Source organism: Actinomadura terrae, from assembly GCF_022751215.1.
Taxonomy (GTDB): Bacteria; Actinomycetota; Actinomycetes; order Streptosporangiales; family Streptosporangiaceae; genus Spirillospora; species Spirillospora terrae.
In genome coordinates, this window is sequence record NZ_JAICDG010000002.1 from 1 (window position 1) to 57671 (window position 57671).

General features: G+C 70.7%; 49 protein-coding genes and 2 riboswitches (1 of these 51 running past the window's edge). Of the genes, 21 read left to right on the forward strand and 28 right to left on the reverse strand.

The genetic code is table 11. The features are described 5' to 3' along the window. Nucleotides 1-329 precede the first annotated feature (329 nt). The 5 genes from K2F47_RS10135 (at nt 330) to K2F47_RS10155 (ending at nt 5742) form a co-directional block, all read left to right on the forward strand. Nucleotides 330-953, forward strand: coding sequence for a DUF4360 domain-containing protein (locus tag K2F47_RS10135; protein ID WP_242902624.1), 624 nt, complete (start codon nt 330-332; stop codon nt 951-953). 365 nt (nt 954-1318) lie between these two features. Further along, nucleotides 1319-3139, forward strand: a complete 1821-nt coding sequence (locus K2F47_RS10140; protein ID WP_242902625.1) for an FAD/NAD(P)-binding protein — start codon at nt 1319-1321, stop codon at nt 3137-3139. A 77-nt stretch (nt 3140-3216) separates the two neighbouring features. Then, on the forward strand, nt 3217-4500 hold the full coding sequence (locus K2F47_RS10145) for a putative PEP-binding protein (RefSeq protein WP_242902626.1): 1284 nt from the start codon (nt 3217-3219) through the stop codon (nt 4498-4500). A gap of 79 nt (nt 4501-4579) precedes the next feature. After that, on the forward strand, nt 4580-5188 hold the full coding sequence (locus K2F47_RS10150; protein WP_242902627.1) for a TetR/AcrR family transcriptional regulator: 609 nt from the start codon (nt 4580-4582) through the stop codon (nt 5186-5188). 2 nt (nt 5189-5190) lie between these two features. Beyond that, nucleotides 5191-5742 carry a carboxymuconolactone decarboxylase family protein gene (locus K2F47_RS10155; protein ID WP_242902628.1) on the forward strand — a complete coding sequence of 184 codons (552 nt, stop codon included), beginning with the start codon at nt 5191-5193 and terminating at the stop codon, nt 5740-5742. A gap of 30 nt (nt 5743-5772) precedes the next feature. Here the strand turns inward: K2F47_RS10155 and K2F47_RS10160 are convergent, their stop codons facing one another. The 3 genes from K2F47_RS10160 to K2F47_RS10170 all read right to left on the reverse strand — a co-directional run bounded on the left by K2F47_RS10160 (nt 5773) and on the right by K2F47_RS10170 (nt 8905). Continuing rightward, nucleotides 5773-6459 carry a response regulator gene (locus K2F47_RS10160; RefSeq protein WP_242902629.1) on the reverse strand — a complete coding sequence of 229 codons (687 nt, stop codon included), beginning with the start codon at nt 6457-6459 and terminating at the stop codon, nt 5773-5775. Beyond that, a complete protein-coding gene (locus tag K2F47_RS10165) occupies nt 6447-7718 on the reverse strand; it encodes a sensor histidine kinase (protein ID WP_242902630.1) in 1272 nt (423 codons plus the stop codon). Before K2F47_RS10165 ends, K2F47_RS10160 begins: the two co-directional genes overlap by 13 nt. A 557-nt stretch (nt 7719-8275) precedes the next feature. Beyond that, nucleotides 8276-8905 carry a LysE family translocator gene (locus tag K2F47_RS10170; RefSeq protein ID WP_242902631.1) on the reverse strand — a complete coding sequence of 210 codons (630 nt, stop codon included), beginning with the start codon at nt 8903-8905 and terminating at the stop codon, nt 8276-8278. Between the two features lie 99 nt (nt 8906-9004). Here K2F47_RS10170 and K2F47_RS10175 point away from each other — a divergent pair, with 99 nt between their 5' ends. Together K2F47_RS10175 and K2F47_RS10180 are read left to right on the forward strand one after the other, a co-directional pair. Continuing rightward, entirely contained in the window at nt 9005-9385 is a 381-nt protein-coding gene (locus K2F47_RS10175) for a hypothetical protein (protein ID WP_242902632.1), read from the forward strand. A gap of 279 nt (nt 9386-9664) precedes the next feature. Next, the gene (locus tag K2F47_RS10180; RefSeq protein ID WP_242902633.1) at nt 9665-10105 is read left to right on the forward strand and encodes an ATP-binding protein; all 441 of its coding nucleotides are present in this window, start codon (nt 9665-9667) and stop codon (nt 10103-10105) included. A gap of 118 nt (nt 10106-10223) precedes the next feature. On the opposite strand, the gene K2F47_RS10185 is transcribed toward K2F47_RS10180, so the two are convergent. Then, nucleotides 10224-10916 (reverse strand): choice-of-anchor P family protein, encoded by a 693-nt coding sequence (locus K2F47_RS10185; RefSeq protein WP_242902634.1) that lies wholly within the window; start codon nt 10914-10916, stop codon nt 10224-10226. Between the two features lie 47 nt (nt 10917-10963). Further along, nucleotides 10964-11809: a L,D-transpeptidase gene (gene ldt-CoaP, locus K2F47_RS10190; protein WP_242902635.1), complete on the reverse strand. Its 846-nt coding sequence runs from the start codon at nt 11807-11809 to the stop codon at nt 10964-10966. 326 nt (nt 11810-12135) lie between these two features. Between ldt-CoaP and K2F47_RS10195 the strand changes: the two genes are divergently transcribed. Together K2F47_RS10195 and K2F47_RS10200 are read left to right on the forward strand one after the other, a co-directional pair. Then, on the forward strand, nt 12136-12789 hold the full coding sequence (locus K2F47_RS10195; RefSeq protein ID WP_242902636.1) for an RNA polymerase sigma factor: 654 nt from the start codon (nt 12136-12138) through the stop codon (nt 12787-12789). Further along, a complete protein-coding gene (locus K2F47_RS10200) occupies nt 12786-13937 on the forward strand; it encodes a CU044_5270 family protein (protein WP_242902637.1) in 1152 nt (383 codons plus the stop codon). The genes K2F47_RS10195 and K2F47_RS10200 overlap by 4 nt, the downstream gene beginning before the upstream one ends. 91 nt (nt 13938-14028) lie before the next feature. On the opposite strand, the gene K2F47_RS10205 is transcribed toward K2F47_RS10200, so the two are convergent. Beyond that, complete coding sequence (locus K2F47_RS10205) at nt 14029-14376, reverse strand: hypothetical protein (RefSeq protein ID WP_242902638.1); 348 nt, start codon at nt 14374-14376, stop codon at nt 14029-14031. Nucleotides 14377-14433: 57 nt separating this feature from the next. Further along, nucleotides 14434-16149 carry a pentapeptide repeat-containing protein gene (locus tag K2F47_RS10210; RefSeq protein ID WP_242902639.1) on the reverse strand — a complete coding sequence of 572 codons (1716 nt, stop codon included), beginning with the start codon at nt 16147-16149 and terminating at the stop codon, nt 14434-14436. A gap of 371 nt (nt 16150-16520) precedes the next feature. Between K2F47_RS10210 and K2F47_RS10215 the strand changes: the two genes are divergently transcribed. Both K2F47_RS10215 and K2F47_RS10220 read left to right on the forward strand, forming a co-directional pair. Further along, entirely contained in the window at nt 16521-18605 is a 2085-nt protein-coding gene (locus tag K2F47_RS10215; protein WP_242902640.1) for an RNA degradosome polyphosphate kinase, read from the forward strand. Next, nucleotides 18598-19494: an NUDIX hydrolase gene (locus K2F47_RS10220; RefSeq protein ID WP_242902641.1), complete on the forward strand. Its 897-nt coding sequence runs from the start codon at nt 18598-18600 to the stop codon at nt 19492-19494. The genes K2F47_RS10215 and K2F47_RS10220 overlap by 8 nt, the downstream gene beginning before the upstream one ends. Here the strand turns inward: K2F47_RS10220 and K2F47_RS10225 are convergent. The 4 genes from K2F47_RS10225 to K2F47_RS10240 form a co-directional block, all read right to left on the reverse strand. After that, entirely contained in the window at nt 19460-20959 is a 1500-nt protein-coding gene (locus tag K2F47_RS10225) for a CYTH and CHAD domain-containing protein (RefSeq protein ID WP_242902642.1), read from the reverse strand. The genes K2F47_RS10220 and K2F47_RS10225 overlap by 35 nt on opposite strands. Nucleotides 20960-21133: 174 nt before the next feature. Beyond that, nucleotides 21134-22345, reverse strand: coding sequence for an NsdA family TPR-like regulatory protein (locus K2F47_RS10230; RefSeq protein ID WP_242902643.1), 1212 nt, complete (start codon nt 22343-22345; stop codon nt 21134-21136). 12 nt (nt 22346-22357) lie between these two features. Continuing rightward, nucleotides 22358-23545, reverse strand: coding sequence for an NsdA family TPR-like regulatory protein (locus K2F47_RS10235; RefSeq protein ID WP_242902644.1), 1188 nt, complete (start codon nt 23543-23545; stop codon nt 22358-22360). A gap of 12 nt (nt 23546-23557) precedes the next feature. Further along, nucleotides 23558-24790, reverse strand: coding sequence for an NsdA family TPR-like regulatory protein (locus K2F47_RS10240; RefSeq protein ID WP_242902645.1), 1233 nt, complete (start codon nt 24788-24790; stop codon nt 23558-23560). A 140-nt stretch (nt 24791-24930) separates the two neighbouring features. On the opposite strand from K2F47_RS10240, the gene K2F47_RS10245 reads away from it, so the two are divergent. After that, a complete protein-coding gene (locus K2F47_RS10245) occupies nt 24931-25164 on the forward strand; it encodes a hypothetical protein (RefSeq protein WP_242902646.1) in 234 nt (77 codons plus the stop codon). Between the two features lie 185 nt (nt 25165-25349). On the opposite strand, the gene K2F47_RS10250 is transcribed toward K2F47_RS10245, so the two are convergent. Next, nucleotides 25350-26099 (reverse strand): hypothetical protein, encoded by a 750-nt coding sequence (locus K2F47_RS10250; protein ID WP_242902647.1) that lies wholly within the window; start codon nt 26097-26099, stop codon nt 25350-25352. 173 nt (nt 26100-26272) lie between these two features. Then, entirely contained in the window at nt 26273-26719 is a 447-nt protein-coding gene (locus K2F47_RS10255) for a GNAT family N-acetyltransferase (RefSeq protein WP_242905870.1), read from the reverse strand. A gap of 151 nt (nt 26720-26870) precedes the next feature. On the opposite strand from K2F47_RS10255, the gene K2F47_RS10260 reads away from it, so the two are divergent. Beyond that, nucleotides 26871-27200 (forward strand): WhiB family transcriptional regulator, encoded by a 330-nt coding sequence (locus tag K2F47_RS10260; protein ID WP_242902648.1) that lies wholly within the window; start codon nt 26871-26873, stop codon nt 27198-27200. A gap of 61 nt (nt 27201-27261) precedes the next feature. Further along, complete coding sequence (locus tag K2F47_RS10265; protein ID WP_242902649.1) at nt 27262-27903, forward strand: rhomboid family intramembrane serine protease; 642 nt, start codon at nt 27262-27264, stop codon at nt 27901-27903. Here the strand turns inward: K2F47_RS10265 and K2F47_RS10270 are convergent. The 9 genes from K2F47_RS10270 to K2F47_RS10320 all read right to left on the reverse strand — a co-directional run bounded on the left by K2F47_RS10270 (nt 27842) and on the right by K2F47_RS10320 (nt 40058). Next, nucleotides 27842-28588 carry an SDR family oxidoreductase gene (locus K2F47_RS10270; protein WP_242902650.1) on the reverse strand — a complete coding sequence of 249 codons (747 nt, stop codon included), beginning with the start codon at nt 28586-28588 and terminating at the stop codon, nt 27842-27844. The genes K2F47_RS10265 and K2F47_RS10270 overlap by 62 nt on opposite strands. A gap of 110 nt (nt 28589-28698) precedes the next feature. Beyond that, nucleotides 28699-30159, reverse strand: a complete 1461-nt coding sequence (locus K2F47_RS10275) for a hypothetical protein (protein WP_242902651.1) — start codon at nt 30157-30159, stop codon at nt 28699-28701. A gap of 73 nt (nt 30160-30232) precedes the next feature. Continuing rightward, entirely contained in the window at nt 30233-31018 is a 786-nt protein-coding gene (locus K2F47_RS10280) for a sporulation protein (protein ID WP_242902652.1), read from the reverse strand. Between the two features lie 270 nt (nt 31019-31288). Continuing rightward, entirely contained in the window at nt 31289-31612 is a 324-nt protein-coding gene (locus tag K2F47_RS10285; protein WP_242902653.1) for a DMT family transporter, read from the reverse strand. Nucleotides 31613-31647: 35 nt separating this feature from the next. Further along, nucleotides 31648-31713, reverse strand: a riboswitch (guanidine-III (ykkC-III) riboswitch). A 217-nt stretch (nt 31714-31930) separates the two neighbouring features. Next, entirely contained in the window at nt 31931-33262 is a 1332-nt protein-coding gene (locus K2F47_RS10290) for a UDP-glucose dehydrogenase family protein (protein ID WP_242902654.1), read from the reverse strand. A gap of 48 nt (nt 33263-33310) precedes the next feature. Further along, nucleotides 33311-34477, reverse strand: coding sequence for a right-handed parallel beta-helix repeat-containing protein (locus tag K2F47_RS10295; RefSeq protein ID WP_272496866.1), 1167 nt, complete (start codon nt 34475-34477; stop codon nt 33311-33313). Beyond that, nucleotides 34474-36498: a right-handed parallel beta-helix repeat-containing protein gene (locus K2F47_RS40570; protein WP_272496867.1), complete on the reverse strand. Its 2025-nt coding sequence runs from the start codon at nt 36496-36498 to the stop codon at nt 34474-34476. Before K2F47_RS40570 ends, K2F47_RS10295 begins: the two co-directional genes overlap by 4 nt. A gap of 1 nt (nt 36499) precedes the next feature. Beyond that, nucleotides 36500-38701 carry a right-handed parallel beta-helix repeat-containing protein gene (locus tag K2F47_RS40575; protein WP_272496868.1) on the reverse strand — a complete coding sequence of 734 codons (2202 nt, stop codon included), beginning with the start codon at nt 38699-38701 and terminating at the stop codon, nt 36500-36502. Nucleotides 38702-38789: 88 nt separating this feature from the next. Continuing rightward, a complete protein-coding gene (locus tag K2F47_RS10320) occupies nt 38790-40058 on the reverse strand; it encodes a glycosyltransferase family 2 protein (protein WP_242902655.1) in 1269 nt (422 codons plus the stop codon). 532 nt (nt 40059-40590) lie between these two features. Between K2F47_RS10320 and K2F47_RS10325 the strand changes: the two genes are divergently transcribed. Continuing rightward, complete coding sequence (locus K2F47_RS10325) at nt 40591-42426, forward strand: acyl-CoA dehydrogenase (protein WP_242902656.1); 1836 nt, start codon at nt 40591-40593, stop codon at nt 42424-42426. A 154-nt stretch (nt 42427-42580) separates the two neighbouring features. Continuing rightward, nucleotides 42581-44242 carry an OmpA family protein gene (locus K2F47_RS10330; protein ID WP_242902657.1) on the forward strand — a complete coding sequence of 554 codons (1662 nt, stop codon included), beginning with the start codon at nt 42581-42583 and terminating at the stop codon, nt 44240-44242. Between the two features lie 384 nt (nt 44243-44626). Here K2F47_RS10330 and K2F47_RS10335 read toward each other — a convergent pair whose 3' ends face one another. The 4 genes from K2F47_RS10335 to K2F47_RS10350 form a co-directional block, all read right to left on the reverse strand. Continuing rightward, nucleotides 44627-46054: a dihydrolipoamide acetyltransferase family protein gene (locus tag K2F47_RS10335; RefSeq protein WP_242902658.1), complete on the reverse strand. Its 1428-nt coding sequence runs from the start codon at nt 46052-46054 to the stop codon at nt 44627-44629. A 5-nt stretch (nt 46055-46059) separates the two neighbouring features. Then, nucleotides 46060-47037, reverse strand: a complete 978-nt coding sequence (locus K2F47_RS10340) for an alpha-ketoacid dehydrogenase subunit beta (protein WP_308198391.1) — start codon at nt 47035-47037, stop codon at nt 46060-46062. After that, nucleotides 47034-48164, reverse strand: a complete 1131-nt coding sequence (gene pdhA / locus K2F47_RS10345; RefSeq protein WP_242902659.1) for a pyruvate dehydrogenase (acetyl-transferring) E1 component subunit alpha — start codon at nt 48162-48164, stop codon at nt 47034-47036. The genes K2F47_RS10340 and pdhA overlap by 4 nt, the downstream gene beginning before the upstream one ends. A gap of 357 nt (nt 48165-48521) precedes the next feature. Further along, on the reverse strand, nt 48522-50141 hold the full coding sequence (locus K2F47_RS10350) for a hypothetical protein (RefSeq protein WP_242902660.1): 1620 nt from the start codon (nt 50139-50141) through the stop codon (nt 48522-48524). Nucleotides 50142-50282: 141 nt separating this feature from the next. Between K2F47_RS10350 and purS the strand changes: the two genes are divergently transcribed. The 5 genes from purS to K2F47_RS10375 all read left to right on the forward strand — a co-directional run bounded on the left by purS (nt 50283) and on the right by K2F47_RS10375 (nt 56096). Beyond that, nucleotides 50283-50525, forward strand: coding sequence for a phosphoribosylformylglycinamidine synthase subunit PurS (purS, locus tag K2F47_RS10355; protein ID WP_214615456.1), 243 nt, complete (start codon nt 50283-50285; stop codon nt 50523-50525). Nucleotides 50526-50796: 271 nt separating this feature from the next. Then, a complete protein-coding gene (locus tag K2F47_RS10360) occupies nt 50797-51237 on the forward strand; it encodes an ATP-binding protein (RefSeq protein WP_242905878.1) in 441 nt (146 codons plus the stop codon). Nucleotides 51238-51335: 98 nt separating this feature from the next. After that, nucleotides 51336-52016, forward strand: coding sequence for a phosphoribosylformylglycinamidine synthase subunit PurQ (purQ, locus tag K2F47_RS10365; protein WP_242902661.1), 681 nt, complete (start codon nt 51336-51338; stop codon nt 52014-52016). A gap of 1097 nt (nt 52017-53113) precedes the next feature. Further along, nucleotides 53114-55408 carry a phosphoribosylformylglycinamidine synthase subunit PurL gene (gene purL, locus K2F47_RS10370; RefSeq protein ID WP_242905881.1) on the forward strand — a complete coding sequence of 765 codons (2295 nt, stop codon included), beginning with the start codon at nt 53114-53116 and terminating at the stop codon, nt 55406-55408. A 172-nt stretch (nt 55409-55580) separates the two neighbouring features. Then, nucleotides 55581-56096, forward strand: a complete 516-nt coding sequence (locus tag K2F47_RS10375; RefSeq protein ID WP_242902662.1) for a VHL beta domain-containing protein — start codon at nt 55581-55583, stop codon at nt 56094-56096. Nucleotides 56097-56271: 175 nt separating this feature from the next. Here the strand turns inward: K2F47_RS10375 and K2F47_RS10380 are convergent, their stop codons facing one another. Both K2F47_RS10380 and K2F47_RS10385 read right to left on the reverse strand, forming a co-directional pair. Continuing rightward, nucleotides 56272-57234 (reverse strand): coiled-coil domain-containing protein, encoded by a 963-nt coding sequence (locus K2F47_RS10380; RefSeq protein ID WP_242902663.1) that lies wholly within the window; start codon nt 57232-57234, stop codon nt 56272-56274. A gap of 3 nt (nt 57235-57237) precedes the next feature. After that, nucleotides 57238-57398, reverse strand: a riboswitch (cyclic di-AMP (ydaO/yuaA leader). A 169-nt stretch (nt 57399-57567) separates the two neighbouring features. After that, nucleotides 57568-57671: the end of a S8 family peptidase gene (locus K2F47_RS10385; RefSeq protein ID WP_242902664.1), read on the reverse strand. The gene runs 1066 nt beyond the window's last position; 104 of the gene's 1170 nt are visible here — the last part of the coding sequence; the start codon falls outside the window, past its right edge; the stop codon is at nt 57568-57570.

The following is a 57671-nucleotide window of genomic DNA, read 5'->3' on the forward strand; positions in this document are numbered from 1 at the left end:
GCCGAACTGCCGCATCGACAACCCCGTGAAGGTCGGCACCCAGACCCTGTCCTCAGCGTTGATCGCTTGATCCACACCAAGATCATCGATCAAGATCCACAACCGTTACGGGACAGGCTCTAGTGGGAGGCGGCGGTGTGCACGGTCAATTTTGGCAGCGCCAGCGGATGCTGTGTGCTCGGTAATCGAATCTATTCGAGGGGTGTTTTGAAAATTGACATTTGACAGCGATTAGCGTGAAAGTTACTCTTCGTTCAGTTTTTGGGTTCTGTGCATCGCCCCCCCTGGATGGGAGAAACTGCATGCTTGTGTGGAGAGCTATTTCAGGTATGGCTGTTGTGGCGCTCGCCGCGATCGCGACGCCGATCATGCCGGCCGAGGCCAGCCCGCGTCTCGCGCTCGGCCCAGATGGAGTCAAGCTCGGCATCGTATCCCTCAACGGTTCCGGGTGCCCTCCCGGCACCGTTCATGTAAGTCTCCGGGACAGCAAGGATGTCTTCTCGATAATTTACTCTTCCTACGTCGCTTGGGCGGGCGGTTCGTCGCGCCCCATCGATGCGCGCAAGAATTGTCAGGTCCGATTGAAGGTGAACCTCTCGGAGGGCTTCACCTACGCGGTTTCGCAGGTGAAACACAACGTCTACGCCGACCTGCAAGATGGTGTGAGCGCTCGACAGAAGGCTGCTCACTACTTCACCGGCGCCGACCAGGCGCGCAGGGTCGCGTACGAGATAAAGGGCCCGTTCGCGAACGACTTCTTTTACACCGACACCACGCCGGCGGACGACCTGGCCTGGCGGCCATGCGGTGAAGACCTCGACCTGCACATAGATACAGAGGTGCGGCTCGACAAGGGCGCCTCGCATTCGTCCGAAATCAGCTTTGTCAGCATGGACTCACTCAGTGATGGGCCCGTGACGACCTACCACTTCGCTTGGAAGAAGTGTCCATAATCCAAGTCGGCGGTGCGGGGAGGGTGATGCGGCGCCTCCCCGCCGCCGGTCCGTGTTCGAACCCCGTCCCGTCACCCGGGGTGAGGACCAGTCTCCCGTTCTCTGGCTGGTCACCACGGACGGTCTACGAACGGAACGCAGCCTAACAGCGGGGAAACATAGTCAGAAACATCTTCTGACTGGTGGGGGATGGGCCGGATCGTTCGTCAAACCGAAGGGAAGCGGGTTTTGCAAGGGCCGGCGGGCGTCCGGTCTGTGCCACTTGTGGGCGCGGCGAGCCATTGAGTCGGATGGTGATCCAAGGTACGTTCAAGCAGCAATAACTCTGTTATGGACCGATCCGATGCGTGGGGGGAGTGGCCACGGTGAGTTTCCTGGCACCCCGAAGGGTAGTCGTCGTCGGAGCGGGTCTGGCAGGCACGGCCACCGCCATCCGCCTCTTGCAGTTCGCGCGTGAACCGTTGCAGGTCGTGCTGGTGGAGCGGCGGCCTGAATTCCGGAACGCCGGTGTGGCCTACCACCGGACGGGCAATCACTGGCAGCACGTCTTCAACATCCAGGCGGGACGCATGTCGATGTTCCGGGAGGACGTCGACGACTTCGTCGCGTGGGCCAATGAGGAGGCCGATCGCAGCGGGTGGCCTCCGGAATGGAGCGGGTTCACCTTTACCGAGTCCGGGCCCGCGCCTCGCCGGATCTACGGCGACTACCTCGCCGCCCGTCTCGCCGACGCCGTCCGCGAGGCGTCGGACGGCGTGACGCTGATCGAGGCCGACGGCGAGGTGGTCGACCTGGAGGTCGGCGACGGGCCGGTGGGTGTTGTCGTCGAGAACTGCTCGTTGCCCGGCGGGGTGGCAGGACGGACGACGCTGCAAGCCGATCACGTCGTCCTCGCGACGGGCCTGGAGGAGCGGGACCTTCCATTCGCGGCCGCTGTGCGAGACCACCCTGCCTTCTTGCGGCACCCCTATTCAGAGGCGGGAATCGAGAAGATCCTCGGTGTTCGGCGGGACGCGGTCGTCGCCATCATCGGCACGCTGCTGAGCGCCTACGACTCGGCTTCCCTTCTGTTGCGGCGGGGCCACACCGGGAAGATTCACATGGTCTCGCGTTCGGGGTTGACGCTTCGCACCTATCCTTCGGACCACCGGCATCATGTGCTCAACCTTCCGGCTCCACGCCTGGGCGCGGACACCTACGAGGGGCGTGACGAACTCGTCCGGCGTTTCAGGGACGAATGGGAGCGGGCGTGCGCCATCGTCACCCGGGAGCATCCCGACGTGGCCCCCGCTGTCATGACCGAACGGGTCACCAAGTCGTGGGAGCCCTTTCTGCCCGCGGTGCTGGAGCGGATTCCCTCGTCCGACCTGCGGGCGCTTCTTGACGCCTACGGAAGCCTGATGGCCACGTTGCGGGTGAGCGCTGTCGCTTACACGACCGGGATCGTTGACGCGGCGATCGCGGACGGTAGCCAGCTCGCCGTCACCGCGGGGAAGGTCGACGGGATCGTCGGCACCGAGAACGGCACGCTGAAACTGACGGTGTCGCGGCCCGATGGTCCCCAGACGATCGAAGCGGATCTCGTGATTTCGAATTTCGGGCGGGAACCGGACTACGAACGGGTCGGCTCGGCGCTCTGGACGAACCTGCTGCGGAACGGGATCGCCGCCCAACATCGGCGGACCGGACGCGGCGTCGAGGTGGACGGAAGCGGCTTCCTCCTCGGGCCGAACGGTGTCCGCTCCGGTCAGATCTCCGTGGTCGGCACTCCGCGGGAGGGCGACGAGATCATCCGGTACGGACGGGTGGGCGCGTTCGCGTTCAACCTCGCCGCGATCAAGAACCATTCGGTGGGCGTCGCCGCGACGGTGCTGCACCATCTCGAATCCTGCTATGACGAGAAGGCCGACGTCGCGGTGCCGACCGAGGCCGAGGCGTTCGACCGAGCGGTCATGCTCGACGTGCACCGGATGGCCGCTCGGAGCCGGCACCGTCGGGAGGCCCTGGCGGCATCGTTCGAAGAGAGTCTCGGGGCCGTCCGCAAGGCCCTCACGACTCCGATGAGCGACCGTGCGCTGCGGTTCGCCGTGAACAGGGCGGCGATGACGAAGCTGAACGACCTGTCCGTGACGCCACGGGAACTGCGTCACCTGCTCGGGCTCGATGTGCCCTCGGGGTCGGATTAGCGGGAAAGCCGCCTGGGCATTCGAGAAGGTGCGCGGCGGCCCCGGCGGCTGCCAGCATCCAAGCATGCTCTGCTCGGATGAGGCGCGTCGAGCCGTGGGCGCTCCCTGGGCGGGCCGACCCGGAGTCGGTGGAGAGGACACTCGTGAGCCCTCGCGAAGTACCAGGGGTTTTGCTCGTCGGTTCGCATCATCGTCACGTTCATGGGCCGTGTAATCGCAGTGCGGAGCCGGTTGAGGGCGCCATCCTGGTCGTCGACAGGCTCGGCCCGGAACTCTATGACGCCATTGTCGTCAGCGCGGGGGTGATCTGCGCGAGAGGCGGGCGGACCGGTCATATGCAGTCGCTCTGCCGCTCGCGTGGAATTCCCGTGCTGCGGATCGATCTGGCGGAGCTGGACGCGCTCACCGGCGAGGCCACCATCGTGCTCGATCGCGAGTCGGTCGTTCTCGGTAAGGCCGAACTCGCGGCGCCGTCGGCGGAGGTCGCGGCTGCCACCTTCGAGGACATCGAATCGATCTGCGTGGTCATCGCGGATGCCACCGACATCCGCTCGACGAACGCCCTCGTCCCGCGGGTCGAGCGGGCCGACTCCTACTTCATCCGCGAGGAGTTCGTGTGCTTCGCGGCGGGGCTGAGCCCGATCGACGCGCTTCGGGCGGGGAGGCGCGAGGCCGAGCGCTACGGTGCCGCCATCGCCGCGGAACTGTGCTCGATGGTGGACGAACTCCTCCCCGGCCAGCGCGTGATCATGAGGCTGCTCGACCTTCGCTCGGACGACGCCGCCCAGATCACGACCGACATGCACGTGGTCGACGAACCGAATCCGGAGCTCGGCCTGCATGGCGCCAGATGGCTGCTCAACGAGCCTCACTACGCCGACGCCTTTCGGGCGCTTCGCGCTCATGCGCTGGAACGCCTCGGCGCCGACGCCGACCGTTTGAGCTTCGCGGTTCCGTTCATCAACGACCGGGACGAGTTCGTGCGGCTGAGGAAGAACCTAGGCCTGGGGGACGAGACGCCGCTCGGCGTCTTCGTCGAAACACCGGCCGCCGTGCACTCGGCGGTCGATTTCTGCGCGTCGGGGGCGGGCGAGTTGTTCGTCGGCACCAAGGATCTGATCCAGTTCTATCTCGCCGCCGACCGGGGCAACCACCTGGTCTCCTCCATTTACCAGACCAGGCACCCGGCCGTCCTGGCCGCGCTGCGGCAGGCCGTCGAGGCCGGACGCGACGCCGGTGTTCCGGTGCACGTGTTCGCGCTGGGCGCCGATCTGGACCACTACGTCCAGCATCTTCCGACGCGAACGCTGATGATGTGCACCGCCGAACTCCAGCAGCTCGCCAGGAGGTCGGCGGCCTAGGTTCCCCATGCTGCCGGTTGCCGGGAAGATAGGGAGAAGATATCTTGGAATGAGCGTTCCAAGATAGCTGCGAGGGGCCATGCCGGACGTCAAGCACTTCGATCCCGACCGGGTGTTGGACGAGGTGGTGGAGCTGTTCTGGCGGCGCGGCGCGTCCTCGACCGGGGTCGGCGAGGTCGTGGCCGTGACGGGGCTCAGCCGCTCCAGCCTGTACGCCACGTTCGGCGGCAAAGGCGAGCTGTATCTGGCGGCACTGCGCCGGTATGTCGACCAGCGGTCCCGTCCCGTGCTGGACGCCCTCGCCTCCGGCGATCGGGGGCTGCCGGTCATCGCCGAATTCTTCGACCGGCTGATCCGGGCCCGCTGTGAGGGGCCGCAGGCCCGCTGGGGCTGCATGGTGTCCAACGCCCATGCCGACCCGGTCGTGGACGCCGATGTGCGGCAAGTCTTGGACGACCATCACGAGCGATTGCGCTCGTCCATGCGCGCCGCCCTCGAAAGCGCCCGATCGCGCGGGCAACTGCGGCCCGGCCTGGAAGTCGAGGCCACCGCGGAAATGCTGGCACTGCTGGCCTATGGAGTGAACCTGCGGTCGCGGGCCGGGGCCCCGGCGGCCGACCTGCGTGCGACCGTCGCCGCGCTACTGGAGACCTTGTCCGCGTCCGGAACCCCTGCGAAGGAGAAGTGAAGATGGCCGAGTTCACCGTCTATGACGAGACCACCGCCCCCGAGGCGTCCCGCCCCTATCTGGAGGCGGCCAAGAAGCGGATGGGATTCGTCACCACCCTCAACGGCGTGATGGGCGAGTCGCCCGAGCTGCTGGCGGGTTACAACGCGCTGGCGGAGCTGTTCGGAAAGTCCTCGCTCCCGGCGCACGCCAAGCAGGTGGTGCTGCTCACCATCAGCGTGGAGAACGGCTGCGAGTACTGCGTCGCCGCCCATTCCACGATGGCCTTGCGCTCGAAGATGCCGTCCGAGACGGTGGAGGCACTGCGCGCGGGCAAGCAGCTGGACGACCCCGAGTTGGAGGCCGCGCGCCGTTTCACCCGACTCGTGGTCGCCGACCGCGGCTCGGTGGACGACGCCGAGGTGCGGGCATTCCTGGACGCCGGTTACACCCGCCGCCACGTCATGGACGTCATCCTCGGCGTGGGAATGAAGACGCTTTCCAACTACACCAACCACATCGCCCACACTCCGCTGGACGACGCCTGGCAGGACCAGGCCTGGACCCGTTCCTGACCCCATCACCGCCCCCCGAGTCGTGGCCACCTAGAAAAGTTGGCCGGTCGGTGCGGTGGCCGCGTCCGGGCGTGGCGACGGAGTGTTCCCCAAGTAGCGCAGGACGGCGGCGACGCGGCGGTCCGCGCGGTCGGTGGGGGCCAGGTCGAGTTTCGCGAAGATGTTGCGGATGTGCTTGTGGACGGCGCCCTCGGTGACGGAGAGGGTCTCGGCGATCGCGGTGTTGCCGAGCCCTTCCGCCATGAGGGAGAGGACGTCGAGTTCCCGAGGGCTCAAACGTTCCAAGGCCGCGTCGCGGCGCAGGAGTTGTGCGACGACATCGGGGTCGATGGCCGTTCCGCCGTCGGCCACGCGGTGCAACGCGTCCAGGAAATGGTCGACGCGGCCGACCCTTTCCTTGAGGAGGTAGCCAAGCCTGGCGGTGCCGCCGGAAAGGAGTTCGGTGGCGAATGCCTGCTCGACATGGGCGGAAAGGACGAGGACGGCGAGTTCCGGACGGCGGCGGCGCGCCTCGACGGCCGCGACGATGCCCTCGTCGGTGTGCGTCGGCGGCATCCGGACGTCGACGATCGCGACATCGGGGGCATGGGCGTCGACGGCGGTCAGGAACTCGGCGGGGTGGTCGGCCGTCGCGACCACGTCCAGGGACTCCGCGCGCAGCAGGAGGGCGAGCCCCTCGCGCAGGAGCGGGTCGTCCTCGGCGATCACGATCCGCATGGCAGCTCCGCTTCGAGGGTGGTCGGCCCGCCGGGCGGGCTGGTCACGGTGAGAAGGCCGTCCAGGGCCTGGACGCGGTGGCGGATGCCCGCGAGGCCGGAGCCGCGGGTCTCGTCGGCGCCGCCCGCGCCGTCGTCGCCGATCCACAGCAGTAACCGGTCGCGGTGGCGGCGGACGGTGACGGCGGCCCGCCGCGCGCCGCTGTGCCGGGAGATGTTCGTGAGCGCCTCGGCGACGACGAAATAGGTGGTGGCCTCGACGGACGCGGCGCACCGCCCGGGGACGTCGACGCTCAGCCGGCAGGGGACGGCGCAGGTCGCGACGAGCCCGGCGAGCGCTCCGGCGAGGCCCCGGTCGTCCAGGACGGGCGGGAGGATGCCGCGCACGACCTCGCGGAGTTCGGCGAGGGCCTGTTCGGAGGCGTTCTGCGCGCGGTCGAGGAGCGCCGCCGCGCCGGACGGATCGCGGGCCAGCGCGCGGCGCGTCGCGCCGAGCATGACGGTCACGGCGACGAGCCGGTTCTGCGTGCCGTCGTGCAGCGAGCGTTCGATGCGCCGCAGTTCGGTCGCGTGGGCGTCCAGCGCCGCGGCGCGGGTGGCGGACAGCCGCGCCACGCGCAGGGACAGGTCGGTGAGCGGGACGGGGGCGAGGAGCCGCCGTCCCGACCAGGCCTGCGCGCGGGCCAGGGCGGGGGCGAGGGCCATGAACGCGACGGCCCAGCCGATGCCCGTGAGGGGTGCGACGAGCGCGTCGGCGAAGCCGTGCACGTCCCAGAACTCGGGCGAGCGCTCGGACGCGTCGCCCGGGACGGCCCACCAGTACAGCGGGTAGGCGAGGTCGCGCACGACGTAGTAGGGGACCGGTGCGCCGGCGAGCCCGACGGCCATCCCGAACGTGGAGTGGGTGATCAGCCAGGCCAGCTCCCGCCGGACGGACGGGTCGGCCGCGGCGGCGCGGACCCCGGCGGGCGCCGGGCTCGGGTCGATCATCTCCGGGCCGCAGCGGGAGAGCCGCGCGCGCTCGCGGTCGGCGACGAAGCGGAGCCCGCGCAGCGCGACGTACTTGAGGAACTTTCCGATCCCGAGCGCGGACGCGAGCGCGGCGACGGCCACCACGACCAGGACGATCATCGCCAGGATGGCCGTGCCGAGCCCGCCGACGAGCTGGTCGAGCGCGTCCAGCGCGCGGCGGGCACGGGAGAGGAACCGCTCCCTGACCTCCCCTCTCGCCCTGGTCCGCTCAAAATGCTCAGCCGGCATTCGCAACCCCCCCGAGTCGGAGGCGACATGAGGCCGCCGTACCTTTCGCAGAATAACTTCCGCGAAGAACGGAGGGCTGTACGGCGGATGACGTCCGCGCCGAGGCCGTTCCGGGTGACAACGGCGGCCGCGCTCCTTTGCTGATGACCAGCGCAATCGCGGCCTTGCGGCGCACTGATGATCACCGGGAACCGGGTCCGGATCGCGCGGACGTAGGCTCCGCTTTGGCACTGATCGTCCGCTATCCCGATAGCCGGCGCCGTAGCCGACCGCTGCCGGTCACGGCTCGGGGGTTTCGCCATACTGATCTTGGGTATGTTGCAGCGGCCGACCATTCCCATTCCCTTCCTTCTTTGGAAGGGAATGGTCACACAGCGCAGCCGAAATGGCTCCGCGGGGTCGCGCGCGTGCGCATTTCAGGCGATTTCATGCGGGCTGGGCTCCCCCGCGTGCCGCCGGAGCCTTTCGCGGGCGGTGTGCGACGTGGACTCACCCGGTCAACGGTCCGAAGCGTTTCAGAGTGTTCCCCATCGTTTCGTATGTGCTGTGAAGTGGTCTTAGGGGCGTTCGGCGGCCAGGTTGGCGGCGAAGCCGAGGAAGGCGATGCCCGTGAACTGTTCGAGGCGGCGCCGGACCGAGGGGCGCCTCAGCCGCTCGCCCAGCGCGGCCGCCACGCCGGAGACCAGCCAGTACCAGACCACGAGTTCGGCGAGGTCGATGGCCGTGAACAGCAGCGTCGTGCTGAACATCGGGGCGCCGTCCGGCATGAACTGCGGGAGGAGGCTCATGTAGAAGACCCCGGCCTTCGGGTTGAGGAGGTTCGTTCCGAGACCGGCGCGGAAGGCGGCCCAGCGGCCACGCGGCTCGGTGGCCTCGGGTTCCAGCGCCTCGGCGGGCGCCGGTCGGCGCGCGTGCCAGAGCGCGGACACGCCCAGGTAGACGAGGTAGAGGGCACCGCAGATCCGCAGCGTCTCGTAGGCGGTGTGGGAGGCGGTGAGCAGGGCCGTCAGCCCGATCGCGGCCGCGATGCCCCAGGCCAGGCAGCCGGTCATGACGCCGAGGGAGGCGGCGATGCCGCCCGCCCTGCCGTCGGAGATGGAGGTCCGCACGACGAGCAGGGTGTCCAGGCCCGGGGTCACGTTGATCAGGAGCGCGACTCCGGCGAAGACGAGGGCGGCGGTCAGCATGATCGGATCGTAGTCGGACAAGTGGCGCAAAGCCGCCGATTTTCCTCTGGGGTCAGGAACGCTTGACGTCAAGGTGGCCTGACCATGAGACTTGAGGACATGATCACTGCTGACGCGTTGGAGAAGGAAGTCACGCTGCCGGGGGCGGCGGCCCGCCACGACGTCCTCTGGATGCGGGACGCGGTCGGGGAGTCGCCGCTCAGCCGGGACGAGGCGCTGGAGCTGCTGGCGCTCGGCGAGGTGATCGCCCGCAAGGCGGTCTACGGGCGGCAGCTCGCCGTGCGGAGCGCGCGGGCGGCCGGGGCGTCCTGGTCGCGGATCGGCGCCGCGCTCGGGATCAGCAAGCAGGCCGCGTGGGAGGCGCACGGCCGGTGGATCGACGACCAGGCCGAGCAGAACCGGGAGTCCGGCTACGAGGGGCTCGACGAAGACCAGACGGCCGCCGCCCGCGCCCTGGCGGGGGACGTCGAGGAAGAGTGACCCTGTGCGAACGGCCCCGGCCGCGCGACGATGGGGGCGGGCGGCTCGATCGGGCGGGGCAGGCGTGCATGATCACCGCGAGGGCGGCAATGGACGGGGCATGGGCGGAACGCTTCGGGTTGAGCGATCTCGTCGGCGAGGGCGCCAAGGTGATGGCAGGGATCGCGGGCGGAGCGTCTACATGCCCCTGAGCTGCCACGAATCAGTGGTAAGGGTGGCAGAAGTTTCCGGCGTGTGGTAATGGGAAATCAGCCTCCTAGAGGAACGGAGGCGGTTCGCATGGAGGTCGTCCTCGAAATGACCTTGCCCAGGGACGCCGAGAGCGCGCCCCTGGTACGGCACACGCTCGACGCCTCCCTCCGCGGTCTCGGGGTGACGTCAGAGATCAGGGCGGACATCTCCCTGGCGCTGGGTGAGGCGTGCGCGAACGCCATCCAGCACGCGGCGGCGGGTGAGTACGAGGTCCGCGCCCGGATGGACGGGGCGCGGTGCGTGGTGGAGGTCATCGACGGAGGCGGCGCCGGTCCGGCGTCGTGTGAGACGCGGCACGCGCCGCGCGATAGGCGGCAGGCGGTGTGGGACGAGCGGCAAGCGTCCCCGAATGCCGAGAGCGGGCGCGGGCTACAGCTGATTCGGGCTTTTATGGAAGAAGTGCGCATTATGGATCGCGTCTCACGGAATGGCGCGATCGTGCATTTCGAGAAAACGCTGGCGAGCTGAGCTGCCCGGCCGCCCGCGCCCGCGCGTTGGCTGCCAGGCGCGCCGACGATGCCGAGACGGGTATCGCACGCATGGAAACGGCCCGGGGATATCCCCGGGCCGTTTCGTCGCGAGGGCGTCAGCCGGCGACGGGGAGGTCGCGCTTCACCGGGGTCGGCGCGGGAGCCTCCTGGGCCGGACGCGGGCGCGGGTGCTGGTGCGGCGCCGCCGCCTGACCGCAGGTGGCGGAGGCGATCCGGATGGTCGAGTTCTTCCCGACGACCTTGGACAGCGGCACGTTCAACTCCATCCCCGTGACGGCGAGGCGGCCGTCCCGCGTGCGCCACTGCTTGTTGAGGATGAGCGAGGTGCGGCCGACACCCGTCACGTCCACCGGGATCGTGGTGTTGGGGGGCGGTGAGACGTCCAGGCGGCGCCCGGCGATGAGGGCGTCGGCGAGGTGGGTGGTGCCGCGTCCGCCGTCGCAGGTCACGGTGACCGCGCCCGCCGTCAGGTTCGCCGGCGGGACGTTCAGCCGCGCGACCGTGGACCTGGCGTGCCCGGCGCGGGCCGCCACGTCCAGCGCGTACGCCTGGACGATCTTGGTGTGCTCCTCGCGCACCAGGCTCTTCCTGGCCGTGCCCGCGCGGGACGAGACGGCGGGCACCGGCGCGATCGGGATTGCGCCGATCGCGGTCAGCCCGTACGCGGAACCCTCGCCGCCGGCCCTGCCGGGGTGCTCGGCGGGCGAGGCCAGGGCCGGGTTCGTGGTGGCGACGAGCCCGGCGGCCAGCAGCCCGGCCGTGGTCAGACGTCGCAGGACGTGACGCATGTGTGTGTCTCCGATCAGATCTGGAAGGGCCGAGCGGCGGGGCGCCGTCAGCCGTTGATGAGCACGAGCGTCCCGAGGGGGACGCTGGAGAGGCGTCGCAGAGCGTCCGCCGGTACCCGGACGCAGCCGTGCGTGACGGCCTTGCCGAACACGCCGCTGTCGGGCCAGCCGTGCAGGGCGACGGTGCCGGGCCCGCCGCCGAAGGTGTCCAATGTGGTCGAGTGCGTGCCGAGCGGCAGGACGAGCGGGCTGGGCGTCTGCTTCGCGGGCGCGAGGGTGGCCATGACGAACGTCCGGCCCGGCGGGGTCGGGGTGCCGGTGTCGCCGACCGCGACCTTCCAGCGGCCGACCGGCCGCTTGGACTTGAGCAGGGTCAGCCCGCGCTGCGCGAGGTCGATCTGGATGGTGTAGGGCGTGCGCGCGGTCTGGAGCCCCGCGCTCGTGGCGGAGATCCAGCCGCTCGACCGGTTGGGACGGCTGGGCAGCAGCACGCGCCGCCAGGTTCCGGAGGTCTCGACGACGGGCACCCAGGTCGGGCCGCCGAGTTGCTCGGCCGGGAGCGTGGCGACGGTGCGCCCGCCCGGCCGGTCGAGGACGGGCACCGCCGTGGCCGGGTGCACGACCTGGCCGTCGGTGGCGGACTGCGCGCCCTCGTCCAGCGGGACGCCGCGCAGCGTGGCGAACGTGGTGGAGGCGGGCGCGTCCCCGTTGCCGGGGTCGTCGGCGGACGGGCTGACCTGGTCGCCTAAACCCTTCCCCGAGGAGGGACCGCCCGAGGACGCCTCCCCCGGGGACGAGCCTCCGCACCCGCCGAGCAGCAGCACGGCGGCGGCCGCCGGGACGAGCACGCCCGCCGTCCGGACGCGTCCGGCCCGGCTATTCATGGTCACCATGGGCCGGGATATTAGTGGCGCCGAGCGGTCCGCGCGGGGAATGGCGAAAAAAGGGGTTCGGCCATTGACGGATTGGCGCGAAAAGATATTAATGGTCTGATTTGCCCGGGCAATTAAAGGATCGGGTGGATAAAAGCGGATGAACCGGAGTCTCACTCCGAAGCCAGGTCGGCGCCGGGACCGGTGCCGGAGCGGCCCCCGCCGGCCGCCGGGGCGCCGGGGCGCCGGGGCGCCGGTGGGAGGTTTCCTGAGACGTCCGGTAACGATGGACGCCGGCCCGCCACTTCCTGGTGACGGACACACCTGGACGGACGAAGGGGCAGGCGGTGGCAGACGAGGCCTCCGATGAAGAACGCTTCACCGCGATATACGACGCCTGTCGGCAGCGCGTGTGGGCATACGCGGTCAGCCGCGCCGGACGGCAGGTCGCGGACGAGGTGGTGAGCGAGACCTTCGCGGTCGCGTGGCGCCGCCTGCGCGACGTCCCCGACCCGGCGCTGCCATGGCTGCTCGGCGTCGCGCGGAATGTGCTGCGCGAGAGCTATCGGGCCGAGGCACGGCGCGAGGCGTTCGAGGCGGAGCTGCGCGGCTGGGCCGAACGCATGGACGCCCGGCAGGCGGGGCACACCGGGCACCCGGGACAAGCCGCGCGCGCCGGGGACATCGCGGAGGACGTCGCCGAACGGCTCGCCGTGCTCCGCGCGATGGCCGCGCTTCCGGAGGGCGACCGGGAGATCCTGATCCTCGTCGCCTGGCAGGGGCTCACGCCGCGCGAGGCCGCGCGGGTCGTCGGGTGCACTGCGGCGGCGCTGCGGGTCCGGCTGCACCGGGCGCGGCGCCGCCTCGTCCGCGCGGTCGAGGACGCCCCCGCCGAACCCGCACCCCGCCCAGCAGGGCACGCGGACCGGGCGCGGAGCGCGGCCGGGCACGCCGCGGCCGGGGTGCGTCCGGTTGGGATCATCAGTGAGGAGAGGTCATGAGTGACGTGCTGCGGACCCTGCGGGAGGCCCGGCCCGGCGAGCTCGACCCGGACGCCCGGGTCGATGAGAACGTGCGGGCGGCGGAGCTGGCGCGCGCGATGGCGACGCCGCGAAATGTGACGGAGCGGACTCCGCGGCGGCGGCTCGTCCGTCCGGCGTGGGGGCTCGGGCTGGTCGGCGTGGCGGCGGCCGCCGCGCTGGTCGTGACGACCCTGCCCTCGGACGGGAACGGCGGCGGCGCGGCGGACCCGGGACCCCGGGCGGGCGGCGGGGCGGAGCGGCCGAGCGACGCGCGCACCGTCCTGCTGGCGGCGGCGGAGAAGCTGGACGGGCAGACCGAGGGAACCGGGGCGTACTGGCACATCGCGACCAAGTCCTACAACTACGACCGGGTCGGCGACCCCGCCTACACCATCGTGACCGTCGGCAAGGACGACGGCTGGACGCCCACCCGGCCCGGCGGCCGCTCCCACGGCCGCCAGCAGTCGCTCGGCGCGAAGCCCGCGACCCCGGCGGACGAGGCGGCCTGGCGGCGCGCCGGGTCCCCGTCCGAGTTCGAGATCAGGATCGGCACCCCTCTCGGCAAGGGGCGGTACAAGAGCCTGAAGGTGCGCACGGCGCCCGGCCCGGCGCGGACCAGCAGCATGCCGCTGGTCGACGGCGACAAGGTGTTCTGGCTCGGGCGGAACGTGACGATGAAGGACCTGCGCGCCCTGCCGTCCGAGCCGAAGCGGCTCAAGGCGACGCTGCTGCGCTGGTACGGGGGGCACGACACCGAGTCCGACTCCGTGCCCATGTCGGCGGACGCGTGGCTCTACCGCGTCGGCGGGAGCGTCGTGACCAGCCTGCCCGTGACCCCGAAGGTGCGCGCGGCGGCGTTCCGGATGCTGGCCGGGCTGAAGAGCGTCGAGGGCATCGGCAGGGTGAAGGACGCCGAAGGCCGCACCGGCGACGCGATCGCGATGGACGAGAAGACGTGGCGGGGCGTGATCCGGCACCGGCTCGTGATCGACCCGTCCAACGGCAACGCGCTGGCGGACGAGAACGTGCTGGTCAAGCCGTCAGGCAAGGAGAGCGCGCCCGCCGGTTCGCTGCTGAACTCCACCACCGTGCTCACCATGGAATGGACGGACTCGGCCCCCCGCTGATCGATTTCGGGACGGCTTCGCCCGAGGGGCGGTGCCCCGGCCTCACCGGGCCGGGCGCCGTCCCGCACGGCGTGCCGTGATCGGTCTGTGATCAGGCGCTTCTGGGGGCGTGCCGGGCGGCTTTCTGGGCCGCCTTGCGCTGCGCGGCGACGGTCTTGGCGCGGTTCAGGCTTTCCCTGACCCGGGCGGCGCCGCGCATTGCGGTCGTGGTGTCCTTGACGCGGCCGGCGTAAACCGCGAGAACCTCGGCGACCGGCGGGGGCGACCATTCCTCCTTGATCGGGACGACGGGCGGCGCCGGGCCGGGGGCACCGGCGGGCAGGGGGTTAGCGGGCGGGACGGTCGGGGACGCGGAACCGGTCGGCAGCGGGACGGGGACGAGCGCGAGATGCGATTGGCAGTGCGGGCACCGCACTCCCGGATGGGTGTCTCTGCTCATAACAAGAATGATTACCCAAAGGTCTGACAAAACAGAGACGGCGCCTCCCCACGTGCCCTATTGAAGGCAGCCGGTAACGTTCCGGTCGTCCTCAATCACGGCGGCGCGTCCGGTGAATGCCGCCTTCCGGGCGGCGGGCGGCAGCCCCCGGCGGCCGGGCGAGCACCCCCGGTCGAGCGTGTGCCGGTGCGCCGCCGACGTCTGGTTGTCCCCGTGCCTCAGGTAGGTGGCGCCGCAGCACAGCAACGCGATGATCACCGCGAGCCAGGCCATCATCCGGCTCGTCCGCAGGCCGTATCCGCTGGTCAGCCATAGGACGTGCAGGGTCAGCCGGCGCCACTGCGCCTGGTCGCCGTGCCGTCGCAACTCCAGCGCGGCGTAGCGGAAGTCCCTGGCGAGCGCGGCCTGCCCGCAGCCGGCCGAGGCCCGCGCAAGCTCCCGGTAGAGCACCTCAAGCCGCGCGACGTCCGCCCCGCGCCCCGCCCCGGGCCGCCCCGCACGCCCCCGCCCCGCACCCTCTCGCGGCCCACGCCCGCGCCCGCGCCCCGCGTCGCGCCCGCCTGCCGTGCCGCGCCCGCGCCCTGAGTCGCGTCCACGGCCCGCCTCGCGCCCGCCCGCCGCTTCGTACCCGCCTCCTGCGGTGCGGCTGCGGACGGGGTCCACGCCGGCTCCTAGGCGGTCTCCGCCTGTGCCTGTGCGGCGGGCCAGGTCTTCGGCCAGGACGGCGCGTCCGGGACGTCCCGGACGGCCGAACGGCTGCCAGTGCCGCGCCGGGACGGTCGCGAACGCGCAGTCGCCCGAGATGCGCAGCAGGTCGGGACGGTGCAGGCCGAGGAACCCGCAGCCGCTGAGGTCGACGTCCGCCAGGTGCAGGCCGCGTGAGGAGACGCCGCGCAGCGACACCACCCGCGCCATGGGTGGATCGGTCCACACAGGTTCGGCCACGCCCTGGATCGGTTGCGGCAGCGAACGGACGGTGACCGTCCCGCCGATCCCGGCGTCCTCCAGGTCGAGTTCGGCGTGCCGGAGCCGGAAGTCGGCCGCCCCGTGGACGGTCGCGCCCCGCGCGATCACCTGCCGCGCCGCCGCGTGGACGCGCAGGCCGCCGTTCGCGTTCGCGTCCGCCAGCCCGATCCGGCCGCCCACCACCAGCGGCCCGAGCCACACGCCGCACCGGAAGCGGGCGCGTTCGAAGCGCGCGTGCCGGGCGACGTGGACGCGCTTGAACGACACGGCGCCGCCGAAGCAGGCGGCCTGCATCGCGGCGTCGCGTCCGAAGCGGGCGCGGTCGAAGCAGGCCGCGCCGATGAACACCGTCCGCCGGAAGGAGGCGTCGGCGTGCCAGGCGGCCTCGCCGAACAGCGCGTCCCCGGCGAGGACGGCTTCCTCGAACGAGGCGTGCCGGTGGAAGCGGGCCGCGTGGAAAGAGGCGTTCCCGCCGAAGCGCGCGCCCCGGAACGACACGTTTCCGAAGAAGCGCGCGTCGTAGAAGGACGCGCCGCCTAGGAAGCATGCGCCGTCGAACGAGCTGTCGCCCTCGACGCAGGCTCCGTGCAGGACGGCGTGGGAGGGCAGGACGGCGCCGTCGAAGCGCGTCCGGCCGATGTGGGGCCGCCCATCGGGTCCGGTGAGGGCGTCCAGTAACGCGTCGAGCAGCCAGGCCGGGACGGTGACGCCGCGCAGGTCGAGGTCGGCCCCGGGACGGATGCCCGCCACGAACCGGTCGAACTCGTCCGGCCGCAGGTGCGCGGGGCAGCCTCCGAAACGTTCCACGGCCCGTCCGGTGCACCCGTGCACGGCCGTGCACCGTTGCCAGAGCACGGTGGTCGGGGACGGCTGCGAAGGCTCGTGAGTTGTCACCTTTCTCGTTCTACCGATGTCACCTTCCGACGGGAAGGTGTCCATGTGGACAGGTCGATACTCCCTTTGCGGGAACTGGACACGGTCCGTTATTTTCGGCACACCGGACGTACGGGGCGTAGCGGACGCATGTCCGCGCCCGCCCGCATGTGGATCACCGGGTGCTCCGATCGCGGAGTGATCAGCGGGAACCCGGGGCATGATCCACGTGTCTGATACTTCGGAAATCGACGACATCAGCCCAGTTCGACTGCCGTTCATCTTGGTCGGGGAAAATTACGGACATGACAGTCAATCCAGGACATTCGCCACACAGTGACGAGGCGCTGCCCGAAGATCGCTTCCTCGACCGTGAGGAGAGCTGGCTCCGGTTCAACCAGCGGGTCCTGGAGCTCGCCGAGGACTCCACGCTGCCCCTCCTGGAGCGCGTCCGGTTCCTGTCGATCTTCGCGAGCAACCTGGACGAGTTCTTCATGGTGCGGGTCGCCGGGCTCGCCCGCCGGATGGCGACCGGCCTCGCCGTCCAGTCCGCGAGCGGCCGCCAGCCCCGCGAGGTACTGGAACGTACCGCCGGGGTCGCCCACGAACTGATGCTGCGGCACGCCGCCGCGTTCCGCAACGAGATCCGTCCCGCCCTCGGCAAGGAGGGCATCGACATCCTGCGCTGGGACGAGCTGGCCGAGACCGAGCAGGAGCGGCTGCGGCGGCTGTTCCGCGACCGGATCTACCCCGTCCTGACCCCGCTGGTCGTCGACTCCGCGCACCCGTTCCCCTACATCTCGGGCCTCTCGCTCAACCTCGCCGTGATCGTCCGCGACCCGGAGACGGACGCGACGATGTTCGCCCGGGTCAAGGTGCCGCCGCTGCTGCCGCGCTTCATCGAGGCCTCCGCCGACCGGTTCACGCCGCTGGAGGACGTGATCGCCGCGCACCTCGGCCAGCTGTTCATCGGCATGGAGGTCGTCGAGCACCACGCGTTCCGCGTCACCCGCAACCAGGACCTGGAGATCGACGACGACATCAGCGAGGGCCTGCTCCAGGCGCTGGAGCGCGAGCTGCTGCGCCGCAGGTTCGGGCCCGTCGTCCGGCTGGAGGTCGAGGAGTCGATCTCCGACGGCGTGCTGGAGCTGCTCACCGAGGAGCTCCAGGTGCACGACTCGCAGATCTACCGCGTCGGCGGCCCGCTCGACCTCGGCGGCCTCGCCGCGATCGCGGACCTGGACCGCCCGGAGCTGAAGTACGTCCCTTTCGTCCCGTCCAAGGCGGCCTTGCCGGACGATGTGAGCATCTTCTCGGCCATCCGTGAGCGGGACGTGCTCGTCCACCACCCCTACGACTCGTTCACCACGTCCGTCCAGCGGCTGATCGAGGACGCCGCCGCCGACAAGCGCGTCCTCGCGATCAAGCAGACGCTCTACCGCACCAGCGGCGACTCCCCGATCGTGGACGCACTCATGAACGCGGCCGAGGCGGGCAAGCAGGTCGTCGTGGTCGTCGAATTGAAGGCGCGCTTCGACGAGCGTGCCAACATCGCCTGGGCGCGCAAGCTGGAGACGGCGGGCTGCCACGTCGTCTACGGGTTCGTCGGGCTGAAGACGCACTGCAAGCTCGCGCTGATCGTCCGGCAGGACGCGGACGGCACCCTGCGCCGCTACTGCCACATCGGCACCGGCAACTACCACCCGAAGACCGCGCGGCTGTACGAGGACTTCGGCCTGCTCACCGCCAACCCCGAGGTCGGCGAGGACGTCAGCGCCCTGTTCAACCACCTCACCGGCTACTCGCGGCAGAACTCCTACCACCGGCTGCTGGTCGCGCCGAACAGCCTGCGCTCCGGGCTCGTCCAGCGGATCGAGCACGAGATCGAGAACCACCGCGCCGGGCACGCCGCGCGGATCCGGATCAAGTGCAACTCGCTCGTGGACGAGGTCGTGATCGACGCGCTGTACCGGGCGTCCCAGGAGGGCGTGCCGGTGGAGATCTGGGTGCGCGGCATCTGCGCGCTGCGTCCCGGCGTCCCCGGGCTGTCGGAGACGATCAAGGTGCGCAGCGTCCTCGGCCGGTTCCTGGAGCACTCGCGGGTGTTCGCGTTCGAGAACGGCGGCGAGCCCGAGGTGTGGCTCGGCAGCGCCGACCTGATGCACCGCAACCTCGACCGCCGCGTCGAGGCCCTCGTCTCGGTCAACGACCGCGCCCAGCGCCAGGAGCTGCTCACGCTGCTCGACACCGCCATGGACGACGGCACCCAGGCCTGGACGCTCGCGGGCGACGGCGCCTGGACGCGCGCCGCCGCGCCACCGGGCGAGACGCTGCTGGACATCCAGACCCACCTGGTCCGCAGCCGCCGGTGGAAGACCGTCGATGGCTGAGCCCGTCCGCGCGGCGGGGGCGGTGCTCTGGCGGGACGGCCCGGAGTTCGCGGTGATCCACCGTCCCCGCTACGACGACTGGTCGTTCCCCAAGGGCAAGGTCGACAAGGGCGAGCACGTGCTGCGCGCCGCCGTCCGGGAGATCGAGGAGGAGACCGGGGTGCGCGCGCGCCTCGGCCGCCGCCTGCCCACGGTCCGGTACCCGGTCGACGGACGGCCGAAGCGGGTCGACTACTGGTCGGCGCGGGCCGCGGGCGGGACCGCGTTCGCGGTGAACGACGAGGTCGACCGGCTTGTCTGGCTCCCCGCCGCCGAGGCGGAGGCGAGGCTCAGCTACCGGCACGACGTCGACCTGCTGCGCGAGTTCCTGCGCGGACCCCTCACGACCTGGCCGCTGGTGATCCTGCGGCACGGCTCCGCCGGGGAGAAGCACGCCTGGCGCGAGCCCGACGAACTCCGTCCGCTGGACGAGAAGGGCCGCGACGAGGCGTCCGAGCTGGCCGCGCTGCTGCACGCCTACGGCCCGTCCCGGCCGCTCAGCTCGGCGACCGCGCGCTGCCTGGAGACCGTCCTGCCCTACGCGCGGCTCGCCGGGACGCCGATCACCACCGACGCGGCGTTCACGGTCGGCCAGACCAGCGCCGCCCGCGCGATGGAACGCGTGCTGGACATCGTCGCCGAGGGGGTTCCCACCGTCCTGTGCACGCACGGCGAGGTCGTCTCCGATCTCGTCACGGGCCTGTGCAAGGAACTGGGCGAGAACCCCCCGGACGACCCAGGACTGCGCAAGAGCGAGTTCTGGGTCGTCCACCTGGACACGTCAACGATCGCGTCGCTGGAGCGCCACACACCCCTCAGAAGGACGGGCCGAGCGTCTGCGACCAAGTGACGGCGAGCCGGCCGCGCGCGGCCTCGGCGTCACACCGCTCCGCCCCGTACAGGACGCCCAGCGCGAACGCGTCGGACACCAACCGCGCGCGCCGTGCGGCCTCTTCAAGGTGCTGCATGGCGATGACGCCGTCCTGGTACTCGCCGAGCACTTCCTGGATGCGCTTCGCGTCCTTGACGACCCGCCGGGCCGCCACGCCCAGCACGGGCACCGCCACCTCCGCCGCGTACCGCGCGCGCTTGGCGGCCTTGCGCGTGTCGTGGCGCGCGATGTCCTCGTCCTCGGCGACCGCGATCGACGCGTAGTCCTTCGCCATCCGCTCCCACGCCTTCGTCACCAGGACGGGCAGCTCCTTGCGCGCCTTCTTCTCCGCCGCCCGCCCCAGCGGCGGATTCGCGATCAAATCCTCCAGCGCCTCCAGCAACGCGAAGTACCGGGGCTCCTTCAGGCTCGCGTTCAACCTCCGGTACGCGCCCCGCTCCCGCCGCGCCAGCTCCTCCATCCACCCGGCCGCCGCGCCGTCCAGCCGCTCCTGGAAGCGCATCCGCAGCACCTCCAGGTCGCGGACCTCCCCGAGCACCGCCGCGAGCCACTTCAACTCGTCGCCGAGCGAGGCGTCCACGTCCAGGACCGGGCGGTAGCTCTTGAGCGTGCTGCGGATCCTGCGCACCGCCACCCGCATCCGGTGGACGGCGTCGTCCTCCCCGACCCGCGCCTTCGGGTCGTACTCGAACACCGCCTCGACCTGCGCCGCGAGATAGCCCATCACCGCGTCCCCGGTCGTCACCGCGGGCGCCTTGCCGTTCGTCGTCAACGCCACCAGCCGCGCCCGCGTCGCCGCCCGCGCGGCCTTCGCCTCCGACGGCACGACCGCCCCGTCCAGCAGCCGCCCGAGCTTCGACGACGACGCCGCCCGCTTCGCGCCCGCCTTCCGGAGCCGCTTGCCCACGGCCTTCAGCAGCTCGGGCGTCCCGTCCCCGAGCTCGACCTCGACCTCGCGCCACTGCCGCGGCTCGCCGTCCCGCACGTCCTGCCCGGTCACCAGGTCGTCGGCCACCTCGGCGAGCATCGCCCCGTCCTCGTCGTACAGCCGGACGACCGTCCGCTCGGTGTCGAGCGTCGCCACCGGATCGAGCTCCGCCCCCCGCGTGTGCGCCGCCACCAGCCCCGCCAGCCGCGCCGGAACCACTCGCGGCCGCCCCAGCGGCGCCTGTAGCTCCTGCTTGCTGTCGGGCCCCACCGGCATCTTCAGATGCCACCCGGCGTCCGTCCCGCCCTTCCTGCGCCGCAACGTGATCCCCTGCGCGGCCAGCCGCAGATCCTCGGTGTCGAAGTAGCTCGCGGCGAGCTCGTACGTCACCGGCTCGCCCACGGACGCCACGCCCGGCAGCCCGTCCAGCTCCGGCAGGACGAACTCGGCGGCGGCGTCGTACTTGTGCTCGATCTCCAGATGCTTCAAGGCCACGATCTGCTCCTCCACGGGGTTCCAACGGCGACGAGCACACCCAGATGGCCAGCATTCCACGCCAAGGTGAACAGATACCGAAAGACCAATGTCGGCCCAAGCCAACACCACCGTTCACCCGCCAAAACACAACGAACAACCCGCCCCAAGCGTGACGAACCTCTCCCGCCGTCCCTACCGCGCGGCCAGGAGCTCGACAGCGGCGTCCACGACCGTGGACGGTACGCCGTCCGCACGCCTGACCAGCTCGCAGACCGCATGAAGCAGGCTCGCGGAGCGCCCCGGACCAACGGCCCCCACGTCGCCGGAAATCTCGATCAAGACCTCCTCGGCGCGCTCCCAGTCCCGCACATGCGCCAAGGCATTCAGCAGTTGGACGAGATCGAGCCGCCCGTAGGGATACCGCCCGCGGCAATTCTCAACGATCCCCTCGCGAAGGGGCAGCGCGTGCTCCCACTGACCAAGCTGGGCATAGGCCGTTGCCCTGTGCCTGGTCACCTCCGTGCCGTCGAGCCACCACGTCCAATGCGGATCGCGAGAGGTGACACTCTCCTTGAGACCGGCCTCGGCCAGCCCGAACATGTGCGCGGCAGCCCGTTCGTCCCCGAGTTGGGCGAGCGCGCGCCCACGACGAACCTGAAACAACGCAGACACTCGCGGCGGCTGCTCGTCATCAGCGACCTCGGCGATAATCCGCAGGGCCTCACGCGGACGGTGCAGATGCAGGGCCTGCATGGCCAAATGAGAGAGAAGGAGCAACTCCATATCGCGGTCTCCCGCGTGCCGGGACAGCATGAGCGCCTCATGGGCGAGCCATCTGGACTCGTCCTGCCTGTCGGCGTCGTAGGCCAGCCACGCGGCTACCTCCCCGGTCTCACCGGCGGCCGCCAGCAGATCCCGTTCAACCCGTGACTCGTAGGCACCCGACCCCAGCTTCTCGTACGCGACGCGAAAGGCACGCAGGGCGACGGGGAACAGATCGTGCCCGCCCCAGAGCGAATCGAGCCTGATGAGATCCTGGTTCGTTCCCCGAAGCGACCCGACGAAGTCGGCGTCCGCCGGACGCCCCTCCGTCCCGAGCGAAGAGGCGGCGCCGACCAGGGCCAGCCCCAGACCGTCAGGCTCAACGACATTCTCCCCGGAGGAGAACAGTTCGCCTTCCGGGACGCCGAAGGCACGGGCATACAAGATGCGATACCGAGGCCCCGCCGTGTGTTCCCCCGCCTCGTGCCCACGAATGGTGCGCTCAAGGTCCTTGAGCGCGGGCAGCCGCCGAGCGACCCGCTCGGACGCGACGTCCCGGAACAGCTCGGCCAGGTCGGCAACGGTCAGCCCGCGCGCCTTACGCGCGGCCCGCAGGCGAGCCGCAATTTCCTTGTCCGGCATCCGGCGTCCCTCCTAACCTTTTACAGCTGCGAGAAGCTCCGACAACTCGTCCACCGTGGAGTGGCCGGGGTACCGCTCCGCCAGCGAGTCGCGAACCTGTGCGACGTCGGTGAGGGTCTTCTTGCCGCCGGTCGAGGAGAGCGTGCCCAAGGCGACCCGCAGTTCCGAAACGGACTCCTGTAGCTCCCCGGTGGCCGCTCGCGCAGCGGCGGCTTGGACGCGATACCAGGCGACCCACTCCGATCCTTGGATCGCCTCGGGCATGCCCTGGATGCCCTTCGTGATGGCCTCGGCGGCGGCCTCGTGCTCGCCGAGATATCTGAGAATCAGCCCGCGCTGCATGGCCAGCATTTCGGCGCCGTAGAAGTACAGGCCGTCCGGGTCCTCATGGCTTGAGCCGCCCGCCAGGATGTCCTCCGCCTGCCCAACTGCCCGAAGCGCCTCCTGTCGCTCTCCGAGAAGGGCCAAGGCCCGTCCACGCTGCTGGGTGGCGACGGCACGCGTCCCGGCCGCCCTCGCCAGGCGGGCAGCGGCCGCCGAGAGATCCGCCATGTCGCCGTAATCGCCGCAGGCCCACGCCAGGTGACCGCGCATCGACAGAGCGGTCGCCGCGAGATCCTCATCACCCGCCCGCATGCCGAGGCGAAGCGCCTGGTCGAACAGCCCACCCGCGCTGGCATGCGCACCGGTCGCGGTGTTGAGCCACCCGTTGAACTGCGAGGCCTCGGACGCGATCGCCGCGAGCCTGCCTCCGAGCGCCCCCCGGGCCCCTCGCAGGAGATGCAGGACGAGCTCAAGATGACCACTGGCCGCGCCCAGCACGGCCCGCGCCCCCACCACGTCCTCGATGCGCCGCTGGCCGGCGAGCGTCGCCGCCAACCCGTCCACCACCACGGCATCGAGCCGAGCCGGATCACGCGCCACGAAGGCCAACCGCTCGGCATCGTCCGAGCCAGAGGCGAAGAGTTGCTGCTCAGGGATGCCGAAAGCGCGGGCGTACAGGATGCGGTAGCGAGGGCCCGCCACGTGCTCGCCCGCCTCGTGGCCGCGAATGGTGCGCTCAAGGTCCTTGAGCGCGGGCAGCCGCCGAGCGACCCGCTCGGACGCGACGTCCCGGAACAACTCGGCCAGGTCGGCAACGGTCAGCCCGCGAGCTTTGCGTTCGGCCCGCAACCGAGCAGCAATTTCCTTCTCCGGCACCCGGCATCTCTCCTAGCTCTGTACATCGCCCTGCCCCACCTCGGCCGGACGGCATAGCTCGCGGTACGCCTCGTTCAGTTCGGCGGCCTTCGGGACGTCCAGCGCCTGCACCGCCGCGATCACCTCTTCGGCACGCCAGTAGTTGGACGGCACCAACCGCCCGCTCGTCACCGCCTCCAACACCGTGTGCGCCGCCTCGTCGGCTCGTCCCGCCGCGAGCAGCGCCAAGCCGAGATCAAGCCGCGCCGAGGCCGCGCGCCGTGGACGGCCCACCGCCCCCTCCAGCCGGGCCAGCACCCCGCGCGCATAGGGCTCGGCCGCCGGATCGCCCAACCAGGACAGCGTCGTGGCGGTGTAGGCATCGCTCTTCGCCGGGTCGTAGCGGTAGTGGTGTTCGGGCCGGTCGGGCGTCGTCAGCGGCATCACCAGCCGCTCCACACGTGCGAGCGCGTCCCGCGTCTCGGGCCCGGCCGCGAGCCGCGCCCATGCGCGCCCCTCTTGTGCTGTGGCCTGGATGAACGCCGATCCGCCACGTGGCGCGACGTCCTGCGCATCACGTGCCAGCGATAGCGCCCCGCGATAGTCGCCGTCGGTGAGCTTCTGCCAGGCACGCGTCTCCAGCGTCCACGCGAGGATCTCCGGATGTTCCGCGTGCTCGGCGAGTTGGGCGGCCGTCCGCAGCCGCGCGGCGGCCGCCGGACGTTGCCCGAGGTCGATGTCGCAGGTCGCGGCGAGCAGCGACAACCACCCACCGACGACCACGAGACGCCGCAGTTCGACCAACGTCATGCGGGCGTCCATGAGCTGCGAGACATATCCCAGAAACCGGCGCGTGCGCTTCAGCAGCTCACCCGGTGCCGCCACCGGATACGCTGCCGCCAACTCGTCCACGGCGATCTCCAGGGCGACGAGCGTCTCGTCCCCGACATCACTCGCCGCGACCCGCCGCGCCAACTCCACCGCGTCCAGCTCATCGTCCGCAGGGGCGGAAGGAGTGCGTCCACCGAACAGTTCGGCCTCAGGGATGCCGAAAGCGCGGGCGTACAGGATGCGGTAGCGAGGGCCCGCCACGTGCTCGCCCGCCTCGTGGCCGCGAATGGTGCGCTCGAGGTCCTTGAGCGCGGGCAGCCGCCGAGCGACCCGCTCGGACGCCACATCTCGGAACAATTCAGCCAGGTCGGCAACGGTCAGCCCGCGAGCTTTGCGTTCGGCCCGCAAGCGGGCCGCGAGTTCTTTGTCCGGCACCCGCGATTCACCTCGGATGTTCGCGGCCGAGGGCCGTCCCTCGGTTCATCCGCGATTATCAGGCTGACCTCGGCCGCCCGCCACCGATTCACTGACAGTCACCGAAACATCACCGCGAATCACGGTAGGAGGAGACCGTCATGAACGCGGACGGCGACGTCGAGCGGGCCAAGGCACGGCTTCGGGAGGAGTTCCCCGGCTGGTCGATCATCTACACCGATCGCGGACGGTGGTGGGCGACTCGTCCCACTGCGGTCGACGAAGATCCGCCGCGCGCCGAGAGCGGCACCCTCGACGCCGACACACCAGACGACCTGCGCGCCGAACTGCGGAGCCTGACGAAGTCCCGCTCAGGCGCGGGGCACACACCGTGAACCCGACGTCCAACCTCGACCTGCTCGCGCGGTCTGGTTCGTGTCATCGACCGGCGATCCGCTCGGCCCCTGCCACGACCTGCCCGGGACGACCAAAGCGATTGGCGACCGGCTCGCCTCCCTCGCCGCACAGAAGCGCCCGCTTCGTCTTCGGTGGAGCCTGCGGAGGCTTCTTTGTGGTCAGGCTATGCGCTGATCACATTCCATGCGGTTCCCTCGGCCAGCGATGGCTGGATCACTCCGCCGGGGACGGGGATGAGGTTTCCTGCATTGTCGACGTCGGCGGCATGGTCGAGTGGCTCCCGCCTCGCAACGGCTCCCGCGAGGAAACGACCGTTGCCTTCCGGTAGGCCGACGTCGTTGCGGCCCCGGAGGACGAACTGAACGTAGCTGATCGCCAGCGGTTCCGGGGAACGGATGGCGATGCAGTAGAGCCGGGCGGTTCCGTGGAGCGTCGCATAGGTGTCGCCATCGCGGATGGAGCAGTTCCTCAGCCGTTGCGGCTCCAGGTTGGCGAAAAGTATTTTGTACGCCTTTTGTTTGTACGCTTCGTCGCCCAGAGCGTCGATGTCGAACAGAATCCCGATCTCTCGCCTGTTCTTTCGGTGACTGGGCGAGGTGGTGGGGCGCGCGTTGACGGTATGGAACCATGCACGGCTGTTCGACAGGTACTGCAAGATCAGTGCCGGAACGATGAGGACGACGGTCCAGATGCCGATCAGCATCAGGCAACCCATGATCGTCACGGTGGTTCGGGCCCGTTCGCTGCCGCGCATCATGCGCGAGGCCGCGATGATCATGGCCGTCCCGTAGCCGAGCAGGAAGAGCATCAAAGAGATGTTGTAGATGGGGGAGATGAGGGGTCCGGTGACCGCGGCGAAGGCGACGACGCCTCCCTCGAGGATCCATAACACCGCCGCGATCGTCACCGTCACCGGCCGAGCGGTTGACGGAGGGCCGCCATAGCCCGGGGCGGTGACCGGACGCCCCTCACCCCACCGCGGAGGCTCGTGATCGCTCGTCATGGCCCGGACGCTTTCACACGGCCGCGGGGCCCCGTCTCGACCTTGTCCGCATCCGGCCGGGGGTGTTCGGCAGCGTGGGCCTTTTAGGTCAGGTGGTACTTCATGCCCATGTGGGACGGGCGGAAGCCTATTTGCTGGTAGAAGCGGATCGCGTCGGGGCGCTGGCGGTCGGTGGTCAGTTGGACCACGCGGCAGCCCCGGGTGCGGGCCTGGGTTATGGCCCAGGTGATGAGGGCCTGGCCCACGCCCCGGCCGCGGTGGTCGGCGGCGACGCGGACGCCCTCGATCTGGGCTCGTTCGCGGCCCGTGTAGGTGAGGCCGGGGATGTAGGTGAGTTGGAGCGTTCCAGCTACCTGGTCCGCGATCTCGGCGACGATCAGGGTGTTGTTGGGGTCGTCCGCTATCGCGGTGAAGGCGGCGATGTAGGCCGGTTCGGCGTCCGGTGTTTCGCGGGCCGCGCCGAGGGGATCGTCGGCCAGTAGTCGGACGATCTGGGGCAGATCGTCCAGCGTCGCCTCGCGGAAGGTCACTTCTTGGTCACGCTGCACATTCACAGGTTATCCGGCCGTTAGGTTGCGAAGTCCGCGATGACTTGTAGTACTACGGGTTGTAGTACTACGTTGGGTGGACGACCACCCGTGTGTCTGCCGGTGGCCGCAGGCCACCGCAGGGGGAGAAGCCATGCACAGCGATGAGAACGAGGAACACTGGACGGACCACGCCATCTGCCGTGGCGCCGATCCCGACCTCTTCTTCCCGATCGGTTATGCCGCGCTCGTCCTGAAGGAGCAGGAGGACGCGGCGAAGGCGATCTGCTCGAACTGCCCGGTCGCGGCCGAGTGCCTCGCGTGGGCGTTGCGGGTCGGGGAGCCCGACGGGATCTGGGGCGGGACGACCCCCGAGGAGCGCCGCTATCTGAGGCGGACGGCGGAGGCGCCGGAGCGCAGGCGGCTGCCGGTGATCGTGGTGCGCGGGGACGCCTCCGAGCCGGAGCACGCGTCCGCCGCCTAGGCACCTTTCCGGTGGCCGGGACGTTGTCCGGGTGACGGCGTCCAGAGTTACGGTGGCCTCCATGAGCGATTCCCAGCGGTCCGAAGGGCTCGTCCAGGCCGGCGCGCGGGTCCTGTCGGCGGCCCTGCTGGTCGGTGGCATCACCGCCCTGATGTGGGTGGTGGAGGTCTTCGACGTCTATGTGGACGACAACCGGCTCGACCGGCTCGGAATCCAGCCGCGGGACGTCAGCGACCTGCCCGACATCTTCACCGCGCCGTTCGTGCACGCGGGGATCGGGCACATGATGGGCAACACCGTGCCGTTCCTCGTGCTGGGGTTCCTGGCTGCGGTCAGGGGAATCGCGAAGTTCCTGGTGTCGAGCCTGATCGTCATCGTGGTCGGCGGGCTCGGGGTGTGGTTCACGAGCCCGGCGAACACGCTCGGGTCCAGCATCCTGATCTTTGGGTTCTTCGGCTACCTGGTGGGACGCGGCCTGTTCGAGCGGCGGCTCCTCGACATCGTGATCGCGGTCGGCGTCGTCGCCGTCTACGGGACGATGCTGGTCGGCGTGATCCCCGACGACCCCGCCATCTCGTGGCAGGGCCATCTGTTCGGGCTGATCGGCGGGGTGGTCGGCGCGTGGTTCCTGCGCCGCGGCGCTAGTGCGGACGAACGGTCACGTCCGACACCACCGCGTCCCGGGGCGTCTCCAGGGCGTTGACGAGGACGCGCGCCACCGTGGACGGGGCGGCGAAGTCGTCCTCGGCGTAGGGGTGGCCCTCCTGGGCGCGGACGCTGCGCTGCATCTCCGTGGCCGTGCGTCCCGGATAGACGGTCGTGACGCGCAGGGACGGCTCCTCCGCGCGGAGCGAGTCGGCGAGGGCGCGCAGGCCGAACTTGCTCGCGGCGTAGGCGGCCCACTCGGGGTTCGCGCGCAGGCCCGCCGTCGAGTTGACGAAGACGACGTGCCCCTGAGCGGTGCGCAGCGCGGGCAGCAGCAGGCGGGTCAGTTCGGCGGCCGAGACGAGGTTGACCGACAGGTGGTCGATCCACTCGTCCGCCTCCAGGTCGGCGATCGGCGACAGGTGGACGACCCCCGCCGCGTGGACGAGCCCGTCCAGCCGTGGCGGGAGGTCGTCGAGGGCCAGGGCCGCCTCGATGCGGCGCGGTTCGGTGAGGTCGAGCGGGATCGTGCGGATCGTCCGGGACGAGGGCCCGACGCCCGGCGCCTTCGGGTCGAAGACCTGGGTCGCGGCGTGCGCGCCGGTCCGCAGCGTCGCGGCGAGCTTGTCCAGCCGGTCGGGCGAGCGGCCGGTGAGGACCAGGTCGTGGCCGCGCTCGCGCAGCAGTTCCGCGACCGCGGTGCCGATGCCGCCGGTCGCCCCCGTGATGAGATACGTGCCCATGGCGCCCCATTCTCGTGGATCTACGACTCGCCCGCCTAACCGGGTGGACGCTCGCCGGCGCGGATCGGTTCGCACGCGCCACCCGGATCAGTTTGCATGCGGCACGCGGATCAGTTCGGACGCAGCACCCGTGTGACCCCGGCGATCAGCGCGGTCGCGAGCACCCAGCCGGTCGCGACCAGCGTGTAGCCGACCCAGCGGGACCAGCCCGTCGGATCGAACGCCTGCTGCTGGCCGAAGGTGTCCAGCGGGATCAGCAGGTCGAGGCTGTAGACGAGGGAGTGGAAGGCGGGTCGCTCGTCCGGCGGCTTGATCGGTTTCGGCGCGTCGATCGAGAACACGGTGGTGCCGACCGCGAGCAGGAAGCCGAACCACGCGAACGCGAGCCAGGGGCGGTAGCCGTAGCCGACCGTCCAGTCCAGGACGTGGTTCCACGCCCGCCCGACCGGGTTCAGGCGCCGGCGGCGCGCGCGCAGCTTGGCCAGCTGCACCTTGCGGGCCAGGTCGTCCGACCCGACGCTGTGGTACCAGGCGGCGAGCTGCTCGTAGGGCTGGAGGTGGAACTCGGGGTCGCGGGACACCCAGCTCAGCCGGTCCTTGAACGTTCCGCCGAAGCGCAGCGTCTCGTAGGTGAGGCCGTTCAGGTACAGCTCGTCGGGCCAGGTGTCGGCGCTGTCCATGATCAGGTTGATCCGGGAGTAGGACAGCGCCACCCGCCCCTTGATCTTCTCCAGCGGCCACAGGAGCAGCTCGTCCACCTGCATGTGGCTGCCGTGCAGGGCCATCCGGTCGGGGTCGCCGGAGTCCAGGACGCCCTTGGAGAACGACAGGATGCCGTGGACCCGCGCGCTGCGCAGCCGGACGGTGCCGAGCGCGACGAAGTCGCGGCTGAACTCGGCGGCGTCCTCGACGACCATGTTCTGCGCGTCCAGCGTGATCCGGCCGGGGTTCTCCAGGGTGGTGCCCTGCATGAACAGCCCGCCGCTCATCCGCGCGCCGACGAGCCGCATCCCGCCGGTGATGTGCGAGTCCTGGACGAACGCGCCGACGTCCACGACGAGCCCGCCGCTGAACACCGCCCACTCGTCCGGCGCGGACGCGGTGATCGTCATCCGGTTCATCCGCAGGCCGCCGCTGATCTGCGCGCGCGGCAGCCGGACCGAGCCCTCCACCTCCGAGCCGGACAGGCTGAGGTACCCGTCCGCCTGGAGACCGCCGCCGTCGAACCCCGGCATCCGGCAATCGGAGAGGCGGAGCTGCCGCGTCTTGGCGTTGGAGAAGTCGGGCTGCTCGACGAGCCGGCACCGCTCCAGGCGCAGCTCGTGCTCGACCGTCCCGCCCGAGAGGTCGAGCCTCCCGATGACGTACGCGCCGCGCAGCCGGACCGCCGACACCGCGCCGGCCCGGGTCTCGCCCGCGCCGAGCAGCAGCCGCGTGATGATCTCCGCGCGGACGATCCGGTCGGGCAGCGGCCCGGTCGGCCGGTCGTCGCCGAGCACGACCGTGTCGCCGGAGGGGAACGCGGCCCACAGGCGGCGTTCGGCGTCGTTGAGTCCGGGGGGCTGGGGCACGAACACCCTTTCTACGGGGCGGTCCCCTCCGTGATCAAGCCGGAGGGGACCGCGCTGGACGTCCCCCCGACGGTTAGAAGAAGCCGCGGCGCCGGGACGCCTCGTCCAGGAAGCCGCCGAGCTGGTGCTCCCAGTCGGTGCCGTGGACGCTCGCGTAGTCGACGGTGAAGCGGCTGAACGCGTCGTGGCCCTCGGAGAGCATGCCGCCGCGCTTGTCGAGTTCGAGGACGACCTCCATCGACTGCGGGTAGGACACGAACGTCACCTCGAGCTGGTTGATGCCGCGCGCGTACTGCTGGGGAGGCGTGAACTCGATCTCTTGGTAGAAGGGCAGCTCCTGGTGGACACCCCAGATGCGGCCCTTCTCGCAGTCGGCGTTGCGGAAGTGGAAGCCGAGGTTGGAGAACGCGGCCAGGATGCGCTCCTGCGCGGGCAGCGGGTGGACGGCGATCGGGTCGAGGTCGCCCGGGTCGAGCGCGCCCGCGACCTCCAGCTCCGTCGCGATCCCGACCGTGGTGCCGCGCAGCGGCTGCCCGTACATGTGGGTGAGCGGCGCCTCCCACGGGATGGGGAACTGGAACGGGACGCTGTGCCGCGCGCCCTCCTCCAGCGTGAAGTTCCCCGCGACGGGCATCTTGGCGTACTCCAGGTTGGAGGTGTACTCGTTGTCGCCCGACTCGACCTCGACCCGGGTGCGCAGCGCCAGGTTGACCGACTTGATGTCGGAGTTGAACTGGCCGCCGATGATGGTGATCTCACCCGTCACGACCGAGCCCGGCGTGGTGTTCGGGTCGTGCAGGACGGTCTCGATCGACGGCCCGCCGATGCCCATCGCCTGCCGCAGCTTCTTGAAGACCAAGGTCAACCCCTCCGTGTACGAGCTCTCTCGTCCCATAGACGCCCTTACGGGAGGGTACGTTCCATCAAGGCCCTGTGACCTGGAAACACGCCGTCCCCTTGGCCGCATTGGGCCGCTCTGGTGGCGCCTCTAGCGCGAAGAGACTAAGGGCCCTGACCCGAAACGGGGTGACGGAATTCAAGGCCGACCTGCGGACGGGTGTCGCTCAGCCTTCGCTGACCCGGATCGGCACCATGGCCTTGCGCGACTTCGTGGTCGTCGTCTGAGCGGCTAGTGGGCGCTGCCTGCCAGGTTCAGGCCTATGACGCCCACGATGATCAGGGCTAGCGCGCCGATCTTGAGGGCGGAGACGTCGTCGCCCATGAGGAGCATGCCCAGGGTGGCGGTTCCGACGGCGCCGATGCCTACCCAGACGGCGTAGGCGGTGCCGACCTCCAGGTCCTTCAGCGCGAGGTTGAGCAGGCCGAAGCTGGTGACGGCGAAGACGAGGAAGCCGAGCGACGGCCAGAGCTGCGTGAAGCCCTTGCTGCCCTTCAGGCACAGGGCCATGACGACCTCGAACAGGCCCGCGAGGATGACGAGGATCCAAGCCATTGCGGTACTACCCCCGGATGGTGAGACGGCACGGTCACGCGTCGTCTTCGCCTACCGGGTACGGCGCACCTCGTCCGGGAGGACCCCGGAAGGGCCCTCACCCAGCGACAACGCCCCCGATGCACCGGGTGTTCCCCGAAGGGCGGCGACCACTCGCCGCGGCCCCCAGGCGACCTCAGCCGTCACGCGGGCGCGTAGCTGACCGGTGGGGCGACGCCGGAGGCGCGCCCCACCGGGAAGATCGCGAAGCGATTCCGCGCCCGCGAAGGCACGGTCACGGCCCGAGCCGCTAGGCGAGGGCCGTGGGCCGGGACTTCTTTAGGCTCTGCCGAGCGCGCGGTACTCCCAGCCGGCGGCGCGCCAGCGGGCCGGGTCCAGGGCGTGGCGGCCGTCCACGATGCGCTTGTGCCGGACGACCTTGGCGAGCGCGTCGGGCTCGATCTCGCGGAAGTCCGCCCACTCGGTCAGCAGGACGACGACGTCGGCGTCCTCGGCGGCGTCCAGGGCGTTGGCGCCGTAGCGCAGCTCGGGGTAGGCGCGGCGGGCGTTGTCGAGCGCGGCCGGGTCGTAGACGCGGACGTGGCCGCCGAGCCCGTGCATGGTGCGCGCGACGTCCAGCGCGGGCGCGTCGCGGATGTCGTCGGAGTTCGGCTTGAACGCGGCGCCCCAGGCGGCGATGCGGCGGCCGGAGATCTGGCCGCCGAGCAGCTCGCGGACGAGGTCGACGGTGCGGGCGCGGCGGCGGCGGTTGATGTCGTCCACCTCGCGGAGGAACGACACGGCCTGGCCGACGCCGATCTCCTCGGCGCGGTGCGCGAACGCGCGGATGTCCTTGGGCAGGCAGCCGCCGCCGAAGCCGAGGCCGGGACGCAGGAACTTGCCGCCGATGCGGTCGTCCAGCGCGAGCGAGTCGGCGAGGTCGCTGACGTCGGCGCCGACCGCCTCGCAGACCTCCGCCATCGCGTTGATGTAGGAGATCTTGGTGGCGAGGAAGGAGTTCGCGGCGACCTTGACCAGCTCGGCGGTGGCGAGGTCGGTGCGCACGACCGGGGTGCCGATGTCGAGGATCGGCTGGAACGCGGCGCGCAGCCGCTCGTCCGCCCAGTCGGAGGCGACGCCGAACACCAGGCGGTCGGGACGCATCGTGTCGTCGACCGCGAAGCCCTCGCGGAGGAACTCGGGGTTCCACGCCAGTTCGATCTCGGTGCCCGCCGGGGCGAGGTCGTGCAGGACGCCGGTGAGCCGCTGCGCCGTCCCGACCGGGACGGTGGACTTGCCGACGACCAGCACGCGCCGGTCCAGGTGCGGCGCGAGGGCGTGCACGGCGGCGTCCACGTAGGTGAGGTCGGCGGCGTCGGAACCGGGCTTCTGCGGGGTGCCGACGCACAGGAAGTGCACGTCGCCGAACTTCCCGGCCTCCTCGAAGGACGTGGTGAAGCGCAGCCGCCCCGACTCCAGCGCCTTCGTGAGCAGCTCGGGCAGGCCCGGCTCGAAGAACGGCACCTCGCCGGACGCCAGTTTGGCGATCTTGCGCTCGTCGACGTCCACGCCGAGGACGTCGAAGCCGAGTACCGCCATGCAGATGGCGTGCGTGGCACCGAGGTAGCCGGTGCCGATGACGGTGAGCCGTGGGGACTCCGTCGCGTTCATTCGCGCTTCTCCTTGATTCATGCCGGGTGGTTGACGGACGTTCCCCTGCTAGGAGCAGGTGCCCTTCTTCGTCAGCTTGCCGCCGGTGACCTTGTTGCCGCAGCCGATGCTGTTGCCGCCCGTGGTGTCGTTGATGCCGACCCCGCGCCCGCCCGCGAGGTTGATGACGTTGTTGCGGAACGTGTTGCCGCGTCCCCAGCCGTCGACGATCTCGTGGGTCTGGAAGCCGTCGAGGGGGGTCTTGGTCCCCTTGTTCCCCTCGATCAGGTAGCCGTTGCCCTTGACGTCCACCCACGAGTCGTTGTGCTTGTCCCCGCCCGTCTTCGAGCCGTCGAAGACGTTGTTGAGGATCTTGCCGTTGCTGGTGCCTTCCTTGATGTCGATCGCCTCGGCGGTGGCGCGGATCAGGTTGCCGCGCACGATGTTGCCGTCGCTGTTGTCCATCCGGCCGCCGGTGACCGACTCCCAGTTCGACTGCGCGGTGCCGAGGTAGACGCCCTCGCCGAACTTCTCGCGCCGCAGTCCGGTGTTGTAGACCTTGTTGTACTGGACGGTGTTGCCGGTGGAGAAGTTGCGCAGGTGGATGCCCTCGTCACCGATGTCGTGCACGTTCAGGCCCTGGATGACCGAGCCCTTGGTGGTGTCGGCCATCACGCCCTTCTGGCTGTTCTGGATCGAGAAGCCGACCAGCCGCCAGTAGGACGCCTTGTTCAGGTGCAGCGCGTAGCCCTTCTTCACGCCGCCGCCGTCGATGATCGACTCCTCGGTGCCGCACAGGTAGATCGGCTTCTGCGGGGTACCGGACGTCGTCGCGACGAACTTGCCCTGGTAGGTGCCGGGGTTCATTTTGATGACGTCGCCCGGGGCCGCGCCGCGCAGGGCCTGCTCCAGGCCCTTGGCGTCGCTGACGGTCTTGGTCGGGCCGGGGCACGAGATCCTGCCGGGGCCGTCCGGGACGGGCGTGGTGAGCGGCTCGCCTTTCGGCGCGCCGCCGCCCGAGCCGCCGTCGTCGCCCTTGTCACCGTCGTCCACGTTCCCGCCGTCCCCCTCGTCCCCGCCCCCGGTCGGCGCGGGCGTCACCTGGTCGGTCCCGGCGGTCTTCTTCGAGTCGCCGTCGTCCCCGCCCAGGCCCGTGACCAGGAACACCAGACCGCCGACCACGACCGCGCCGACCAGCAGGCCCAGCACGAACTTGATGTCGATCCTCGCCGTCATCGGCGGACCACTCCCTCGGTGTCGTCAACTACGCGGCGCAGCAGCCGGACGGGACGCTCCTCCAGCTTGGTCTGCCGCTCGTACGGGTGGGCGCCGCGGCGCCCGATGCGCAGCGCGTTGCCCCGCGAGCGGATCATGGACACCGCGACGAGCAGGAACACGCCCGCCCAGATGATGTTCATCGGCTTGAAGACGCGCTTGACCCATGTCCAGAATCCGGCCGTCTTGTGCCAGCCGGACGTGTTGTTGCCGCTTTCGGCGTACTTGCCGGTGGCGCGGTCGAGGTCCATGACGCTCGTCCCGGCACCGCTGATGGTGTTGCCCCTGATCATGGTGCCGGTGACGTTCCCGCGCAACGTGAGCCCGTGCCGGTGCGCCGACTGGACGGTGTTGCCCGAGATCAGGCTGCTCGCGTCCCGGACGTACAGCGCCGTCTTGCCGCCGACGATCACGTTGCCCGACACGGTGCCGCCGCGCGCGCCGTCGCGCAGCACGATCCCCTGCCGTTTCGCGTTCTTCACCTGGTTGCCGGTGATCTGCACGCGGGTCGCCTGGGCGCGGGTCACGATCCCCATGTCGCCGCCGCTGATCTGGCTGGTCTGCACGGTGACGTTATCGCCGCCGAGCAGCTCGACCCCGTACCGGCGGTTGTTCCGGATCACGCTGCTGCTGATCAGGTTGCCGCCGAACGGGGTGATCGCCTCACCGGACGCGGACGGGCCGTCCGCGAGCGGCTGCCCGTTCAGCGTGAACCCGTTGCCGCCGTTCTTCTCGGACGTGCAGTGCGTCACGCGGACGCCCTCGGTGCCGCGCGACAGCACGAAGCCGTCGCCGCGGCTGCCGCTGACCGTCGTGTTCTCGATCGTGGCGTTCTTCGCGAACCGGTGCAGCACGACGCCGTGGACCAGGCTGTTCTTGATCGTGTTGCTCGCGAGCCGCGTCTGGTTGGACGCGGTGACGAACAGGCCGTAGGCGTCGCCGGTGAACGAGGACTGCTCGATCGCGCCGCTGACGAGGTTGGCCGCCGGGACGTAGAACGTGCCGCCGCCGCGTCCGCCCGCGGCCGTGACCTCGACCTCCTCGCGGTTGCCGCGCGTCGCCTCGTTCGTGCCGTTCGGCAGCCGCACCGCGCGCTGCGGGCCCGGCGTCCCGGCGGGCTCGGCCGCCGAGTCGGGGCGGTCCGAGCCGGTCAGCGCGACGCCGCCGGTCCGTCCGCTCCAGAAGCCGAGGTCGGAGACCTGCGTGTACTTCATGTCGAACTGGCCGCCGATCGCGCGGATGTAGGCCCGGCCGTCCGACACCTCCGTGTCGGGCACGCGCTTGCTGTCGTTCCAGCTGGAGAACCGGACGGGGTTCTGCGCGGAGCCGTTGATCCGCACCGTCCCGCCCGCGCTGACGATCGAGGTGAACTGGCCCGGGATGCTGCGCATCCGGATCGTCAGCGGGCCGGTCGAGCTTTGCAGGATCAGCTTGCCGCCCGCCGCGACCATGATGTTCACGCCGAGCAGGTAGGACCCGTCGCTCTGCTTCTGGAAGTCCTGCCCGCCGAGCTTCGCCAGCTCGGCGACGTAGTAGGGCTGGCGCCGCTGCGGCAGCATCAGCGTCCGGCCGTTCGCGGACGCGAGCACCCGGGGCACGCGCGCCGCCGCGGCCGCCGCCCCGCCGCCCGCCAGGTCGGACTCCTGCTTGGCGCGGATCTGCATGATCCGCATGTCCTCCTGGTCGACCAGCGTGGCCTGCTGCTTGGCCGACTCGGCGGACACGTCGTTGACGTCCGGCGTGCCGTTGTCGTTCGCGATGTACACGCGGTAGGCGTACGCGCCGCCGCCCGCGAGCCCGAGCACCAGCAGGGTCGTGATGACCTTGCCCATCCGGCCCTGCTTCTTGGGCGGGGCCGGAGCCGGGGCGGGCTTGGGCGCGGCGGGCTTGGCCTGCGCCGGTGCGCCGTGCTTGGCCGGGGGCCGCCGGGGCGGGATCGGGATCGGGGTCGGCCGGGTGACGTTCGGATCGGGTCCGTTCATGTCAGGCGCCTCCTGGTTCCGGCTGCGCGGCGCCCCACGGGGGCGGGTACGGCGGCGCGGGCGGCGCCGGGTGGGGCTGGGGCACCGGCGGATGCGGCGCCGCGAGCGGCACACCCTGCGGCTTTCCTTGCGGCGGTGCGGAAGGCGGCGCGGGGCGCGGCCCCGGATGCGGGGCCGGACGCGGCGACGGCTGGGGCGCCGGTGGGTGCGCGGCCCCCGCCATCGCGGGTGCCGGACGCGCCGGCTGCCCGAGCGCCTGCCCCTGCACATGTCCCTGCGCGGGTGCCGGGGCCGCCGGAGCCGGTGCGGGCGCGGGCCCGGGGGCCGGTGCCTGGCGCTGTCCCGGACGCGGCATGCGCGGGAGCCTCCACACCGGCCGCAGCTCCATCGGCTGCTGGAGCATGTACGGGTGGGCGCCCCGGCGCCCGAGCCGCAGCCCGCCGGTACGGGCCCGGATCATGGTGATGACGACCATGAGGAGCACGCACGTCCAGATGACGTTCAGCGGCGTCATGTACCGCTGCGCCTTCATCCACAGCGACGCGGTGTCCGTCCACCCGCCGGTGTCGTTGCCCGACTTGTCGATGTCGCCGTGCGCGCGGGACGTGCTGACCGCGCTCGTCCCCCTCCCGCTCAGGTGGTTGTCGCGGATCTCCGAGCCGCCCGCGTTCCCGACCAGCGTGATGCCGTGCGAGGTCGCGCCCTTGATGACGTTGCCGACCAGCGTGCCGGACGAGCCGCGCATGTAGATGCCGGTGCGCGCGCCGTCCACGGTGTTGCCCGCGAGGCTCGCGCCCTTCACCCCGTCGCGCAGGGAGATGCCCTGCCGGATCTGCCCCGACAGGCGGTTGCCCGACACCTGCACCTGCGTCGCCGCCGACCGCACGACGATGCCCATGTCCCCGCCGATGACCTGGCTGTTCTGCACCGACAGCTTGTCGCCGCCGAGCAGTTCGATGCCGTAGTGGCCGTTGTTGCGGGCCAGGCTGTTGTTGATCGAGCTGTCGCCGAAGCTCTCCAGCGACTCGCCGGAGGCCGAGGGGCCGTCCGCGAGCGCCTGGCCGTTGACGGTGAAGCCGTTGTGTCCGTTGTTCTCCGACCGGCAGTTGGTGACGCGCACCTTCTCCGTCGCCCGCGACAGCACGAACCCGTCGCCCTTGCTGCCCGTCACGACCGTGTTCTCGATCGTGGCGTTCTTCGCGAACCGGTGCATGACCAGCCCGTTGACCAGGCTGTTCATGATCTTGTTGTTGGTCACCTGCGTCTGGTTGGAGCCCGACACGAACAGCCCGAACGCGTCCCCGATGATCGTGCTGTGGTCGATCGACCCGGTGACGAGGTCGGCCGCGGGGACGTGCGTCGCGGTGCCGCCCGGCCGCTCGATCTCGATGTCGCCGGGGCCGCCGCCGGAGCCGCCCTTGCGCTGCTGCTCCAGCCGCTTCTTCTTGTTGGCGTGCCGCTGCTCCTTGTTGAGGTGCTTGGCGGCGCTCGCCGGACGGTCGGTGCCGGTGAGCGCGATGCCGCCGGTCCGCCCGCTCCAGAAGCCGAGCTGCGAGACGTGCGCGTACTTCATCCGGAACTCGCCGCCGACCGCGCGCAGGTACGCGCGCCCGTCGGCGACGTTGCTGTCGGGCCTGCGCGTGCTCGGGTCCCAGCTGAAGATCCGTGCCGGGTAGCGGGCGTTGCCCTCGATCCTGATGTTGCCGCCGAAGCTGACGATCGAGCTGAACGCGCCCGCCGTGCTGCCCATGCGGATGACGAGCGGGCCGCCGGACGGGTTCTGGAGCAGCAGCCCCGCGCCGTCCGCGACGAACACGTGGATGCCGAGCAGGTACGAGCCGTCCGGCAGCCGCTGGAAGTAGCGTCCGCCGTAGCGGCGCAGGTCCTCGACCGTGTACGGCTTGCCGGTGTTCACCGCGGGCAGGACGAGCGTCTTGCCCTGGCTGGAGCCGAAGATCTGCGGCCGCTTCCACTGCGCGGTCGCCTGCCCGCCGATCTGGAGGATCGCGGTCAGCACCGACCGCGTCTGCATGATCCGCTGGTCCTCCTGGTCGACGAGCGCGGCCTGGCGCGCTGCGTCCGCCGGAGTCTCGGTAGGGGTGTCCGCGTGGGCGTGCGGCAGCTGCCGGGCCGGGATGAGCGCGGCCGGGACGAGCCCGAAGACCGCCACCAGCCCGACGCGGAACGCGCAGCGCCCTGCCATCCGAATCGTGCGGGACGTGCGTGTCCGGCCCCGGGGTATTCGGAAGGTCTCGCGCAGTACGCCGGGGAGTCTCGGCGTCCGGTCCATCTCAGCCCACTCCCTGGAGCGAGCTGGCGCTCTGCCCGGCGCCGCCGACCTGGTCGGACGTGCGGGTCAGCCAGCCCTGCTTGTTCATCGTCGCGAACGCGTACAGCTTGATCGGCAGCGAGATCATGATGATGACCAGCGCGGTCAGCGGCAGCAGCAGGATCTCTCCGGGGTGGCGGCGCAGGTGCGAGTAGCCGCGGACGCCGCGTCCGAACAGCACCCAGCCGATCGCGAGCGAGATGCCGAGCGGGTGCAGGTTGTCCAGAATTCGGCTGAAGATCAGGTAGCCGAGCGTCACGCCCATGGTGACCGGGGTCAGCAGGATCTGGAGGACGGTGACCTTGGTGACGAACGGCGTCTTCCACAGCCAGCCCTTCCACAGGGCCGTGAGGTAGCAGCGGTAGGAGTTGCGGCTCCAGCGGATGCGCTGCTTGAAGAACGCGCGGAACGAGTCGGGGAACATCGAGATCGCGCGCGCCGACGACTGGTGCACGGTCTTGTACCCCTGCGACAGCGTCAGCCAGGTCAGCCGCCCGTCGTCGCCCGCGATGCAGCGGCGTCCGAGGAAGAACTCGTTCTCCAGGTTCTCCACGACCGGCAGGATCACCGAGCGGCGGTAGGCGGCGGTGCGTCCGGACAGGCACGCGACGCCGCCCTTGGAGCCCATCGCCGGGACGTAGTCGTAGTAGCGCAGGTTGACCAGCCAGTCGGCGATGCGGCGCCACACGCTGGTCTCGCGCTGGTAGACGTTCTGCTGCGTGCCGACGCCGCCGACCTGCGGGTCCTCGAACGGCATCTGGACGGCGTCCAGCAGCCCCGGCTGCCACCACGTGTCGGAGTCGGCGAACACGATGAGCTCGCCGCGCGCGGCGCGGATGCCGACGCCGAGCGCCGAGCGCTTGCCCGAGTGCTCGTACACCAGCACCTGGAGGCGGGGGTCGGCGACCTCGGCGAGCTTGCGGTGCCCCTCGGTGTCACCGACGTCGATGACGATGATGACCTCGCTCGGGTCCTGCGCGAGCCAGCTCTCCAGGCAGCGGACCAGGATCTCCGGGTCCTCGCGGTAGGACGGGACCACCACCGACACCGTCGTCCTGAAGTTGTTGACCACCGGCCTGTCCAGGCGGGACAGCACGACGCGGTAGAGCCAGAGCCCCCACACCAGCAGCCCCGCGAAGCCCAGCGGGACGAACTTCCTCCAGTCGCCCCCGGCCGTCGCCGCCGAGATCGAATCCCAGGCGTCGCTCAGCCACCCCGTGACAGATGACAACTCGGTCCTCCCTCTCCCGTGTTCTCACGGGGGAGAACAGCTGCCTCAGGTGACCCCCGCACCACCACATAGTTAGATGCGCCGGGACGGTGGTTGGACCGTTATTTCCATATTCGGCCATCCAAGATCACCAGGTCAGAGGGGTCGGGCTCGATATCGGTCTTGCTGGTGGGGTGTCAAGGGCTTCTGGTGCGCAGGAGCGAAAAAAGAGACGTATGACATCCCTGGGACGGGCACTCGCCACGATTCCGAAACGCCCAACTGGGAGTTAACTGTGTTGTATATGGCGTGATGTCTTGTTTATAGTCTTCTGTCCGTTTCTCAGTACTGTGCAGTAAGTGTGACAGCCTGTTGTTGTGAAATGCGTCACATTGACCCTCTTTTAGGTGTACAGATGTGGTCTGCGTCCCGAGCTCGATTCGGTTCGGAGTGGTTGTCGCCGGTTACCAGCGGGTAGCATGAGGGTGAGTTACTGACGAGTACCGACGCGCGGGGCCGCCGGGCCGCCGCTGGACCGGACGGAGAGTCTCGAATGGGGCACTACAAGAGCAACCTCCGGGACCTGGAGTTCAACCTCTTCGAGGTGTTCAGGCGCCAGGACCTCCTCGGCAGCGGCCCGTACGCGGAACTGGACGAGGACACCGCGCGCAGCGTCCTCGACGAGGTGAACCGGCTCGCGGAGGGCCCGCTCGCCGAGTCCTTCGAGGACGCCGACCGCCACCCGCCGGTGTTCGACCCGGCCGCGGGGACCGTGACGCTGCCGGAGTCGTTCAAGAAGTCGTTCAAGGCGTGGATGGACTCCGAGTGGTACCGCCTCGACCTCGCCCCCGAGTTCGGCGGCATCGGCGCGCCCCGCTCGCTCACCTGGGCGGTCGCCGAGCAGGTGCTCGGCGCGAACCCGGCCGTCTACACCTACGCCTCCGGGCCCGGCTTCGCCCAGATCCTCTGGCACATCGGCACGCCCGAGCAGAAGCGGTTCGCCGAGCTGGCGCTGGAGCGGCAGTGGGGCGCCACGATGGTGCTGACCGAGCCCGACGCCGGCTCCGACGTGGGCGCCGGACGCGCCAAGGCCGTCCAGCGGGACGACGGCACCTGGCACATCGAGGGCGTCAAGCGCTTCATCACCTCGGCCGAGCACGACATGGCCGAGAACATCTTCCACCTGGTGCTGGCCCGCCCCGAGGGGGCCGGGCCGGGCACCAAGGGGCTGTCGATGTTCCTCGTCCCGAAGTACCTGGTCGACCTGGAGACCGGTGAGCTCGGCGCGCGCAACGGCGTCCACGTCACCGGCGTCGAGAAGAAGATGGGCCTCAAGGTCTCCACGACCTGCGAGCTGACCTTCGGCGAGAAGGAGCCCGCGGTCGGCTACCTGGTCGGCGACGTGCACCAGGGCATCCGGCAGATGTTCCTCGTCATCGAGTACGCGCGGATGATGGTCGGCACCAAGGCCATCGCGACCCTGTCCACCGGCTACCTCAACGCGCTGGAGTACGCGAAGGAGCGCGTCCAGGGCGCCGACATGACGCGGATGACCGACAAGACCGCCCCGCGCGTCACGATCACCCACCACCCCGACGTCCGGCGCAGCCTCATGACGCAGAAGGCGTACGCGGAGGGCATGCGGGCGCTGGTGCTGCTGACCGCGTCCTACCAGGACGCCGTCCAGATCGCCCGGCACGAGGGACGGACCGACGAGCGGGCCGAGAAGATCAACGACCTGCTGCTGCCGATCGTCAAGGGCTTCGGCTCCGAGCGGGCCTACGCGCTGCTCGGCGCCGAGTCGCTGCAAACCCTCGGCGGCTCCGGGTTCTTGCAGGACTACCCGATCGAGCAGTACATCCGCGACTCCAAGATCGACACCCTGTACGAGGGCACCACCGCCATCCAGGGCCAGGACCTGTTCTTCCGCAAGATCCTGCGCGACAACGGCGCCGCGCTGAACGCGCTGCTCGGCGAGATCGAGGCGTTCGCGGGCGGCGAGGCGGGCAACGGCCGCCTCAAGAACGAGCGCGAGCTGCTCGGCCGCGGGCTCGAAGACGTCCGGGGCATGCTGGAGCCGATGATCGGCTGGGCGGTCGGCTCGCTGGAGAACCCGGCGGAGGTCTACCGGGTCGGGCTCAACTCCTCCCGGCTGCTGATCGCGCTCGGCGACCTGATCGTCGGCTGGCTGCTGTGCCGGCAGGCCGAGGTCGCGCTGAACGCGCTCGGCGGCGACGGCGTCTCCGCCTCCGACCAGGCGTTCTACACCGGCAAGGTGGGAGCCGCGCAGTTCTTCTGCCAGACCGTCCTGCCCCGCCTCGCCGCCGACCGGGCGGTCACCGAGGCGACCACGCTGGACGTCATGGACCTTCCCGAAGAAGCGTTCTGACCGATTCCGGCTGCTCCGCGCCCCCGCCGCGCGGACGGCCAGGTAGGGGCACGGCCCCCGGCATCCTCCTGGGCCGGGGGCCGCTGCGTGCGGGGCGCGGTGTCACTACTGTGGGCCGCGTCCCTCCGCCTCCCCCAGCGAAACCGGAGTGCCGATGCGCGCCGACCCAGCGAGCGTCCCCGCCTCTGCGAGGATCCCCCTAGCCGTCTCCCTCGCCGCGCTGCTGCTCGCCGCGGGCTGCTCGGACGCGGGCAAGGCCGAGACCAGCGACCCGCCGACGGCCAAGGGGGGCGGCGGCGCCCGTCCGAGCACCGCCCCGCCCGCCGGCAAGTACGTCAAGGAGGGCTGGTTCGGCACCGGGACGAGCGGGCTGCACGCGCGCGTCGAGATCAAGGCCGTCGAGCGGCAGGCCGCGAAGTCGGTGGTGCGCTACAGCGTGACATCGCTGGACACCGCGTCGAAGACGGTGCCGATGCCGATGAGCGTGATCGACCCGGTCGGACGCGAGTTCTACCGGGCCGCCGCGGCCACGGGCGGCGACCAGTTCGCGCCGGGCGCGACCCGCGAGCTGGTCGCCGAGATCCCGCCGCTCCCGCCGACCGTCCAGCAGGTCACGGTGCTCACACCGGGCACAACGGGGGAGTACACGGGGATTCCGGTGACCTCGGGCGGCGGCTCCGTCCAGAACACGCCGGGCGGCGGCGCGCCGGGCTCGGGGACGTCGACCGGAACGGGCGGCTCGGGCGCGCCCGCCGGATACCTCGCGGCGGCGCCGAGCCCCTCGCCGACACCGTCCGGATCGGGCCCGGTCGGGTCGGGCACGTCGGGGACGGGCACGCCGTCCGGGATGCCGACGATGCCGGGCACCGGGAGCTCGCCCGGGATGCCGGTCGACCTGTACGACATCACCGAGGGCGAGATCAAGGACGTCACCTCCAGCGGGTCCGACGTGACCGTCAACCTGCGCACCGACGTGCTGTTCGCGTTCAACTCGGCGAAGCTGTCGGGCAACGCCAAGAGCGTGCTGGACGACGCCGCCAAGGAGATCAAGGACAAGGCCGATCCCACCAGGCGGCCGCTCACCTTCAACGGCCACACCGACAGCAAGGGCAGCGACTCCTACAACCTCAAGCTGTCGCGCGACCGCGCCGAGGCGGTGATGAAGGAGCTGAAGACCCGGCTGGGCGACTCCTTCAAGTACTCCGCGCACGGCCGCGGCGAGGCCGAGCTGATCGCCAAGGAGGGCGGCGCGGACGACGCGAAGGCCCGCGCCCGCAACCGCCGCGTCGAGATCACCTACGACGTCCGGCAGCAGACGCCCGGGACCAGCGGCACGTCCACGGCCCCGGCGGACGGACGCGGCGCAGCCTCCTCCCCGGCCGCCTTCCGCGCCCAGGACGGCACCAAGGTCGCCAGCCGTTACGGACGTTTCGGCGCTGACAAGCGACGCCTCGACGTCAAGCCCTTCTACCGGGACGGCGCCTACATCGTCGGCGTCTTCGACCTCGTCAACGAGGGCCCCGGACAGACCCCAGCCAACGCCACCTACGCGCACAAGGACTACCCGGGCGGGTTCTTCACGTCCTTCTCGATCCTCGCGCCCGGAGGGAAGGACGTGTTCCGAGCCGTCCGCGTCGGCCCGGCGAGCGCCGGGGGCACCGCGACATATGTGGCGTCCGGCTCGGCGAGCTACCGGACCGGCGTCAACGAGCCGGTCCGCGTCGTCGTCTATATGCCCGCCCCGCCGGGCAACGTGTCGTCCGTGGTCTTCGACGGCGGCCCGTTCGGCAAGGTGAACAGCGTCCCGGTCTCCTGACCCCGCCCGAACCACGCCCCAGACAGGACGGGGTGTAGGCCGGTCGGCGCCCGGCCCCAGGCCCGAACAGGCACGCGCTGATCAAGGCCCGCGCTGATCAAGGCGTGCACGGACAGGACGAGGCGCAGGCCGGTCAGCGCCCGGCCCCAGCCCGAACAGGCGCGCGCTGGTCAAGGCGCGCGCGCTGGTCAAAGCGTGCGCTGATCAAGGCGCGCGCTGATCAAGGCGCGCGCTGGTCAGGCCTTGGTGTGGTCGAGGCGCGAGCCGCCCGACCGCGGGTTGTTCGGGGCGTGCGCTGGCAGGGCGTGCGCTGGTCGAGGCGCGAGTCGGACGGGGCGCGGCCGGGGCGAGGTGCGGGCCTGGGGCCCGCACCTCGCCCGGGTGTCAGGACGAGACCGCGAGGAGGCGGAGCGGGTCCTCCAGGAGGTCGCCGATGTCGCGGAGCACCCGCGAGCCCAGTTCGCCGTCGATGATGCGGTGGTCGAACGACAGCGACAGGGTGGTGACCTTCCGGATCGCCAGCTCGCCCTCGTGCACCCACGGCATGTCCCTGATCTGGCCGAACGCCAGGATCGCGGCCTCGCCGGGGGTGATGATGGGGGTCCCGCTGTCGACGCCGAACACGCCCACGTTGGTGATCGTGATCGTGCCGTCGGTCAGGTCGGCGGGCGAGGCCTTGCCCGCGCGCGCCTTCGCGGTCAGCTCGTTCAACGCGCGCGCGAGGCCGGGCAGGGTCAGCTCGTGCGCGTCCTTCACCTTCGGGACGATCAGGCCCCGGTCGGTGGCCGCCGCGATGCCGAGGTTCACGTAGTGCTTGACCACGATCTCGGCGCCGTTCGGGCCGTCCGACCACGAGGAGTTCACCATCGGGTTCCGCGCCACGGCGGTGAGCAGCGCGCGCGCCACCAGCAGCAGCGGGGACACCTTCACGTCCGCGAACTCCGGCAGGTCGCGCAGCCGCTTCACGGTCTCCATCGTGGGCGTGACGTCCACCTGGAGGAACTCGGTGACGTGCGGCGCGGTGAACGCCGAACCGCTCACCGCGGCGGCGGTCGCCTTGCGCACGCCCTTGACCGGCAGCCGCTCCTCGCGGGCGCCCGGCGCGGCCGGTGCGGCCTGCGGGGCCTGCGGCGCGGACAGCGCGGCCTGGACGTCGTCGCGCGTGATGGAGCCCTGCGGGCCCGTGCCGACGACCGTGGTGAGGTCCACGCCGAGGTCCTTGGCCAGCTTGCGGACCGGCGGCTTCGCCAGCGGCAGGCCGTTTTCCACAGGTTGTGGAGAACCTTGGGCCGGGACCGCCGGGGCCGTAGCCTGGGCTGGAGGTGCCAGGGCCACGGGGGCGCTGGGCGGCGGTGGTGGCGCGCCGTTGTTCGAGCCCTTGCGGGGTCGGCGCTTGGTCGCGCTCTCGCGCACCCCGTACCCGACGAGGACGGGCTGGCGCTTGGGCTGGTCGGGCGTGACCGTCCCCGGCTCGTTCATGGACGGCGCGTCCCCCGGCTCGGGTGCCGCCGCTTGCTCGGGTGCCGCCGCCTGCGCCTCGGGCTGCGCGGCGGCGTCACCGTCGCCTTCGCCGCCTGTGTTCACGGTGATGATCGGGACGCCGACCTCGATCGTCTGTCCCTCGCTGACGAGCAGCTCGGTCACCACGCCCTCGAACGGGCACGGCAGCTCGACGATCGCCTTCGCCGTCTCGATCTCGACGATGATCTGGTGGATCTCGACCTCGTCCCCGGGCTGAACGTGCCACTTGACGATCTCGGCCTCCGTCAGGCCCTCGCCCACGTCCGGGAGTCGGAACTGCTTGCTGCTCACCGGCGTCACCAACCGAAGGTCCGGTCGACCGCGTCCAGGATGCGGTCGAGGTCGGGCAGGTACTGTTCCTCGACCCGGGACGGCGGGTACGGCGTGGAGAAGCCGCCGACCCGCAGCACCGGTGCCTCCAGCCGGTAGAAGCACCGCTCGGTGATCCGCGCGGCCAGCTCGGCGCCGTAGCCGTTGAACACCGGCGCCTCGTGGACGACGACGCAGCGCCCCGTCCGGTCGACCGAGGCCGTCACCGTGTCGATGTCGAGCGGGTTGAGCGAGCGCAGGTCGATGACCTCGACCGAGCGCCCCTCCTCGGCGGCCGCGGCGGCGGCCTCCAGGCACGTCTTCACCGATGGCCCGTAGGTCAGCACGGTCACGTGCTCGCCCGGCCGGACGACCTTCGCCGCGTGCAGCGGCATCCAGTCGGTGGACTCGGTGTCCACCTCGGCCTTGTCCCAGTAGCGGCGCTTGGGCTCGAAGAAGATCACCGGGTCGGGGGAGGCGATCGCCTGCTGGATCATCGAGTAGGCGTCCACCGGGTTGGAGCAGCTCACGACCCGCAGCCCCGCCGTGTGCGTGAAGTACGCCTCGGGCGACTCCGAGTGGTGCTCGACCGCGCCGATGCCGCCGCCGCACGGAATGCGCACGACGACGGGCAGCGACACCTTCCCGAGCGAGCGCATCCGCATCTTCGCGAGCTGGGTGATGATCTGGTCGGCCGCCGGGAACACGAACCCGTCGAACTGGATCTCCACGACCGGGCGGTACCCGCGCAGCGCGAGGCCGATCGCCGTGCCGACGATGCCCGACTCGGCGAGCGGGGTGTCGATGACCCGCTCCTCGCCGAAGTCCTTCTGCAACCCGTCGGTGATCCGGAACACGCCGCCGAGCTTGCCGACGTCCTCGCCCATCACGAGGACCTTCGGGTCGTTCTCCATGGCCTTGCGCAGGCCCGTGTTCATCGCCTTGCCGAGCGTCAGGGTCGTCACGACGCCTCCTCCTCGAACGACGCCAGGTACGCGGCGAACCGCTCCTGCTCCTCGGTCATCAGCGGATGGTCCTCCGCGTACACGTTCTCGAAGATCGTCAGTGGGCCGGGGTCGGGCAGCGCCAGGCAGCGCTCCCGCAGGTCCTTCGCGAGCGCCTTCGCCTCGTCGTCGATCTTCTCGAAGAACGCGGCGTCGGCCAGGTCGCCGCGCACCAGGTACGCCTTGACCCGCTCGATCGGGTCCTTGAGCTTCCACGCCTCCTCTTCGGCCTTCAGCCGGTAGCGCGTGGGGTCGTCGGTCGTGGTGTGCGCGCCCATCCGGTAGGTGAACGCCTCGACGAGCGTCGGGCCCTGGCCCGTCCGCGCGTTCTCCAGCGCCTTCCTCGTGACGGCGAGGCAGGCGAACACGTCGTTGCCGTCCACCCGGATACCGGGGAAGCCGTAGCCCTGCGCGCGCTTGAACAGCGGGATCCGCGACTGCCGCTCCAGCGGCTCGGAGATCGCCCACTGGTTGTTCTGGCAGAAGAACACGATCGGCGCGTTGAACACCGAGGCGAACACGAACGACTCGTTCACATCGCCCTGCGAGGTCGCGCCGTCGCCGAAGTAGGCGATCGTCGCCCCGGCGGACGGCGTGCCGAGCACCCCGTCCCGCTGGATGCCCATCGCGTACCCCGCCGCGTGCAGCGTCTGGCTGCCGATCACGATCGTGTAGAGGTGGAACCGGTGCTCCGCGGGGTCCCAGCCGCCGTGGTTGACGCCGCGGAACATGCCGAGCAGGTACAGCGGGTCGACGCCCCTGCACCACGCCACCCCGTGCTCCCGGTACGTCGGGAAGACCATGTCGTGCTCGCCCAGCGCCCGCGCGGAGCCGATCTGCGCCGCCTCCTGGCCGAGCATCGACGCCCACAGCCCGAGCTCGCCCTGCCGGGTCAGCGCCACGGCCTCCAGGTCGAGCTTCCGGGTGATCACAAGATCGCGGTACATCCCGCGGACGTCCTCGGCGTCGAGGTCGAGCGGGTAGTCGGGGTGCTCGACACGCTCACCCTCGGGGGTGAGCAGCTGCACGAGCTCGGGCTCGGCGAGCCCGGGGGTGTCTGGCGCGCCGCGCACGGAGTCGATCGTCATCGATGACACTCCTCGTTCGGGGCCGGTACACGGGATCGCCGTCCACCGGCCGACTTCGGCGACCCGGCCCCCGGTAAGGGACAAAAGCCGCTAACGCCATGGTGGCAGACCTCACACCCCGCCACGCAAGCCCGGATTTCCCGGGTTCCGGCGCGGCGCGTTGATGATCACTTGGAGCGGTCGACCGGGGACGTACCGTCCCGGTTTCTCCCGGTCAGCCCGACCTCGACGTGATCCGCGCCACGTCACTGTCATCCTCCCCGCCAACCCGGGGCCAAATCCCCATCAAAGCCTCGAACGAGAGATGTGGATCACTCGTCCGGGCGGTGTGTGCGGCTTGGTGGTCGGGGATGTGGATCACTCGCGGGAGAGGGCGCGGGTGGCTCCGGCGGCGACGGTCAGGCCGAGCAGGAGGCCCGCCGCGACGATGAAGTTGGCGATCCACTGGTAGATGCCCTTGGGCGCGAACTCGATCTCCTGGCCGAGGCTGCCGATGGGCAGCAGCAGGTCCAGCGTGTAGAAGAACGCGTTGAAGTGCGGATGGTGGCCGTCGTCCAGGACCTCGGGCTTGTGCACCGAGAACACGATCGTCCCGAACGCGAGCAGCCCGACCAGCCAGCTCGCCGCGCGGAACGGCCGGTAGCCGTAGCCGACCAGCACGTCCTGGAACCAGCCGACGATCTTGCGGGAGAAGCCCTGCGTCTGGCGGCGGTCGCGGGCCTTGGCGAGCAGGATCGAGCGGCCGTCGGCGTCCAGGCCGAGCGCCCGGTAGGTCTGCGCGAGGCGCTCGTAGGGCTGCGGCGCGTAGCCGTCGGTGTCGCGGCGCAGCCAGGCGAGGCGCTCGCGGGCGGTGAGCGGCGGCTCCAGCGTCTCGTACTGGAGGCCGTCGAGCTGGAGGCGGTCCGGCCAGGTCGCCGCGTCGTCGCGCAGCAGGTTGATGCGGGCGTAGGAGAGGTCGGCGACGCCGCTGATCGGCTCGGCCGGACGCAGCAGCAGCTCCTCGGCCTGCAAGCGCTGGAGGCTGAGCGCGGTGCCGTTCTCGTGCCGCAGATGCGCGCCGCGCAGGCTGAGCTGCCCGGCGACCCGGGCCCCGGCGAAGCTCACCGCGCCGACGGCGGTGAAGCCGTCCGAGCAGTAGACGTCGGTCTCGACGGCGAGGTCGTCGGCGTTGAGCGCCGTCCGGTCGGGGTGGGTCAGGTGGGCGCCGACGAACGAGAGGTACCCGCCGACGCGGGCGCCGCGCAGCCGCACTTCGCCCTCGGCGCTGAACCCGCCGTCGCAGAACACGTTCGCGGCCACGTCCAGGCGGCTCGCGTACAGGGCGGACCCGGACGGGTTGTGCAGCCGCGCCTCCCGGAAGATCAGCTGTCCGCCGACGCGGGCGCCGGGCAGCCGGACCTCCCCGTTCGCCACGAAGCCCTGGTCGCAGTAGACGTTCGCCTCGACGGTGAGGCGGTCGGCGAGCAGCGCGTCCCCGCCCGGGTTGGACAGGTGGACGCCCGACATGTTCAGGATGCCGGTGATGTTCGCCCCGTCCAGCCAGAGGCCGCCCGAGATGCGGCTGCCCTCCAGCCACAGGTGCCCGTCCACGCGCGTGCCCGAGGCGATCAGGCCGGGCAGGCGGCAGCGCATCAGGTGGACGCTGTTCATGCTCGCCCAGTACAGGTGCGGCGCCTCGTCGAACGAGCAGCCGGTCAGCGCGAGCGGGACGTGGACCTCCGCGTGGCCGAGGTTCAGCGAGCCGGTCACCCGCGCGCCGCTGAGCCGCACCGCCGGGACCTGCCCGGGCTCGGGATCGACGGCGCCGACCAGGAGCGCGACGAGGACCTCCGCCCTGACCGAACGGTCGGGACCCCAGTACGCGGTGCCGCCGGGATCGTCCAGCGCCGGATCGCCCGTGCCCAGGTCGACGGACTCGCCGCGCGGGAACGCCTCCCAGAGGCGGCGCTCCGAGGGGGTCAGATCCTCGATGTTCATCGGGCGGCTCCGGGGTCCGGGGGAGGGGATGGGGTCCGTCAGGCCATGGTGCCGTACGCTTCGGGATCGTTGCCGTACGCTTCAGGATCGTTGTCGTACGTCAGGATCGCAAAGAAAGCGCAGACCAGTGAGGGGGCGGTCGTGGCGCGTGTCGTCGTGGACGTCATGCTGAAACCGGAGATCCTCGACCCGCAGGGTCAGGCGATCGCACGGAAACTCCCGCAGATGGGGTACGAGGGCGTCGTCGCCGTCCGTCAGGGCAAGCGGTTCGAGGTGGAGGTGGAGGGGCCCGCCGACGAGGCGGCGCTGGAGCGCGTCCACACGATCGCCGAGACGCTGCTGGCCAACCCCGTCATCGAGAACTTCGAAATCCGCGTTCTCTAGTCGGGAATAGCGTGGAATATTTCGCTGGGTGATGCGGCGTGGCGCAACGTGGCTGGTGCGTTCCAGGGGGCGTGTGCCATTTCACGGCGGCTTCCCGTTTGCTTCCTGGTGGGAGTCCCGGCGGCCGGCTTTACGCGAAAGAGCCGACACTATAGCGATTACGGAAGATTCCGCGGGGGAAGTGTTAGCTGCGTCGAGTCCGTCGAGCAAGCTCCGGTACCGGGGGCCTGACCAGGGAGCCGGGGCACGACACGGGGTGTCTCACGTGGAAATGAGAATCTCGCTCGCGCTGCCGCGGGAGGCGTTGAGCATTCCGGTGGTTCGCCGGGTGGTGGGCGACTCCCTGCGGGGGCTCGGGGTCGCCGAGGACTGCGTCGCGGATATTCTCGTCGCCGCGTCCGAAGCCTGCACGAACGTCATCCAGCACGCCCGCGCGACCGGCGACTACGAGGTCACCGGGCACGTGGACGGCGGCGGCTGCTCCCTCAAGATCACCGACTGGGGACGCGGCCCGCGGCCCGCCCCGCGCGACCCCGGCGTTTTGAGCGAGTCGGGGCGCGGCATTAGGATCATGCGGGCGCTGGTGGACGACCTCAGCATCGACTCCTCACCCGACCTGGGCACCGTCGTCCACCTGCGGAAGCGGCTGACCTGGCAAGACGAGGCGCTGGTGGGGAGCCTCGAACGCAGGCTCATGCACAGCGCCGGGTAGATTGGTACGCGCGCGGGGGGAATGTTACGCGCGGCGGGGTGATCAGCGGAGGAGACCCGCTCGTTCCGGCGACACCTCATTTCGGAGGAACAGTAGAGATGGACGCTGCCCGGGTAGGGGTCATCACCTTCCCTGGTTCCCTAGACGACAAGGACGCCGCGAAGGCCGTGAGGCTGGCCGGCGCCGAGCCGGTCGCCCTCTGGCACGGCGACCACGACCTGCGGGGGATCGACGCCGTCGTCCTGCCCGGCGGGTTCTCCTACGGGGACTACCTGCGAGCCGGCGCGATCGCCCGGTTCGCGCCGCTGATGGCCGAGGTGGTGGACGCCGCGAAGGGCGGGCTGCCCGTCCTCGGCATCTGCAACGGCTTCCAGGTGCTGTGCGAGTCGCACCTGCTCCCGGGGGCGCTGCTGCCCAACGCGGGCCTGCACTTCGTGTGCCGCGACCAGCGGCTCAGCGTCGAGAACGCCGACACCGTCTGGACCAGCGAGTACCGCGAGGGCCAGGAGCTGGTGATCCCGATCAAGAACGCCGACGGCCGCTACGTCGCCGACCGGGAGACGCTGACCGAGCTGGCCGACTCCGGCCGGATCGTCGCCCGCTACCTCGACCTGAACCCCAACGGCTCCCTGGACGACATCGCCGGGATCTGCAACGAGGCCGGCAACGTGGTCGGGCTCATGCCCCACCCCGAGCACGCCGTGGAGTCATTGACCGGCCCGTCCACCGACGGGCTCGGCTTCTTCACCTCGATCGTCAAGAGACTGGTCAACGCATGAGCGAGCAACGGCCCAACGCGTCCGGACGGACCGACCGCGCCCGCGACGCGGGCGGCCCCGGCCCCGGGCCCGGGGACGACTTCGTCGAGAGCGGCGCGGGCGGGGGTGCCGGCCGCGACTCCGACGAGCCGTCGCTGGAGTGGCTCGGCGAGCTGAAGTCCGACGCCGACGACCCCGAGCTCTCTCCCGTCGACCCGGCGGTGACGCAGGCCTTCGAGGCGATGCTGGAGGAGGGCGAGCGCATCGAGCGGCCCGCCCCCGCTTCCGCTCCTGTGGTGGAGCCCGCTCCGCTGCCGTTCGGCGTTCAGGGCGCCGCGTCCATGGACGGGCAGCCGCCGATGGAGGTCACGCCCGAGTTCGCGCGGGCGCTCGCTGAGGAGGGCATGTCGGTTCCGGCGCCTTCCGGCGGCGACCCCACCTACACCGCGCCGGACCTGAACGGTTCGGTCGCACCTGAACTTCCTCGGCCGGACGCGCCGGGCGCCGCCTCGCAGCCCGGCGTGGAGGGCGGCACCGGCCCGCAGCCCGCCGTGGGGCCCGGCACGGGCCCGCAGCCTGTCGTGGGGGGCGGCACGGGTCCGCAGCCCACGGTCGGGACGGGCACCGGCCCGCAGCCGCTCGTCGGGACGGGTACGGGCCCGCAGCCCGTGGTGAGCACCGGCCCGCAGCCGCCCCTCGACCTCGGGCCGGATCCGCTGGCTCAGGGCCCCCTGGGGACGGGCCCGCAGCCGACGCTCGGGACCGGTCCGCAACACGTCCAGCAGCCGGTACAGCCCGTTCAGTCCGTTCAGCCGGTGCAGCCGGTTCTCGGGGCGCAGGGGCCGGGCACGGGCCCGCAGCCCGCGATCGGCTCCGAGCACCTGGGCACCGGCCCGCAGCCCGCCGTCGACGGCCCGGGAACGGGCCCGCAACCGGTCGTCGGCTCGGGCACCGGCCCGCAGCCCGCGGTCGACGGCCCCGGAACGGGCCCGCAGCCCGCGATCGACGGCCCTGGCACCGGACCGCAGCCGGCGATCAACGGCCCGGGCACGGGTCCGCAGCCGGTGATCGACGGGCCCGGGTTCGGCCCCGGCCCCGGTACCGGTCCGCAGCCCGCGATCGTCCCGGTCGACCCGGTCGAGCCGGGCACCGACACCGTCGCGGTCGCCGCGGCCACTCCGGAGCGTCCGCAGCCGTATGCCGAACTCGGCATGAAGGACGAGGAGTACCGGCGGGTCCGCGACATCCTCGGCCGCCGTCCCACCGCGTCCGAGCTGGCGATCTACTCGGTCATGTGGAGCGAGCACTGCTCCTACAAGAGCTCCAGGGTGCACCTGCGCCAGTTCGGCGACAAGGCGCCGAAGACGGACGCGCTGCTCGTCGGCATGGGCGAGAACGCGGGCGTCGTCGACATCGGCCAGGGCTGGGCGGTCACGTTCAAGGTCGAGTCGCACAACCACCCGTCCTACGTGGAGCCCTACCAGGGCGCCGCGACCGGCGTGGGCGGGATCGTCCGCGACATCATGTCGATGGGCGCGCGTCCGATCGCGGTCATGGACTCGCTCCGCTTCGGCCCGGCCGACGCCCCCGACACGCAGCGGGTGCTGCCCGGCGTGGTGGCCGGGGTCGGCGGCTACGGCAACTCCCTCGGCCTGCCCAACATCGGCGGCGAGACGGTCTTCGACGCCTGCTACGCGCAGAACCCGCTGGTCAACGCGCTGTGCGTGGGTGTGCTCAAGCACGATGAGATCCAGCGCGCGATCGCCCCTGGCCCCGGCAACAAGGTGATCCTCTTCGGTGCGACGACGGGCCCGGACGGCATCGGCGGCGCGTCCGTGCTGGCCTCGGCGACCTTCGACGACGAGTCGCACCAGAAGCGGCCGAGCGTCCAGGTCGGCGACCCGTTCATGGAGAAGCTGCTCATCGAGTGCTGCCTGGAGCTGTTCGCCGAGGGCCTCGTCGTCGGCATCCAGGACCTCGGCGCGGCCGGCGTGTCGTGCGCGACGACCGAGCTGGCCGCCGCCGGAACCGGCGGCATGCACGTCGACCTCGACACGGTCCCGCTGCGGGACGCGACGCTCCGCCCTGAGGAGATCCTCATGAGCGAGTCGCAGGAACGCATGATGGCGGTGGTCGCGCCCGACAAGGTCGACCGCTTCATGGAGATCTGCGGCCGCTGGGAGATCCCGGCGACGGTCATCGGCACCGTCACCGACACCGGACGCCTGGTCATGACGTGGCGCGGCGAGACGATCGTCGACATCCCGCCGGGCACCGCGGCCGACGAGGGCCCGGTGTACGAGCGCCCGTACGCGCCGCCGCACGACCTCGGCGCGTTGCAGTCCGACACGCCGGGGCGGCTGACCCGCCCGTCCTCGGCGGACGAGCTGCGCCGCACCGTCCTGTGGCTGGCCGGTTCGCCGAACCTCGCGAGCAAGACGTGGGTGACGTCCCAGTACGACCGGTACGTCCTCGGCAACACGGTACTGGCCATGCCCGACAACGCGGGCGTCGTCCGCGTCGACGACGAGTCCGGCCTGGGCATCGCCCTGTCGCTGGACGGCAACGGCCGCTACACGCGCCTCGACCCGTACGCGGGCGCCCAGCTCGCGCTGTCGGAGGCGTACCGTAACGTGGCCGCCACGGGTGCCCGCCCGCTCGCCGTCACCAACTGCCTCAACTTCGGCTCCCCCGAGGACCCTGGCGTCATGTGGCAGTTCGCGCGTGCCGTCGAGGGCCTGGCGGACGCCTGCCAGTACCTCGGCGTCCCGGTGACGGGAGGCAACGTCAGCTTCTACAACCAGACCGGCACGACCCCGATCAACCCGACCCCGGTCATCGGCGTCCTCGGCGTCCACGACGACGTGCGCCGCCGCGTGAACATGTCGCTCACCTCCGACGGCGCCACGCTCGCGCTCCTCGGCGAGACGCGCGAGGAGTTCGGCGGCTCGGAATGGGCGCACGTCGTCTACGGCCACCTGGGCGGACTGCCGCCGCTGGTCGACCTGAAGGCGGAGGCGGCGCTGGCCGGGGTGATGATCCAGGCCGCCCGCGACGGCCTGGTCACCGCCGTCCACGACCTGTCGGACGGCGGCCTGTCGCAGACGCTCGTGGAGTCGTGCCTGCGCGGCGGACTCGGCGCGCGGATCACCCTGCCCGGCGACCCGTTCGTCTCGCTGTTCAGCGAGTCGGTCGCCCGCGCGATGGTGGCCGTGAGCCCGGGCGCCGAGGCACGGCTGGCGGCACTGTGCGAGGCCGCGGGCGTCCCGGTCACCCAGATCGGCGTCGCGGGCGGCGACTCGCTCAGCGTGACGGGCCGGGGGACCGAGGGCGAGCAGCAGGAACTGTTCTCGATCCCGCTGGCCGAACTGCGCGAGGCGCACGAACGCATGCTCCCGAGCTACGCCAACTGACCGTCGTAACCAGTCGCGAAGGGCGTCCCGATCAGGGGCGTCCTTTCGTGTTCACTCCTCCATGTCCCTATGTGGCCAAACCCAAAAGGCCGATGTCAGGTCGATACACGATGTGACCATGGGCGGCCGAGGGGGCAACGGATGGCGATGGACGCTGGTCGGCGGTTGGCTGATGACCGGTCTGCTCGCGGCCGTCCTGGCCTGGTGTTCCAAACGGAGTTGGGACGGCGTCGAGCGGGCCAGTTGGGTCGCCGCGCTCTGGGGCACGATGACGCTCGCCGCCGCCGGACTCGGCTGGGCGCAAAGCCACCGATCAAGGAAAGGCCCGGCCGAACTGAAGCCGCTGCCGCCCGCCATTGAGGGAACGTTACGTTCGGTGGACGGCGGCGCCCAAGCCCAGGTGCGATTCGTCAACCTTCGTGACGACCATGTCTGGATCTACTGGATCGACTTCGACGGCGAACGCCAGCCTTTCCAGCACCTGCGTCCGGGAGCCACGTTCGGAGTGAACACGTGGAACACCCATCCGTGGGTCGTGTGCACCGACGACTATGCGGCCATCGCCGTATTCGAACCCGTCCCCGGCGCCGCCCGCGCCGTCATACGAACGGCCGTGGAACCCCGCCGCCGCATGCCCTTCCGGCGGCACCGGTCCGTCCCACCGCCGCATCGCTCCCGAACCCCATAATCGCCCCGCCACGTCCAGCGGCCGGAGGGAGGGTGGGGTCACGGGATTCTGCCGACTCCGGGACGTATCCGGGAGCAGTTCCGTACCCACCCTCCCTGAGCCGCGGACCCTGGCGGGTACTCAGACCGGTCTCCAATGCGCGCCAAACTACCGATCCCCGGTGACAGGACTCCGGCTAGAAGACGGAGATGTGGACGTGGTCGTAGTGGTTCGCGGTCACGCCGCCGCGGTTCTCCATCGCGCGCCAGCCGGGGCTGCGCAGGTCGTAGATGCGCTGCCGCCAGATGATGTACTTGATGCCGAGGGCGCTCGCGTGCGCGATCGCGTAGGCGGCGGTGCGGTCGCCGAGGGACTGGGCGCTGCCGGTGGCCATCTGCCCGCCGGTGGTGACCATGAAGTCGCAGGCGTGCCCGGTGCCGTGGTCCTGAGGGTCGCCGGTGCTGCGGACGCAGCCGATCGTGGGGAACGGGCCGTTCTCCATGTCGATGGTGTTCTTGACCTTGAGCATGCGCGGGGTGACGCCGCCCATGCCGACGCTCGGCGACTCGGGTTTGTACTTCTTGACCAGGTTCCTGATGCGGCTCTTCTGGGCGAGCAGGTCCCTGATCTCCTTCTGCAACTCCGTGATCTTCTGCTGGGCCTCCTGGCGGGCCTTGTCCTGCCGGGTGACGAGCGTCTGGATCTGGGCGACCTTCGCGGACTTGTTCTGCGCCAGATGGCTGACCAGGCTGACGTTGCTCAGCAGGTCGGCCGGGTTGTCGCTGGTGATGACGGAGACGGTGGGGTCCTGCCCGCCCGTCATGTACTGGGACGCGGCCAGCTGGGCGACGAGGTCGCGGGCCTCGTTGAGGTCGGACTGGAGGACCTTGGACTCGTCCAGCGCCTTCTTCGCCGCGTACCGCGCGTCCTTCAGCTTGGCGAGGTCGCCGCCGTAGGCCTTGTCGAGCCGCTCGATCTGGGCGTTGAGCTTGCCGAACTTGCTGCTGTCGCCGGGGTCGGCCGCGAGCGCGCTCATCGCCGCGGCGATGGACGGCTCGGCCGCCGAGGACGGGACCGCCCCGCCCGCCAGCGGCACGGCGGTGGCGACGGCCACCAGTGCCACCGCGGCACGCCGGAGGGTGGAGGTGGAAGTCTCCACGGCTGCTCCTCTCCTCGTTGGCCTACCGGGTTAGCTGACGGGTTCGGGCTGGAGTGCGCCCTGTCGCGGGCCTGGCGGCCTGCGAGTTCACCCCGGCCGGGTCGTCCCGGCGGATGGGTCCCCGGTTCCCGGGCGCGCGCCCTGGGATTCGGCCCGACGGCCGGCGGGCCCGGGTTTCTCCGGGCGCCGCGCCGACCGATCATGGCATCGGACTGGGTGGGGCCGTCCGTCGCCCCGCCAAGATTAAACACCCAGCGGGCGGGCGGGACGGCTCGAAGCCCGAGAAGCCCGGCTCCCCATGCCGGGGAGCCGGGCCGTTTTATGTGGCGAGTCTCATAGTTTGCCCTTGTACAGCAGCCTGTTCGACTGACCCCGCAGGTGTCCGAGCGCGTTCTTGGTGGAGTTGTCGTTCAGCCATTTCTGGACGGTCGGGAACG

Bases quoted from the DNA above. Each gene is read 5' to 3' on its own strand.
- K2F47_RS10295 (WP_272496866.1), bottom strand. From the start codon at position 34,477: ATGACGGCGAGGATCGACATCAAGTTCGTGCTGGGCCTGCTGGTCGGC.
- ldt-CoaP (WP_242902635.1), bottom strand. From the start codon at position 11,809: ATGGTGACCATGAATAGCCGGGCCGGACGCGTCCGGACGGCGGGCGTG.
- K2F47_RS10205 (WP_242902638.1), bottom strand. From the start codon at position 14,376: ATGAGCAGAGACACCCATCCGGGAGTGCGGTGCCCGCACTGCCAATCG.
- pdhA (WP_242902659.1), bottom strand. From the start codon at position 48,164: ATGACGATCGACTCCGTGCGCGGCGCGCCAGACACCCCCGGGCTCGCC.
- K2F47_RS10260 (WP_242902648.1), top strand. From the start codon at position 26,871: ATGCACAGCGATGAGAACGAGGAACACTGGACGGACCACGCCATCTGC.
- K2F47_RS10360 (WP_242905878.1), top strand. From the start codon at position 50,797: ATGAGAATCTCGCTCGCGCTGCCGCGGGAGGCGTTGAGCATTCCGGTG.
- K2F47_RS10270 (WP_242902650.1), bottom strand. From the start codon at position 28,588: ATGGGCACGTATCTCATCACGGGGGCGACCGGCGGCATCGGCACCGCG.
- K2F47_RS10150 (WP_242902627.1), top strand. From the start codon at position 4,580: ATGCCGGACGTCAAGCACTTCGATCCCGACCGGGTGTTGGACGAGGTG.
- K2F47_RS10200 (WP_242902637.1), top strand. From the start codon at position 12,786: ATGAGTGACGTGCTGCGGACCCTGCGGGAGGCCCGGCCCGGCGAGCTC.
- K2F47_RS10325 (WP_242902656.1), top strand. From the start codon at position 40,591: ATGGGGCACTACAAGAGCAACCTCCGGGACCTGGAGTTCAACCTCTTC.
- K2F47_RS10145 (WP_242902626.1), top strand. From the start codon at position 3,217: ATGAGGCGCGTCGAGCCGTGGGCGCTCCCTGGGCGGGCCGACCCGGAG.
- K2F47_RS10290 (WP_242902654.1), bottom strand. From the start codon at position 33,262: ATGAACGCGACGGAGTCCCCACGGCTCACCGTCATCGGCACCGGCTAC.
- K2F47_RS10155 (WP_242902628.1), top strand. From the start codon at position 5,191: ATGGCCGAGTTCACCGTCTATGACGAGACCACCGCCCCCGAGGCGTCC.
- K2F47_RS10180 (WP_242902633.1), top strand. From the start codon at position 9,665: ATGGAGGTCGTCCTCGAAATGACCTTGCCCAGGGACGCCGAGAGCGCG.
- K2F47_RS40570 (WP_272496867.1), bottom strand. From the start codon at position 36,498: ATGAACGGACCCGATCCGAACGTCACCCGGCCGACCCCGATCCCGATC.
- K2F47_RS10285 (WP_242902653.1), bottom strand. From the start codon at position 31,612: ATGGCTTGGATCCTCGTCATCCTCGCGGGCCTGTTCGAGGTCGTCATG.
- K2F47_RS10215 (WP_242902640.1), top strand. From the start codon at position 16,521: ATGACAGTCAATCCAGGACATTCGCCACACAGTGACGAGGCGCTGCCC.
- K2F47_RS10350 (WP_242902660.1), bottom strand. From the start codon at position 50,141: ATGAACATCGAGGATCTGACCCCCTCGGAGCGCCGCCTCTGGGAGGCG.
- K2F47_RS10330 (WP_242902657.1), top strand. From the start codon at position 42,581: ATGCGCGCCGACCCAGCGAGCGTCCCCGCCTCTGCGAGGATCCCCCTA.
- K2F47_RS10230 (WP_242902643.1), bottom strand. From the start codon at position 22,345: ATGCCGGACAAGGAAATTGCGGCTCGCCTGCGGGCCGCGCGTAAGGCG.
- K2F47_RS10220 (WP_242902641.1), top strand. From the start codon at position 18,598: ATGGCTGAGCCCGTCCGCGCGGCGGGGGCGGTGCTCTGGCGGGACGGC.
- K2F47_RS10160 (WP_242902629.1), bottom strand. From the start codon at position 6,459: ATGCGGATCGTGATCGCCGAGGACGACCCGCTCCTGCGCGAGGGGCTC.
- K2F47_RS10165 (WP_242902630.1), bottom strand. From the start codon at position 7,718: ATGCCGGCTGAGCATTTTGAGCGGACCAGGGCGAGAGGGGAGGTCAGG.
- K2F47_RS10265 (WP_242902649.1), top strand. From the start codon at position 27,262: ATGAGCGATTCCCAGCGGTCCGAAGGGCTCGTCCAGGCCGGCGCGCGG.
- K2F47_RS10170 (WP_242902631.1), bottom strand. From the start codon at position 8,905: ATGCTGACCGCCGCCCTCGTCTTCGCCGGAGTCGCGCTCCTGATCAAC.
- K2F47_RS10245 (WP_242902646.1), top strand. From the start codon at position 24,931: ATGAACGCGGACGGCGACGTCGAGCGGGCCAAGGCACGGCTTCGGGAG.
- K2F47_RS10135 (WP_242902624.1), top strand. From the start codon at position 330: ATGGCTGTTGTGGCGCTCGCCGCGATCGCGACGCCGATCATGCCGGCC.
- K2F47_RS10175 (WP_242902632.1), top strand. From the start codon at position 9,005: ATGATCACTGCTGACGCGTTGGAGAAGGAAGTCACGCTGCCGGGGGCG.
- K2F47_RS10185 (WP_242902634.1), bottom strand. From the start codon at position 10,916: ATGCGTCACGTCCTGCGACGTCTGACCACGGCCGGGCTGCTGGCCGCC.
- K2F47_RS10375 (WP_242902662.1), top strand. From the start codon at position 55,581: ATGACCGGTCTGCTCGCGGCCGTCCTGGCCTGGTGTTCCAAACGGAGT.
- purQ (WP_242902661.1), top strand. From the start codon at position 51,336: ATGGACGCTGCCCGGGTAGGGGTCATCACCTTCCCTGGTTCCCTAGAC.
- K2F47_RS40575 (WP_272496868.1), bottom strand. From the start codon at position 38,701: ATGGCAGGGCGCTGCGCGTTCCGCGTCGGGCTGGTGGCGGTCTTCGGG.